Raw genomic sequence first — 57,671 nt, forward strand, 5'->3', positions numbered from 1 at the left:
CGGGGTTCCTCCTGGGGTCGGGGGCGGGGCCGGGGGCTCACAGCGGGGTCGACCTCGCCGGTGCCGGCACACCGACGAGGTCGAGCATCAGGTCGCGGACCTCGGTGGCCGCGAAACGGTCCCGGGCCAGGTCCGGGTCCGTGCACAGGAGGACGGGACCGTCCTCGGGGTCGGTGTGCGGGCGTCCGTGGGTGCCCCGCACACAGCTCGGGTCGAGGGGGACGACGTTCATCGCGTAACGGAGCCCGACCTTCTTGCGGACGAGTCCGGACGCCGCGCGCAGCCGCACGAGTCGGTCCGCGGGGTCCAGGAACAGTTCGGCCGGGTCGTATCCGGGCTTGCGGTGGATGTCGACGCCGCGCGCGAAGTCGGGGGCGCGGTCGTCGTCCAGCCAGTGGTAGTAGGTGAACCAGGCTCCGGGGTCGGCGAACAGCACCAGTTCTCCGGAGCGTTCGTGGTCGAGGCCGTGGTCGGCCTGGGCCCGCCGGTCCAGGACCAGGTCCACACCCTCCACCTCGGACAGGAGTCGTGCGACCTCGGGCAGGTCCGCCGGGTCGTCGACGTAGACGTGGGCGCACTGGTGGTCGGCGACGGCGAAGGCGCGGGAGGTCCAGGGGTCGAGGTACTCCATGCCCTCCTGCGTGTACACCTCCAGCAGCCCGGCCTCGCGCAGCACCCGGTTGACGTGGACGGGGCGGTCGGCCGGGGTGATGCCGTACTCGCTCAGCACCAGGACGGTGACGCCCGCCGCCTCGGCGTCGTCCAGCAGTGGGGCGAGCGCGGCGTCGAGGTCGCGGACGGCCCGGCGCGCCTGTACGGAGTCGGGGCCGAAACGCTGGAGGTCGTAGTCGAGGTGGGGGACGTAGCACAGGGTCAGGTCGGCCCTGGGGAGGAGACGACGGGTGGCGGCCACGATCCATTCGGTGGAGCGGATCGACGCGGTCGGCCCCCAGTAGTGGAAGAGCGGAAAGGGGCCCAGTTCCGCGGTCAGTTCGTCGTGCAGTGCGACCGGCCGGGTGTAGCAGTCGGGGGACTTGCGGCCGTCCGCGTGGTAGACGGGGCGCGGGGTGATGGTCCAGTCGGTGGTGGCGCCCATGGCGTACCACCAGCACACGTTGGCGGTGCGAAAGTCCGGGCGATGGCGGCGGGCGGTCTCCCACACCTTCTCGCCGCCGACCAGCCGGTTGTGCTGGCGCCACAGGTGGACCTCGCCCAGGTCCCGGAAGTACCAGCCGTTGGCGACGGCCCCGTGCCGGGCCGGCGGGGCTCCGGTCAGGAAGGTGGACTGGACGGTGCAGGTGACGGCGGGCAGCACGGTCTCCAGGGTGGCCCGGGTCCCTCGGTCGGCCAGGGCGCTCAGCCGGGGCGCGTGTTCGAGCAGGCGCGGGGTGAGGCCGACCGCGTCGATGACGAGGAGGCGTCGGTCCTGGGGCATGGATGGTGGTCCCTTCCGTCGTCGGTGGTCACAGGGCGGTCAGGCCGAGCTCGATCAGCCGGTCGCGGGCCCAGGAGAGTTCGGCGGCGATGCCGTCGATCAGCCCGCGTTCGTCGGTCGGCCGTCGTTCCTCGGGGAGCACCGTCCAGGTGTAGGTCTCGACCTCGACGTGGTCGGTGAGCGCTCCGCCCGGCCCGAGGAGGAGCCCGAGGGTCTCGACGAGGTGGTCGGTGGTGCCGGTCAACGGAGGGTGCGCGGGGGAGTGCAGGGGAGCGTGGAAGTGGGTGCGCCACGGGCCGTCGCCGGGGAGCGCCCGGGGGCCGGACAGGGCCTCGGGCAGGTCGTCGCGGGCGTGGAGCCGGCCGTGCGCGCGTTCACGGGTCTGGTGCAGGAAACGGTCCTCGGCGAAGGCGGTCAGGGCCGTACGCGCCTCGGATCCGGTGGGGTCGGGGATCTCCAGGGCGGCGGAGGCCTGGGTCTTGACCACCGGGAGGCCCGCCTCGGCCAGACGTGTCAGGGCCGGGGCGGGTTCCTCGAACCCCACCGCCAGATGACAGGTGTCCAGGCATACGCCCAGGTGCGGGGGGAGGTCCGCGAGCAGTCGGGCGGCGTCCCGGGTGCTCTCCACGACGCATCCGGGTTCGGGTTCCAGGGCGACCCGGATCGGACGTCCGGCGTCGGCGAGCTCCTCCAACGCCTTCGAGAGTTCGGTCAGGTGCCCGCGCGCGACGGTCAGGCGCTCGGGGGTCCAGGGTTCGCGCCAGGCCAGGGGGAGGGTGGAGACGCTGCCGCGTTCGGCGTCGTCGGGCATCAGTCGGGCCAGGACCCGCGCGCAGTCGACGGTGTAGTCCAATCGGGCGCGATCGGTCCAGTCCGGTCCGTACACGGCGTGCTTGACGACGGGGGCGTGGAAGCCGGTGTAGGGGAAGGCGTTGAGGGTGACGGTCTCGGCGCCGGCCTCGTCCAGGCCCTCGCGCAGGAGGTCGACCAGCGAGGGGTCGGTGGCGAGCCGACGGGCCAGGGGCGCGGGCAGCCATAGTCCCAGCCCCAGACGTTCCACCCCCAGGGCCGAGCGGACGCCGCCGCCGAACACCCGGATCTGTCGCAGGACGCCGTCGAGGTCCTCGGCCGGGTGGACGTTGGTGCAGTAGGCCAGGTGGACGACGGTGCCGTCGGGGTGGCGGAACCTCATCGGTCGTCCCCCTCGGGTCTTTCACCGCGCAGGAGCGAGTTGCCCTCGAAGGTGGAGCCTGCTGTGGCGCCCCCTTCCGGGAACAGCCGCCCGCTCCGCGCGTAGAAGTCGACCGGGTTGCGCCACAGGACCCGGTCCACGTCCTCTTCGGAGAACCCCGCCGCGAGCATGGCCCGACCGGTGTACAGGGTGGTCAGCGGGTCGCTGTGGCCCCAGTCGGCGGCGGAGTCGACCAGGATCCGTTCGGTGCCCCACTCCGACAGGATCCGCACCATCCGTTCCGGGGCCATCTTGGTGTCGGGGTAGATGGAGAAGCCCATGGCGCAGCCGGAGGCGTGCACCATGGCGACGGTGGTCTCGTTGAGGTGGTCGACCAGGACCCGCTCGGGCGGGATCCCCGACTCCTCGACCAGGCGCAGGGTGTGCCGGGTGCCCTCGATCTTGTCCCGGTGCGGGGTGTGCACCAGCACCGGCAGTTCGAACTCGCGGGCCAGCTCCAACTGGTGTCGGAAGGCCTTCTCCTCCTCGGAGGTACGGGAGTCGAAACCGACCTCTCCGACCGCGACCACGCCGTCCTTGGCCAGGTAGCGGGGGAGGAGGTCGAGGACCCCGGTCAGGCGGGGGTCGTTGGCCTCCTTGGGGTTGAGCGCGATCGCGCAGTGGTGGGCGATGCCGAACCGGGAGGCGCGGAAGCGCTCCCATCCGACGAGGCCGTCGAAGTAGTCGCGGAAGGAGCTCACGCCGGTGCGCGGCTGGCCCATCCAGAAGGCCGGTTCCACCAGGGCCCGCACTCCGGCGTCGTACATGGCCCGATAGTCGGCTGTGGTGCGGGAGGTCATGTGGACGTGCGGGTCGAAGATGCGCATTCAGGTCTCCGTCCGGTGCTCGGGGAAGCGGTCCAGGAGGGTCAGGGCGTCGTCGGGGACGGGGCGGCCCGCCGCGGAGCGTTCGTGGGCGAAGTCGGCGCACATGCGGGCCAGTTCGGGGTCGGCCCGCGAGTCCAACCCCGCCACCACCGACAGCGGGACCTCGACGAACAGGCATTTGAGCACCGCCTGGCGCCACGAGTGGTCGTCCGACAGCGCCTGGGTCGGGCTCGCGGCGGCGGCCGCGATCAATCGGGGGTCGTTGGTGCGCAGGGCGTCGGCCAGGAGCCCGCGAACGATCGAGGCGACCTCGGGAAGGGCGGTGTCCAGGTGGTGGAGGCCGTACAGGACCGCGCGCCTCTCGTCGGCGTCCCCGTACTCGTACAGGTCGTGGATCTCCTCGGCCGCATCCGGCGCCGGAAGGGCGCGCGTCAGGGTCCGCAGCAGCGCGACCCGGACCAGGTCCTCCACGGTGGGTCCGTGCAGACCGGTGGGGTCTCCGGAGGGGCCGGCGCCCCGGGCCACCCGCCGGGCGGCGGCGGGGAACAGCACCGCGATCCGTGTCGGGTGTTCGGCCACCTCGGCGCACAGGTCGGTCAGGGCCTCGCGGGCCTTCGCGTCCGGAAGGTGCTCCACGCTCATACCCGGTCCTTTCGAACGGCCCGCTCCCATGCGGCGTCGAGGGCGTGTTTGGAGCGTTCGGCGACCAGAGGGGCGGCGTGACCGTGGCGGGGCAGTTCCACGGAGGCGAGTCCTCGATAGCCGGCCCGGTCCAGGGCGCCCAGGACCCCGGGCAGGTCGATCTCGCCCTCTCCGAACTCCAGGTGTTCGTGCACGTGGGGCCGCATGTCGTCCAACTGCACGTTGGCGATCAGGTCGCCGGCCCGGGCGATCGCCCCTTCGGGGCCGTCGGGCTCGTTGCACACCCCGTGCCCCACGTCGAGCGTCACCCGGAGCCGTTCGGGGTCCCCGAGCCGACGCCGGAGCTCCAGGACGTCGTCCAGCCGTTCGACGAACATGCCCGGTTCGGGTTCGAAGGCGCAGTCCACGCCCAGCTCCTCCGCCACCACCAGGACCTTCTCCACACCGGCGACGAGTCGTTCCCAACCCCGGTCGGGGTCGGCGCCGGGAGGGAGGATCCCCGACCAGAAGGACACCGCCCGGGCGCCCCAGGCGTCGGCGATGCGTACCGCCCGTTTGAGCAGGTCGACCCGGACGTCCCGGTCGGTGTCGGAGACCAGGGTGGGTTCGTGCTTGCGCCGGGGGTCCAGCAGGTAGCGGGCGCCGGTCTCCACCACCACCGACAGTCCCAGTGACTCCAGGCGTCGACCGATCGCGGCCGTCCGGGCCTTGACGTCCAGGCCGAACGGGTCCAGGTGCGGATGGTCCAGGGTCAGTCCGACCCCCTCGTAGCCGAGGTCGGCGATGATCGCCAGGGCGTCGTTCAGGCGGTGGTCCCAGAAACCGTTGGTGCCGTATCCGAACCTCACGTCACCACCGCCGTCCTGGCCGCACGGGCCGCCAAGGGTGCGGCCACCGCCAGCGCGCAGGCCGTCCTCGGGGCCCCGTACCGCGCCAACAGCGCGGCCTGGAGCGGGATCATCCCGCGAATGCCCGTTCCGGTGGCCTCTCGGGCCCGTCCGGCGGTCGGATCCACGAGGGCCCGGCCCTGGGCCGAACCGACGGACACGGCGTACACGCCCGCGAACAGCGCGGCGCCGAGGCCTTCCACCGTTCCGCGCGAGGCGTCGTGGCCCTTCGCGGGGGGAAGCGCCGCCACCGCCGTGGACAGCAGCGTGCAGGCCAGGGATCCGGCCGCCACCTCCGGCCGGGTGCCGTGCACCTCGCCTCGGCTCAGCGCCGTCACCCCCAGGGTGTGCACGGCCATGGCCAGGGCGGGCCGCGCCGCGTCGGCGGTGCGATCGCCCGCGCCCAACAGCACGTCCAGGCCTCGGGCGGCGGCCATCCCCAACGGGGCCCACGGTGTCGGCTTGAGCACCAGGTCGTAGGTCCACACGGTGGCGGCCAGCGCCGAGGCGACCAGGGCGGCACGCCGGCCGCCGGACAGGGCCGCGACGCCCACACCGGCCGCCGTGAGCCCACAGGCCACGGCGAGGGCCTCGCCCGGCGCCACCTCTCCCGAGGGGATCGGACGTTCGGGCCGCTCGACCGCGTCCAGGTCCCGGTCGGCGTAGTCGTTGAGCGCCATACCCGCCCAGTACAGGCAGACCGAGGACAGCGGTAGCGCCATGACGCGGGGGTCGCGCGACCGGCCCGTCGCCGCGGCGCCGGTCAGGCCGTCACCGAGGACGGTCAGGGCCGCGGGAAGGCGCACCAGGCGGGCCAGGGAACGGAGCCGGCGGTTCATCGGAGCCCTCCCCGGTCGTCGGAACACCAGGCGGTCAGAGCGCGCCACTGTTCGGCGAGCCCGTGCGGGCCGCCGCCGGCCGGATCCTTGAAGAAGAAGCCCAGCTCCGGCACCGGACCGACCCGGCCCGTCCGGTGGGCGTGGGCGGTCAGCCGGGCCAGGTCCAGGATCAGCGGAGCGGCCAGGGCCGAGTCGTGACCGGACCAGGTGAACTGGAGGGACATCCGGGCTCCCAGGAAACCCTCGAAGGAGACGTGGTCCCAGGCCACCTTGGTCCCGCCCAGGTCCGGCACGTAGTCGATGTGCAGCGGGCCGTCCACCGCATGCCCCAACAGGTGCTCCAGCCCCCGGGCCTTCGAGGAGGTCTTGCTGTCGTTGCTGCCCGGGTCGGCCAGCGTCCGTCCGTCGCCGCCGCCGAGCAGGTTGGTCGAGGACCAGGAACGCACCCGGAGCGCGCGGGTGGCGAACATCGGCGCCAGCGCGCTCTTGACCAGGGTCTCCCCGGTCTTGCCGTCCGAACCGGCCCAGGGCAGCCCCAGCCGTTCGGCCAGGGCGGAGAGGGCGGGTGGTCGGGGGCCGGCGTTGGGCGTGAACTCCACGAAGGAGCAGCCGGCGCGCAGCGCCGCGTAGGCGTAGGCCGAAGAGGCCGGGATCCGGGCGTTCCCCGCGTCCAGGGCCTCCTCCAGGCGGCCGGGGTCGGTGAGTTCGGGGGCCGGGGCCGGAGGGGGCTCGGTGCCGGACAGGTCCACGACCACCACCCTCTCCAGCGATTCCGCCTCGGCGAACTCGCGGAGATCGCGTTCCAGGGAGTCCACGTGGCGGCGGGAGAACCCTGCGGCCGGGGTCTCCACCCCCTCGCGGATCCGACGGTCCACGGCGCCCAGTTCCTCGGCGAACATCTCCGTCAGACGTGGTGGCACCGCCCCCGCCCCGGCCAGGGGCTCCGCGCCCTTGGCCAGGTGGGTGCCGTGGAGGTCGTGGCCGCCGAAGACCAGGTCGCCGATCCCGGGCAGGCCCGCCGCGGCGAACTCGGGGCGTTCGGTGACGCACCCGATCGGCTCCACGGCTCCGGCCCGGACGGCCAGGGCGCCGAGGACGGCCGTGGTGGCGACCGATCCTCGCGCTCCGATCGACCACACTCCGATACGTGTCATGGGGTCCCCTGTCAGTGGTCGTCGTGTCCGGGGGCCTCTTCGAGGGCCCCGTCGCCGTCCTCGGCCTCGTCGGGTGTCAGGGCCCCGCTGCCCGGTGCCGCGGGGAGGTACAGGTGGATATGGCCGTGACCGGCCTCGACACTGACCATGTCCAGTTGTGTGGCCGCCACCGACCACGCGCGGACCGCCTGGTCCCGCAGGTCGGCGGCGAGTTCGAGCAGATCGGTGCGCCGGTCCTCGTCGGCGCGCACGGCGGAGTCGTAGGCGTTCAGGGAGGAGGCGAGCAGGTCGACGGAGCCGCGCAGCCCCGCGTGGGTGACGTTGAACGCGGTCTCGCCCGATTCGGCGTGCTCCAGGTGGTCGCGGGCCTCCAGGGTGGTCCCGAGCCAGGCGTCGATCTCCTCGGTGTCCGGGAGGTCCTCCGACGGGGCCGAACCGTCCGCGGGCAACACCGTGTCCAGGGACTCCAGCACCGGGAGCAGTCCCTCGTGAGCGGCACGGGTGTGGTGGACGAGCTCCTCCACCTGGTCGACGTGGCGTTCGGCCGCGGAGGCCTCCAATTCGGCCACCCGGGCCGGGTCGGGGGAGACCGCGTCGTCGCCTCCGGAGAAGACGACGATCACCGCGGCGGCGATCGCTCCGACCAACAGGACGGATCCGCCGGTCAGCCACCAGGTGGTGGCGGTGGCGTCCTTGGTCATCACGCGTTCGGTCGTGTCCGGGCCCTTTCCGTTCTCGGGCTCGCGGGGGTCTCGACTCTGGTCCTTCTCGGTGCGCACGGGCACCTCCCGTCGGTTCGGCACTCTGTCGGGGGAGAGGCGGCGCGTACCGTGCGAGCGACGCCGCCGGGGGCGGCGGGGCCGGGGAGGCCCCGCCGCGTTCGGTCGTGCTTCACCGCCGTGGACACGGCGGCTCCGGGTGTCGGTGGGGTCAGTCGGGGAGCAGGGCCCTGAGCCGGGTGGCCAGGTCGGTCAACTCCTCTCGGGCGTCGTCGTCGACCACGGACTCGACGACCGCGACGAAGCGCTCCAGGGAACGCTCGGCCTGGGCGGGCCGTCCGGTGTCCAGGTGGTGTTCGATCAGCCGCAGCTGTGGGGCGAGTCGGCGGGCCTCGGAGTGGGTCAGGGCCCCTTCGTCGGCGAGCGCGTCGATCCGCTCGGAGACCTCGGTGAACGTGATCGGCTCGACCTCGTCCTCCAGGTCCATGACCTGCACGTCGCGGAACAGGACCGTGTCGGCGTCGCCGTGGTTCTGGAGTCCGATGAACCCGGAGGACAGGTCCCGGTCCGGGTCGGTGCTCTCGAACTCGTTGACGAGCTCACCGTTGACGCTGACCCGGATCATCGGGTCGTCGACCTCGATCTCCATCGTGTTCCACTCGCCCACGACCTCGGGGTGCGAGCTCGCCTCCTGGAAGCCGTAGACGGCGCCCGTCCTGGTGAGGGGGTCGCCCGCCGGGGCGCCGAACGGGTCGATCTGGATCTCGTAGCCCTGGTCGACGGCGACCCAGGGGTCGTCCCCGGGGTCGGGGAAGCCGACGAAGACACCGGAGTTGTCGCTCTCCTCGGGGGTGAGGTAGTCCAGCTTCAGCCGGTAGGAGCCCAGTTCGGTCTCGTGATGGAGCAGGCCCATGCCGCCCTCGGTCCGGAGCACGCATCCGTCCTCGTCCGGAACGATCTCGAAGCCGCCCGGTCCGGCCATGCTCCAGCCGTCCAGGGATTCGCCGTCCCACAAGGCGCGGTACCCGTCGTCCACGTTCGGCGGGGCGCACTCCTCGGGTTCGGCGGCCTCGCCGACGGTGATCGTGTGGGAGGCCGAGGTCCCGGTCGCCCCGTCGCCGTCGGTGGCGACCGCGCTCACGGAGTACTCGCCCTCGGCGACCTCCGTCCAGGTGGCCTCGTAGGGGCTCTCGGTCGCCGTGGCCACCGGTTCGCCGTCGACGAGGAACTCCACCCCTTCGATACCGACGTCGCCGTGGTCGGTGACCTCCGCCGCGAGCGCGATGTCCTCGCCCGGGGCGTGGACGGAACCGTCCTCGGGGCTGGTCAGAGCGACCTCGGGGCCCTCGTCGGGGGCTTCGTGGTCCCCGTGGCCGACCTCGAAGTAGTTGAGGTTGAACAGACCGTCGGCCACGTCCGGGTCGTCTCCGGTGAAGACCAGGAACAGCTCGATGGTCCCGCCCGGATCGGTCACCTCCATGGTCACGTCGGTCCATTCCTGCCAGCCGCCGGTGACCGGGACGTCGACCGTGCCCAGCGTCTCCCCCTCGGGGGAGCCGGCCCGGGCCTCGATGGCACCGCCGTATCCGTCCGAGGCGACCCGGAAGGTGATCTCCTCGATCTCGTACAGGTCGACCGGGGTGTAGGAGACCCAGTCACCGTGCCCGATCCAGGAGAGGTTGCGCAGCCCTCCCTCGTCGTCCTCCGTCGCCTCGGTCTGCACGCCTCGGCTGTCGGAGAAGTACTGGGCCTGCATCCGCGACGGGTTGAGCTTGACCCCGTCGGAGCCGCTCAGCGGTGGTGAGGCCGCTCCGCCGCCGTCGGTGTACTCGGCCTGGAGCACCCAGAAGATGTTCATGTCGTGGCCGTGACCGCCGTCGGTCCCGGTGACGCTGACACCCTCGCACGCGTCGTACTGCGTCCAGGGGTGGGCGTGGGAGTCGTGCCCCAGGGACGAGGTGACCTGAACGTCGCCGCAGTCGATCCCGTCGCCGATCGATCCGTCCTCGGCGTCCTCCACGGAGACGGAGAACGGGATCTCGTCGCCCCAGGAGAAGAACCGTCCGTCCCTCGGGGTGTCGAAGGAGACCTCGGGCGCGGTGTTGCCGGCGGTGACCGTCGTCGTCGCCGTACCCGTACGTCCCTCCTCGTCCGTGACCGTCAACGTGACGGTGTAACGGCCCTCATCGGTGAAGGTGTGCGTGGGCGAGACCTCGGTCGAGGTCGCGCCGTCGCCGAAGGCCCACGCGTACTCGAAGGGCAGGCCGCCGGGGTGGAAGGAGTCCTCGGCGGAGAACTCCACGGTCAGCGGGGCCGGACCGGAGGTGGTGTCGACCCCGATCCTGGCCACCGGGCTGTTGCCGGAGACGTAGTCGATGCGGGAGATCGCCGAGTCCTCGGCCCCGCCGAAGTAGCCGGATCCGTACTCCAACACGTACAGGGCGCCGTCCGGGCCGAACTCCATGTCCATGGGGTTGGCCAGGTCGATGTCCGGCACGGTGTCGGTGATGTCGAGGACGCCGCCCTCGTCGTCCAGGTGGATCTGCTTGATCCACTGGCGTCCCCACTCGTACATCAGGGGGACGCCGTCGTAGTACTCGGGCCACTTGTTGTCCGACTCCAGGTCGGGGTCGTAGTGGTAGGCGGGTCCGCCCATCGGGGAGCCGCTGCCCTCGCCCAGGTGCGGGAACTCCTCGGACTCCTCGTAGGAGTACCAGATCGACGCCGGGGTGACCGGGGGCAGCTCCTCCAGACCGGTGTTGCGCGGGGAGTCGTTCACCGGCGCGGCGCAGTCGAACGCCTCACCGGAGGTCCCCGACCCGAAGTCGTGGTCGACGTAGGCGGAGTTGTTCCCGATGCAGTACGGCCAGCCGATGTTGGCGGCCTCGGTGATGTGGTGCCAGGTCACCGTGTTCTGCGGCCCTCGCTCGGGGTCGGCCTCATGGGCGTCGGGTCCGTAGTCGCCCAGGTAGACGCCGCCGTCCTGAGGGTCGACCGAGAAGCGGAACGGGTTGCGCAGACCCATGGCGAAGATCTCCGGGCGGGTCAGGTCCGGGTCGGAGGTCTCCGGCGGGAACAGGTTGCCCTCGGGGATGGAGTATCCGCCGTCCTCGTCGACGGAGATCCGGAGGAGTTTGCCCCGCAGATCGTTGGTGTTGGCGGAGCTGCGCTGGGCGTCGAACGCCGGGTTGCGGCTCTCGCGCTCGTCGATCGGCGTGTACCCGTCCGACCCGAACGCGCTGGTGTCGTCCCCGGTGGCCAGGAGGAGACGTCCCTCGTGGTCGAAGTCGATGTCGCCGCCGACGTGGCAGCACATGCCGCGCGTGGCCTCGACCTCCAGGATCACCTGTTCGCTCTCCAGGTCCAGGGTCGGCTCGTCACCGTCCACGAACTGGAAACGCGACAGGTTGTTGTGCGCCTCATAGGGGGCGAAGTCCTCCGGCGCGCCGTCCGAGGGCGCCTCACCCGAGGGGACCCCGTCCAGCACGGGCGCGTAGTACAGGTACACCCACCCGTTCTCCTCGAAGTCCGGGTCGAGGGCCACGCCCTGAAGACCGTCCTCGTCGTGGTCGTACACGGGCAGATCGGTGAGCAGGGCGGTGGAGTGGGTCTCGGGGGACCACAGGGACACCCGGCCGTCGCGCGAGGTGTGCACGACACGGCCGTCCGGCAGGACCGCCATGCCCATCGGCTCGCCGACGTTCTCCTCGCCCTGGGCGAGGGTGACCTTCTGGAAGTTCTCCCAGGCGGTGGCGCCGCAGTCGCCCTCGGCCCGGCCGGCCGCCCATTGGAGACCGCCCAGGAGGTGGTCGGTGAACTCCGGTTCGGAGTAGGACTCGTTCGTGTGGCCGCCGCCGGTGTACCAGGATCGGCCGCCGTCGTAGACCTGGCACCAGGCGATCGGGTGGTCGTACCCCATCTGGCCGGCCGGGTCGACCTGCTCCTCGTAGGAGCTCTCGTCGAGCCCGGCCAGGACGTGCACGTCGCCGCGCGGGTTGACGTCGTAGTCGTACCACTCGTCGTGCCGCTCCCACGAAGCGGGAAGACCGGCCGTGGAGGGGTGCACACGGTCGTTCACCATGACCGTGGCGTCCTGGGTGCCGGGCGGGTGACTGGCGAAGTAGGCGCCGACCAGTTCGCCGTACCACTCCCAGTCGTAGTGGGTGTCGGAGGCCGAGTGGACGCCGACGTAGCCGCCGCCCGAACGGATGTAGTCCTCGAAGGCGCCCTGCTGGTCCTCGTCCAGCACGTCGCCGGTGGTGGAGAGCCAGACGACCACGTCGAAGCGGGCCAGGTCCTCCTCGTTGAAGACGTCGGCGTCCTCGGTGTGCTCTGTCTCGAAGCCGTGTTCCTCGGCGAGAGCCTCGTAGAGGGCGACGCCGTGGGGGATGGAGTCGTGTCGGAAGCCGGTGGTCTTGGAGAAGATCAGCGCGGTGAACGGGTCCTGTTCGACCTCGTCCGCCTGGGCGGGGACCGATGTCAGGCCGATGGCCATGGCGATGGCCGCGACGGTCGCGCCCAACGCTCTCAGGGGGCTGGTGATCACGGGGAACCTCATCCGGAGAATGGGGGTCGATGAGTCCGTGCGGCGTGCCGGCGCCGACGGCAGGGACGGTCTGCGGGCCACGGTGTTCCGGCGCCGGTCGGGGACCGGTCGTCGGTGGACGCGTGGACGGGGTCCGTCGGGGAGTTCCTGCTATCGCGTTCGGAAGCGGGGGAGGCCGCCTCATCGGGGTGCTCAGTCCATGGCGGCTCCTTTCACCGGGGGCGTGGGGGAGGGAGACGGAGGAGGTTCCGAGGTGGTGATCGAACGGAGGAAGGCCAGACCGTCGACAGCGAGGGCGTCCTGGGAGGCGGCCAGGGGCCGCCATATGGACGCCGCCGTGGCGACGCTCACATTGTGCGCTGTGAACGACTCGATCACCAGGGGTCCCGGGTAACCGGATTCATCTAGTTTTGTCACGATCTGTAACCAGTCCAGGTGATCGGCGCCGGGCGTTCCTCGGTCATTCGCACAAACCTGGACGTGGTGGATGCGCCCGGCGGCCCGGGAGATCGCCTCCGCCACATCCTTCTCCTCGATGTTCATGTGGTAGACGTCCAAGGCGAGACCGCAGTGTTCGGCGGGCAGGTCCGCGAGCGCCTCCAACGCCTGGTCCACCGTGTTGAGCACGCTGGTCTCGTACCTGTTCAGCGGCTCCACGGCGATCCGCACCCCTGCGGCCGACGCGTGGTCGACCACGGGGGCCAGAGCCTCGGTGAGCTCCGAGCGCAGCCCCGCCCGCTCTTTCGGGGACATGCGCCAGGTACGCCCCACCGAGGCATAGGCCGGACCCGCGACGACGGTGGAACCGACCTCCGCCGCGGCGTCGACGACCCGCCTGAGGTAGTCCCTGGTCCGTCGAACGGTGCCGGGATCGGTCGCCACGAGCTCCCTGCCCGGGGACATGACCAGGACGACGGTGGCGCCGAGCCCCAGATCGTCCAGGAGCGTCCGGGCGTGGGCGGGGTTCCAGTCGCCGATCTCCTCGACCGGCAGTTCCAGCACGTCGAACCCCCACCCCGCCACGCGGGGCGCGATCCGACGCAGTTCGGCGTCGGTGAGCGGTGACGTCCAGACCCAGGTGTCGACCCCCAGCGCGCGCATCCCTACCGGTCCACCCACGCCTCGGGGAAACCGGGCAGGTCCTCGCCGCCGAACTTCGCGTAGTGCAGGGAGGGCATCTCGGAGTTGCGCTCCAGGTAGTCGTCGAGCTCGTCCTGACGGATCGGCTCCTGCGGCAGGACCCACTCGGCCGGGACCTCCTCGCCCGCGAGGATCATGCCCGCCGCGAGCATCGGGGTGCGCCACTGGAAGTTGGAGTACACCGGGGCGATCGCCGTCAGCCCCTCCTCGTCCCACTTGCGCATGAAGCTGAGTTCGTCCTCGCCGGCGATCACCGGATAGGGGCGGCCGGCGTCCTCGAAGGCCTCCAGGCCCGCGACGGCCCCGTCTCCGGCGTCCATCCAGATGCCGTCGACCTCGCCTCGTTGCAGGTGCTGGGAGACCAGGTCCTTGATCTGGGCCCCGTCGCCCTCGGTGAACTCGAAACCGAGCAGCTCCAGGTCGCTGTCGCCGAAGACCTGCTGGGCCGCGGCCCAGCGGTGTTCGAGCACGTCCACGCCGGGCAGGATCCGCAGGGCCAGGACGGTCGACCCCGGCTCCAGGTTCTCGACCAGGAACTCGGCGGCGTCGGCCCCGTAGGCGTAGCCGCCGATCGGGTGGATGAACGTGACCATGCAGTCGCTGTTCACGCCCCGGTCGAAGACGATCACCGGGACCCCGCTCTCGCAGGCGGTCTCCACCGCCGGGGTCAACGTGGCCGTCGTGGACGGGGAGATGATGATGGCGTCGCAGTCCCCGGAGTCCACGAACGCCTGGATGTCGGAGATCTGCTGGTTGTCGTCGTCGGCCGCGTCGGAGGAGGAGAAACCACCGATCCGCCCCTCCTCGATCAGCGCCTCCGCCTGTTGGCGCATGGTGATGGAGCCGGTGACCCGCCAGGGGTTGGACACCGAGGCGTTGGAGAAGCAGACCCGGGCGTTCTCGGGGTCGTCGATGGCGAACTCGGCGGTGTCGATCCATTCGGGCTCGATCGCCTGGGCCCAGGGCTCGGCGTCCGGGCCCTCGGGGGTGATCTCGCGCTGGGCGAGCTGCGCGTCGAACTCGGCCTGGTCGAACCACTCGGCGTCCGGGGTCGTGGCGGCGCCGTTCTCTCCGCCGGCGCCGTCCGCCCCCTCGGGGGCGTCGGTCGTACAGGCGGTGAGCAGCAGGGTCAGGCCGGCGGCGCCGGCGAGGAACGCGGGGGGTAGGCGCATGGGGGTTACCTCCGGGAAGGGTCGAGCGGTCGATCGTTCGGGTGGACCGGCCGCCGTCGCGCGTGTCTCGGCGGTCTCCGGTCGCCACGGCGCGAGGCGTAGGCCACGGCCGCGATGATGATGAGCCCCTGCGCCGCCGGCTGGATGGTCGAGGGCAGGTAGAGCTGGTTGAACAGGGTGAAGAGCGCTTCGACGGTGAGCGCGCCGAGTACGGCCGCGATGACGCTCCCGCGACCGCCGCCCAACACCACCCCGCCGAGGACGACGGCCGTGATGGCGGTGAACTCCAGCCCCTGGCCGACCTGGGCGGTGACCCCGGCGAAGCCGCCGATGAGGATGGCCGCCACGGTGGCCGCCAGGGACGAGCCGACGAAGGCCAGGGTGCGCACCCGTCGTACGCGGACCCCGGAGAAGGCGGCGGCGGTGTCGTTGTCGCCGGTGGCCATCAGGGAACGTCCATAGGGCGAGCGCATGAGGAGGACCGCGCCGACCGTCAGGACCGCAGCGATCACCAACGCCCAGGGCAGTTGGCCGATGACGGGCACGCCGTCGAGGCCGTGCCGGCCGAACACCCGGAACCCCTCCGACAGGGCCCCGGTGGGCGCGCCGCCCGTCCAGTAGCGCACGGCGCCGAACAGGATCAGCATCGTGCCGAGGGTGGTGATGATCGACGGGACCCTCAACACCGTGGTGATCAGGCCGTTGACCAGCCCCACGACGAGACCGAAGAGCAGCATCAGGCCGATGACCGGCAGGGTCGAGGCCTCGTCGCCGTCGATCAACCGGGCCGCGATCACCACCTGCGCGCCCACCAGGGAGCCGACCGAGAGGTCGAACTCGCCGGAGACGATCACCAGGTACTGGCCGAGCGCGAGCACGACCAGGGGCGCCGCCTTCTTCGCGAACGCCATCAGCGGCGGGCCTTCGAAGAACGACGGGTTCTGTACGGCGATGACCAGGAAGATCAAGGTCAGTAGGACGGCCACGGTCCCGGTGCCGCCGCGGAGGGCGGACGACAGGGCGCCGGGGGAGAGGCGGGTCGGGCGGGTCATCGGTCTCCTCCCCGGGCCGAGGGCGTCGCCGTCGGGGGTGGTGGGGGCGGGGGAGCCGGTGGTGCGCCACCGGAGGTGAAACGGGGCCGGACGGAGGTGCGCCCGTGTCGCCCTCGGGCGTAGACGGCCACCGCGGCGATGACGATGGCGCCGCGCAGCACGTCCTTGACGAAGGGGTCGACCGAGAGCGTGTTGAACACCGTGTCCAGGGTGGCGAGGATGAACACCCCCGCCATGGTCCCGGCCACCCCGCCGCGTCCGCCCAGCAGATAGGTGCCGCCGAGCACGACCGCGGCGATGGCCTCCAGTTCGTAGCCGTTGTTGTAGACCAGCGTGTTGCCGGTGCCGAAACGGGAGGCCAGGAGCAGTCCGGCGATCCCGGCCGTCATCGAGCACAGCACGTGCGCGGTGATCACGGGGATCTCGGGACGGATCCCGGAGAGCCGGGCCACCTCGGAGTCACCGCCCACCGCGTACATGTGGAAGCCCATCCGGGTACGCCGTAGGAAGAGGATCGCGAGCACCGCCAGAGCCAGCATGACCAGTGTGGACACCGGGAGCACGCCGATCCGGGAGAGCCCGAACGTCTGGAACTCGGCGGGGATCGACCCGGCCGGCCCCTGGAACCGTGTGTCGAGGTAGCCCTTGATGAGCAGCCCCGTCCCCAGGGTGGTGATGAAGGGGTTGACCCGCAGTCGGGTGACGACCAGCCCGTTGACCAGGCCGATGAGGGCCGCCAGCCCCAGGGTGGCGCCGATGCCGAGGACGATCCGGGAGGGGTCCCCGGCCATGACGATCGCCGAGACCATCGTGGACAGGGCGGCGACGTAGCCGACCGACAGGTCGAGGGAGCGGCACAGGATCACCAGGGTCTGGCCGATGGCCAGGAAGCCCAGCAGGCTGCCCCTGGTGAACAGGTCCACCGTGTTGGCGGCGGTGAACAGGTGGGATCCCTGGAAGGCCACGAAGAGCGAACCGATCACCAGGACGCCCGCCAGGGCCGCGTAGACCGCTCCGGTGGTGCCGGCCCGATCCAGGAGGTCTCGCAGAGGAGAAGGGGAGGGGGTCATGAGACGGCCTCCCTCGTGGCGCCGGTCGCCAGGGCCATCACGGTCTCCTCGTCGGAGCCGCCCGGCAGTTCTCCCGCCACCCGGCCGTCGTCGAGCACGACCAGGCGATCGGACATACCGATCAGCTCGGGGAGTTCGGAGGAGATGAGGAGGACGGCCACACCCGCGGCGGCCAACTCGCGCATCAGCGTGTAGACGGCCTGTTTGGCGCCCACGTCGATCCCCCGGGTGGGCTCGTCCAGCACCATGACACCGGGGTCGGTGACCAGCCACTTGGCCAGCACCACCTTCTGCTGGTTGCCGCCGGACAGGTACCGGACCTCCTGGCGAGGGCCGCCCCGCGCCACCAGTTCCAGGGAGGAGAGGAGGCCGGGGACGCGCGCGGCGCGTCGGGCGGAACCGAACGGGTTCACGGCGTCCAGGACGAGACGGGCGTTGGCCGTGACGGACTGTTCGAGCGCCAGTCCCCGGGCCTTGCGGTCCTCGGTGACCAGGGCCAGTCCGGCGCGGATCGCCCGGCGCGGCGAGCGCGGATCGACCCGCCGCCCGTCGACGTGGACCTCGCCCCGGGTGAACCGGTCGACGCCGAACAGGGCGTGCGCGATCTCGGTGCGGCCGCTGCCCTGGAGCCCGGCCAGGCCGACGATCTCGCCGCCGCGCACCTCCAGGTCGATCCCGTCCAACCGGGTGTTGCCGCCGCCGGAGACCGCCAGGCGCACCCGGCCCACGTGCTCGCCGTGCGGTTCGAGCCGTTCGGGGAAGACCGAGGAGACGGGGCGTCCCACCATCCTGCGCACCAGGTCGGCGGGGGCGATGTCGTCGGCCGGGACGGTGTCGACCCGATGGCCGTCCTTGAGGACGGTGATGGTGTCGGCCAGGTCGAAGATCTCCTTGAGCCGGTGGGAGACGTAGAGGACGCCCACGCCGCGTTCGCGCAGACGGGCGATGATCCGGTAGAGGACCTCGACCTCGTGGTCGGCCAGGGCCGCCGTCGGCTCGTCCATGGAGATGACGCGCGCGTCGTGGGAGAGCGCCTTGACGATCTCCACCACCTGCTGTTCGGCCACGGACAGATGCCGGACCCTCGCCCTGGGGGAGATGCCCTCCAGGCCCAGGTCGTCGAGCAGCTCGGCGGTGGTCCGCTCCATGGCCCGGTCGTCCACCAGCCCCCGGGAGAGGATCTCCCGCCCCAGGAACACGTTCTGGGCGACGGTCCGCTCCGGGAGCAGGTTGAACTCCTGGAACACGGTGGACACACCGGCGCGGCGGGCCCGCGAGGGGTGGTCGAAGGAGACCTCCGCGCCGTCGATCTCGATCCGCCCGCCGTCGGGTCGGTGCACCCCGGCCAGCACCTTCATCAGCGTGGACTTGCCCGCGCCGTTCTCACCGACCAGGGCGTGCAGCTCCCCGGAACGCAGCTCCAGGTCGACACCGTGCAGGACTCGTACGCCCAGGAAGGATTTGTCGATGCCGGTCATTCTGAGCAGGGGCGCGGCGTTCACGTGGGATCCGCCTCGTCCGTGGGCGGGACGTCGACCCATCGCCGTTCCCGTGCCGAGAGCAGGACGGCCTCGGCGAGGACGGCGGCCCGCAGGCCGTCGGCGAAGACCGGGAGTCCCTCCGGCCGATGTCCGGCGATGGCGGCCGCGGTGTCGGCGATCAGCGCGTTGAAGCAGTCCTGATAGCCCTGCGGATGGCCGACGGGGAGCCGCACCATGCGGGCCGCCTCGGCGCTGAGGCCGGGGTCGTCCCGGGAGACGGTGCCGGTCCGGGCGCGTTCGCCCGACCACAGGGTCTCGGGTCGTTCCTGGTCGAAGCGCAGGGACCCCTCGGTTCCGGAGACCTCGAGGAACAGCTGGTTCTTGCGTCCCGGCGACACCTGGCTGATCACCGCCGTGCCGATCGCCCCGCCCGCGGTGGTGAACTGGAACGACGCCAGATCCTCGGTGGTGACGGACCGACCGCCGTCCGTCCCCCGGGAGTCGGTGATCCGCGAGGTCTGGGCGCTGACCGCGGTGACGCGGTCCCCGGTGACGAACTCGAGCATGTCGCACCAGTGCGAACCGATGTCCCCGAAGGCCCGGGTGGGGCCGCCGATGTCCGGATCGACCCTCCAGTTGTCCTCCTCGGGGGAGAGGAACCAGTCCTGGAGGTAGCCGCCGTGCGCCAGCCCGACCCTGCCGAGGGAGCCGGCGGCCACCCGGGCCCGGGCCTCGCGGGCCATGGGATGGAAGCGGTAGACGAAGGGGACCACGGCGACCCGCCCGCCCTCTCGGGCGCTCTGTGTGAGTTCGCGCGCGGTGGCGGCGTCGGTGGCCAGGGGTTTCTCGCAGACCACGTGCTTGCCGGCGGCCAGCGCCGCCCGCGTCAGCGGGGCGTGCAGATGGTTGGGGGTGCACACGTGCACCACGTCCACGTCGGGGTCGTGGACGAGTTCGAGGGCGTCCGAGTGGGCTCGGGCGATGCCGTGGGAGGCGCGGAACCGTTCGGCCTTCGCATGGGAGGAACCGGCGACGCCGACGATCTCGCCGCCGAGGGCCCGGATCGCGTGGGAGTGGACCCGTCCCATGAAGCCGGTGCCGATGATCGCGGCTCGGTATGTCCGGGGGGTGGTCGGTCCGGACGTGGGGGCGTCCGGACTTGTGACCTTCTTCACTGACATGACGGAGACGTTACGTCGCACTTATGTCGATGGTCAAGCAAAAGTTGCCGCATCTGGACAAATTAGTTGGAGGGAGGAAGAGCAATAGATCCTGTGATTCACTGGTCACATGACGGAAGACGCGCTCACCGAACCGGGAAGGGCGGGGGCGGCCGGCCCACGCGCCTCCGGTAACCCCACCGCCGCCCCCGGCGCGGGAACCCTGCTCCGACTGCTCCGGGACGGTCGCCCCCGTACCCGCTCCGAACTGGCCTCCGTCACCGGTCTGGCCCGCTCCACGGTCACCCAGCGCGTCGACGCGTTGCTGGCCGGCGGGCTCATCGGACCGGCCGGAGAGGCGGTCTCGACCGGAGGCCGTCCGCCCACGACCTTCTCGTTCCGGCCGGAGGCGCGCGTCGTCCTCGCGGCCGACCTCGGCGCCACCCACGCGCGGCTGGCCCTCACCGACATGTCCGGGGCGGTCCTCGCCGAGGACCGCGCCGACCTCGACATCGCCCTGGGCCCCGAGCCCGTCCTGGACTGGGTCGTCGAGCACGGCCTGGCCCTGCTGGACGCGACGGGACGCGGAACCGACGAACTCCTCGGCCTCGGGATGGGCCTGCCCGGTCCGGTCGAGCACTCCGCCGGTCGGGCGGTCAACCCGCCGATCATGCCCGGGTGGGACCACTTCGACGTCTCCGGCCACGTCGAACGTCGTATCGAACGCCCCGTGCTCGTGGACAACGACGTCAACATCATGGCGGTCGGCGAACACCACGTCGCATGGCCCGACGCCGACCACCTGCTGTTCGTGAAGGTCGCCACCGGTATCGGCTGCGGCATCGTCAGCGAGGGCGGTGTCTATCGGGGCGCCCAAGGGGCGGCCGGGGACATCGGGCACATCCACGTCCCCAACGCCCGGGAACTCCCCTGCCGCTGTGGCAACACCGGCTGCCTGGAGGCGGTCGCCGGCGGGCACGCCCTGGCCGAGGCGCTCACCGCAGAGGGGGTTCCCGCCGCGGGGGCCCGCGACGTGGTGGAGCTGTCCCGGAACGGATCGATCCCGGCCCTGCGAGCGCTGCGTCAGGCCGGACGTGACATCGGCGAGGTCCTGGCCGCCGCCGTCAACATGTTCAACCCCTCGGTGATCGTCATCGGCGGGGTCCTGGCCCAGGCCGGCGACCACCTCCTCGCGGGAGCGCGGGAGATCATCTACCAGCGCTCACTGCCGCTGGCCACCGAGAACCTGCGCATCGTCTCCTCCAAGGCGGGGGAGGGCGCGGGGGTCGTCGGGGCGGCGGTCATGGTGATCGACCACTGTCTGAGCGCCCGCCACGTCGAGACCCTCGTCGCGGGTTCCTGACCTCATAGGACACCGAACACGGGGGAGGGGGCGGGACCCTTCTCGGGTCCCGCCCCCTCCCGCGTTCGTGCGCTAGATGTCGCGGTGGCCGTGGCGGGCGCGTTCCTCCTCGGCGCGCCTGTGCTCGTACTCGGCGTCATCGTCCATCGCGCGATAGCGCGTGGGGTCGTACTCCTCCTGCTCGATGTCGGGCAGGACACCCTCGTGTCGCAGCGCGGGGCGCTGCGGTGGGACGGGTCGGTCGCCGCGGCGACGGACGAGCGCGCTCCGGCCCACGCCGCTCAGCAGCGAGGCGATCGCGATACCGCAGACCAGGTTGATCAGTCCGGTCGCGATCTGGCTGGAGAGCTCGGCGCCCTGGGTGAAGGGCGTGACGGCCGCGATGGCCGTGGCCAGACCGACGATCCAGCCGAAGAACGAGAGCGCCCGCGGTGCCGACAGCAACAGCAGGTGCAGCAGCGCGGTCGCCAACAGGGCGACCATGCCCGCCATGAGCGCGTAGCCGACCGTTCCGGCGTCTCCCAGGTGGCCGGCCTCCTCGGGGGCCAACACCGGGATTCCGAACACCCCGCGGACGATCAGGGTCCCCGCGAAGATGACCAACGCGGCGACCACCGCGGTGGCCAGTCCGCCGGACCAGAGCCGGGTGACGTCGACGGCTCGTTCACTTCCGTTTTCGTTCATGCCGATATCCCCAAAAGAGGGCGCTAACTCGGTCGTAAGCCACATACCCGCAGCTCCGAGGCGGTAACCCACGCGTGGAACACTGGAGGCATGGCTCCTTTCGCGCACGCTCGCGTCAACCTGGACACGATCGCCTCCAACGCCCGGCTGCTCCGTGAGATCGCCGGCGGTACGCCCCTCATGGGCGTGGTCAAGGCCGACGGATACGGCCACGGCATGCTGCCCGTGGCGCGCGCCCTCATCACGGGTGGCGCCACCTGGTTGGGGACGGCCCTGATCAAGGAGGGGCTGGAGTTGCGTCGTGGCGGGATCACCGTCCCGGTGCTGTCCTGGATCGTTCCGCCGGGTGAAGCGGTGGGCGACGCGATCGAGGCCGACATCGACCTGGGCGTCAGCGACCGCGCCGTCCTGGACACGGTGATCTCCGAGGCACGCCGTCTGGGACGGGTCGCGCGGGTCCAGCTCAAGGCCGACACCGGGTTGAACCGCGGCGGGGTCGCCGTCTCCGACTGGGAGTCGGTCGTGGAGATCGCGGCGCGCGCCGAGGAGGAGGGGGTCCTCAAGGTCAGCGGCGTCTGGTCGCACTTCGCCTGCGCCGACGAGCCCGGCCACCCTTCGATCCGGGCACAGCTGGACGTGTTCGACCAGGCTCTGGCGTTGGTCGAGAAGGCGGGGCTGACCCCCGAGGTGCGGCACATCGCGAACTCGGCGGCGCTGCTCACCGTGCCCGAGGCCAGGTACGACCTGGTCCGCGGGGGGATCGCGAGTTACGGTCTCTGCCCGATCCCGGATTTGGACGTGCCCGGATTGCGTCCCGCCATGACCCTGGAATCCAGGATCGCACTGACCAAGCGCGTCCCGGAGGGCAGCGGCGTCTCCTACGGACACCGGTACGTCACCGATCGTGAGACCACGCTGGCCGTGGTGCCGCTGGGCTACGCCGACGGCGTCCCCCGCGCCGCGACCAACAAGGGTCCCGTGTTCGTGGGAGGGCGCCGCCGGACCATCGCGGGAACAGTCTGCATGGACCAGTTCGTTGTGGATGTCGAGGACGACGCCGTGGAGGCGGGCGAGTACGCGGTACTGTTCGGCGACCCGGCCGAGTCCCCGGGCGTCCCGACCGCCGAGGAGTGGGCCGAGGTCCTGGACACCATCCCGTACGAGATCGTCACGAGGATCGGCACCCGCGTGCCCCGGGAGTATGTCGGCGGTCACTGACGCACTCCCCGATATCGGTCACGAACCTCCTTCACCCGACCTAACCTGGGTGAAGAGGGAACTTCGGCGCGTCCGATCGTCGATCGATCCACCACCCGAACAAGCTGCGAGCCCGATGACAGACACCACAGCCACCACAGCGGGCGTGTCCCACGTCCACACGGTCACCGCCGCGACGGACGACGCCATGCGCACGCTCGGCCGTGACCTCGCCGCCCTCGCCCGCCCCGGAGACCTGCTGATCCTCTCCGGGCCGCTGGGCGCGGGCAAGACCACCTTCACCCAGGGCCTGGGTGAAGGCCTGGGCGTGCGGGGGGCGGTCACCTCTCCGACCTTCATCATCTCCCGGATCCACCCCTCCCTGGCGGAGGGCCCGGCCCTCGTCCACGTGGACGCCTACCGTCTGGGCGGCCCCGAGGAGATCGACGACATCGACCTGGACATGACCCTCCCCGACTCCGTCACCGTCGTCGAGTGGGGCGAGGGCGTGGCCGAGGGGCTGGCCGACGATCGGCTGGAGATCCGCATCGAACGCCACCCCGACGACACCCGCACCGTCCACCTGCGCCCGGTCGGCGCCCGGTGGGCCGACATCGAACTGCCCGGCACCGCCGCCGGGCGCGGATAGGCGGAACACCCGTGTTGCTCCTGGCCTTCGACACCGCCACCCCGGCGGTCACCGCGGCGATCGGCGAGACCGACGCCGACGGCGCCTTCACCCTTCGAGCGAGCGCGAGCTCGGTCGACGCGCGTCGCCACGGCGAGCTCCTGACCCCCACGGTGCGCGACCTGCTCACCGAGTCCGGACTCGCCCTGACCGACCTCGACCACATCGCGGTGGGCGTCGGCCCCGGCCCCTACACGGGCCTGAGGGTCGGCCTGGCCACCGGGCACGCGCTCGCGGACGCCCTGGGCATCCCCTGCCACGGCGTGGTCACCCTGGACGCCCTGGCCTTCGCCACCGGACGTGACGAGCCCTTCCTCGGCATGACCGACGCCCGCCGCAAGGAGGTGTTCTGGGCGCGTTACGACGACCACCTCACCCGGGTGGGCGAGGTCCGGGTCGCCCGGCCCGCCGAGATCGACACCGAGGGGCTGCCCCTGATCGGCGACGGCGCCCGCATGTACTCCGAGGTCCTGGGCGCCCCCGCCGAGGAACCGCTGCTGCCGGACGCCGCCGCCATGGCCGAACTCGCCTTGAGGCGTCTGCGCCTCGGCGAGAAGCTCCCCGCCCCCGACCCCCTCTACCTGCGCCGTCCCGACGCCGTCGAGCCCGGCGCCCCGAAGAAGGTCCGCCAGTGGGTGAAGTGACCGTGACGCCGTCCCTGCGACGGATGACCACCGACGACGTGCCCGCCGTCATGGAGTTGGAGCGGGCCCTGTTCCCCCTCGACGCCTGGAGCGAGGGCATGCTCCGCGACGAGCTCGCCGAGACGAGCACCCGCCACTACGTGGTGGCCGAGGCCGAGGACACGATCGTCGGCTACGCCGGGCTGCGCTTCGTGCCGCCCGAGGGCGACGTACAGACCATGGCCGTGGCCGAGGGCTCCTGGGGCAGGGGCATCGGGCGCGCCCTGCTCACCGGGCTCCTCGACCGGGCCGCCGAGTACGGCGTCACCCACATGTTCCTGGAGGTGCGTTCGGACAACCCGCGCGCGCAGGAGCTGTACCGACGGTTCGGCTTCGTCGAGATCGGCGTCCGCCGGGGCTACTACAAGGGCGCGGACGCCATCGTCATGCGGCGCGTCGCCGAGAGGGGAAGCCATGAGTGAGCCGTTGATCCTCGGGATCGAGTCGTCCTGCGACGAGACCGGGGTGGCGCTGGTCCGAGGCTGCGAGCTGCTCGGTGACTCGGTGGCCTCCAGCGTCGACCAGCACGTCCGCTTCGGCGGAGTGGTCCCCGAGGTGGCCAGCCGCGCCCACCTGGAGGCCATGACGCCCACCGTGCGACGGGCCCTGGACAACGCCGGGGTCACCCTCGCCGACGTCGACGCGATCGCCGTCACCGCGGGACCCGGCCTGGCCGGAGCCCTCCTGGTGGGGGTCTCGGCGGCCAAGGCCTACGCCATGGCGCTGGACAAGCCGCTGTACGGGGTCAACCACCTGGTCGGTCACGTGGCGGTGGACCAGCTGGAGCACGGGCCGCTGCCCAAGCCGTCGATCGCCCTCCTGGTCTCCGGCGGCCACACCTCGCTGCTGCTCGTCAACGACCTGGCCACCGACGTGGTCTCGCTCGGCGACACGGTCGACGACGCCGCCGGCGAGGCCTACGACAAGGTCGCCCGCCTGCTGGAGCTGCCCTACCCGGGCGGCCCGCCGATCGACCGGGCCGCCCAGAAGGGCGACCCCAAGTCCATCCGCTTCCCGCGCGGCAAGTGGGGCGACGGCACCTACGACTTCTCCTTCTCGGGGCTCAAGACCGCCGTGGCCCGGCACGTGGAGGACGCCGACCGCAGGGGCGAGCCGTTGGTGGTCGCCGACATCGCCGCCGGCTTCCAGGAGTCGGTGGTGGACGTGCTCACCCGCAAGGCGGTCGACGCCTGCGTGGAGCACGGCGTGAGCACGCTGGTGATCAGCGGCGGAGTGGCGGCCAACTCGGCGCTGCGAGCCCTGGCCGAACAGCGCTGCGCCGAGGCCGGGATCGAACTGCGGGTCCCGCGTCCGCGTCTGTGCACCGACAACGGCGCGATGATCGCCGCCCTGGGCGCCGAGGTGGTGAAGGCGGGGCTGCCGCCGTCGTCCCTGAGCCTGGCCACGGACACGTCGCTTCCGGTGGGATCGCCGCTGGCGGTGTGAACCGTCTCCCGCCCACGAGGGCCCCGTCGCGTCCACCGCGACGGGGCCCTCGACGTTCCCCCGAACCCGGGCGGGGGCTGGAATCGACGCCCGGGCCCGTGGTTGGCTACGGGCATGTTCGCCATCACCGCAGCCCGTATCGCGCCCGACGACCCCCTCTCCGGCCTGGAGGCCGGCGAGCGCCCCGACCCCGAACCCCGTGAGGGATGGACGACGGTCCGGGTCAAGGCCGCCTCGCTCAACCATCACGACCTCTGGAGCCTGCGCGGCGTCGCCCTGGGGGAGGACCGGCTCCCGATGATCCTGGGCGGGGACGCCGCCGGGATCGACGAGAACGGCGACGAGGTCATCGTGCACAGCGTGATCACCGAACCCGCCGCACCGGGGACCACCCCGCGTTTCTCCCTCCTGTCGGAGCACTACGACGGCACCTTCGCCGAGAAGGTGCTCGTCCCCAAGGCCAACCTCCTCCCCAAGCCCGCCGAACTGTCCTTCGAGGAGGCCGCCTGTCTGCCCACGGCCTGGCTGACCGCCTACAGCATGCTCTTCGACAAGGCCGACCTGCGGCCCGGATCGACGGTGCTGGTGCAGGGGGCCGGCGGCGGGGTGTCGGTGGCGCTCATCAAGCTCGCCGCCCAGGTCGGCCATCGCGTGTACGTGACCAGTAGGGACGAGGACAAACGGGCGAAGGCCCTGGAACTGGGCGCCTACGCGGCCCTGCCCTCGGGGGAGCGGCTGCCCGAGCGGGTGGACGTGGTGTTCGACTCGGTCGGCCAGGCCACCTGGAGGCACTCGGTCCGTTCGCTGAAGCCGGGCGGTGCCATCGTCACCTGCGGCGCCACCAGCGGAGACGCCCCGCCCGCCGAGCTGACCAGGGTGTTCTTCCTCCAGCTGCGGGTGCTGGGTTCGACCATGGGCACCTGGGAGGAGCTGCGGGCCCTGACCGAGATGTGCGTGCGCACCGGTCTGCGACCCGAGATCGACCGGGTCCTGCCGCTGAAGGACGCCGCCGAGGGCTTCCGCGCCATGGCCCAGGGCGATGTCTTCGGCAAGATCGTCTTCACGAACTGACCCGGTCCGACCATCGGAACGGGGCGGGGCCCGGAGCGTTCGTCGCTCCGGGCCCCGCGTGCTCCTCCGTGAGGGGAGGATCGATCACTCGTCGTCGTCCTCGTCGCGGCGGCGCTTCTTCTTGCCGTCACGACCGGGGCGCAGCAGGGCCTCGGCCAGGGCGAGCACCGTCTCCTCCAGCGAGGAGAACCGCTTGGTGATGTCGTCGTGCGAGTTCTCGACCGCCTCGGTGACGGTCTCCTCGAACTCGTGACGGTCGGGACGCTGCTTGAGCTCGCGCAGGACCGGCTCGACCGCCGAGACGACGTGCGCGTCGATCTCGTCGAGCCTGCCCGAGTGGTCGAGGAGGGGGCGGTCGACCAGCTCGGTGAGGCGACGGTGCACCTCGCTGACCTCCAGGGTCTGCGGGAGCTGGTTGAGACGCTGGTTGAGGGCCTCCAGGCGGTCGTCGATGGCCTCCATGCGGCCGTCGACGCCCTCGAAGTGTCCGCTGACGCCCTCGAACTTGCCCTCGACCCCGTTGACACGGCCGTCCAGGCCGTCCAGCCGGCCGTTGACCCCGTCGAGTCGACCGTCGACCCGGTCGATCTTGCCCTCGACGCTCTCGAAGCTGCCCTCGAAGTGGCCTTCGAAGGTGTCGAAGCGGTCGGTCAGGCGGCCCAGCTCGTGGTCGACCTTGCCGGTGATCTGCGACAGGTGGTTGTCCACCTTGCCGTTGAGGGCCTCGCGGTGACGCTCCAGCCGCTCGTCGAGCGCCGTCCGGTGGGTCTCGCCCTGCTCGGTGAGGGACTCGGCGAGGGTCCGGTGGCGCTCCTCGGTCTCGGTGGAGAGCCTGTCGTGGGCCTCCTGGACGAAGGTACGCAGCCGGGTGAGGTCGGAGGCGACCTTCTCGCCGTCCTCGGCGACCCGCGCGGCCAAGGCGTCGGTCCGCTCGGTCACGGACTCGCGCAGGCTCGTGGCGGTGGCCTCGGCGTGCTCCCGGGTCTCGGTGCGACCCAGCTCGATCTGTTCGTCGAGCTCGGCCAGCCGCTGACGCAGGTGGGTGCGCAGCTCGGTGAGGGAGGACTCGTGGGTCTCCCGCATCTTGGTGAGGGTGCCGGTGAGGTCCGCGACGGCGGCGGTGGCCTCGGCGTGGTTCTCGTCGGCCTGGGTGCTGAGGTGGCCGACGTTCTCGGTGAGCTTGGTGGTGAGGGCCTCGTCGCGCGCGGCGGCGGCGGTCTCGGTGGCCTCGATCCTGCCGGTGAGGGCCTCGTGGCGTTCGGTGGAGGTGGTCTCCAGCGCCTTGATCCGCTCGGTCAGGCCCGTGTGCCGTTCCTCGGCGGCGGTGCCGGCCTCGGTGAGCCTGGTGGTGAGGGCTTCGTGGCGTTCGGTGGAGGCGGTCTCCAGTGCCTCGACCCGCTCGGTCAGGCCCGTGTGCCGCTCTTCGGCGGCGGTGCCGAGCGCCGTGAGCCCCTCGGAGAGGGTCTCGTACCGCTCGCCCAGTTCGCCGGTGTTCTCCTGGAGACGCTCCAGCAGGATCCGGCTCTGCTCGGAGGTGCTCTCCTCCACCAGGGAGCGCAGTTCGGCCGTGCGCTCCGTCAGGGCGGTGGTGAGCTCCTCGCCGAGCCTGACACCGGTGGCGTTCAGCTCCTCGCGGCTCTCGCGGACGGCGGTGTCCAGGGTCTCCCGGCTCCGCTCGATGGCCTCGGCGAGCTCGTCCTTGCTCTCGGCCAGGGTGGTGCGGACCGTGGTGGTCAGCTCCTCGTGGCGTTCCCCGAGGGCGGTGTCCACGGCGCCGAGCGAGGTCTCGATGGCCTCGGTCCGCTCGTTCAGCCTCTTCAGGGCGGCGTCGAGGGCGTCCAGACGGGTCCCGAAGGTCTCGCCCAGTTCGGTGACGCGCTCGCCGACCTCGGAGAGCTGCTCGGCGGTCTTGGTCCCCGTCTCGGCCATGCGCTGGAGCCGGGTCAGCGCGGTGTCGAGGTGACCGGCGATGCGGTTGGTGTCGGCCCGGAGGGAGGACATGTCCGACAGGGGCTTGACCTGTCGTCCGACGACCTCGATGTGCTCGGCGAGAGCCTCGGCCCACTCCGGGGGGCGGGCCATGAAGTCGTCGATGCGTCCGTCGACCGCGGTGATCGACTCGGCCAGAGAGACGAGTTCGCGCTCGCGCAGCTCGCGCAGCAGCCACTCCATGCCCTCGAGGCGCTGACGCATCTCCTCGTTGACGGCACCCTGGGACTTCTGTTCCGAGACGTGTTCCTGAGCGGCCTGGGACAGGAGGTCGCGCATCCGGTCGGAGACACCGGCCTGACCTCCCCCGTTGAGGAAGTTGTGATTGGTCTGTTCCACCGAGGTGCTCCTTATGGTTCTGGCGCTCCCGTCCGTACCCGGATTCATCGGACGGTGGAGAGGTACCGGGGGGACGGGTTCTCGATGGTCCCCGGGCGGGCGTGGTCACGCGCCGGTCGCGTCTCACCGTGATGAAAACGTGACCGTGCGTGCACACAGCGGGTGCGGGTCGTCGCCGGACGAACCGCAGGGGAGCGGATCCGACGAGCGTGGCCTTCCGGGGGAGCCCATGAGAAGGGAAAGAATTCAGCGTTCGCCAGTTTAACGACATCCCTTGGGCGAGCCAGGGGAGACCGCCAAAGATGTCGGTGGGATAGGTAACGATATGGTTCCCGGCCGCCGTTTCGAATGCCGGAGGGCCGATCCGCACCCCGGGTCGAGGGTCCGCTCAGATCGCCTGTGGCGCGGGGATCTCACGACACAGCAGGTAGAAGGGCTTTTCTCCGATCCGGGTGAGGACGACGGTCATGGATTCCGGTCCGGAGGCCCGCAGATCACGGCGGAGTTTCTCGGTGTCCACCGCCGAACCACGTTTCTTGATCGTTATCGTTCCGGCCTTGTGCGATCGAATCGAAGAACGCAATCGCTTCAGGGAGAACGGCGCGAACTCGACGATCTCCAGCACGCGCCACAGAGCCGAGGCCTCCGCCCGCTCCGAGGTGAAGTAGGCGATGCGCTCGTCCAACAGCGCGCCGTCCACGCGTGCGGCCGCCTCCGCCACCAGGTGCGAACGCACCACGGCGGGGTCGGGGTCGTAGAGGTAGCGACGCGGGGCGTCCACCGGAGCCGGGCCGACGTCGGGGTCGGCGTCCAGGTGGGCGATCGCCCCCTCGCGTTCCAGCAGCCCCGGGCGTTCGTGCAGGACCGTCGCCCGCCGGCTCGGCCCCCCGGCCAGGGCCCCGAACCACAGGGCCGTCTCCTTCAGTTCCCCGTCCACCGAGATCCACTCGGCGGAGGCGGCGGGCGAGAGCACCTCGTGGGGGATCCCGGGGGCGGCCTTCAAGCAGGCCGCCTCGGCCCTCTCGGCCAGATCGGTGGCCACGTCCCACGAAGGGGAGTAGGCGGCCGGGTCGAACACCCGGCCACGACCGCCCCGACGGGCCGGGTCGCAGAACAGCAGGGGGTAGGCGCCCGGGGTCACGTCGTTCACGTCGCCCTCACGGACGCGGGCGTACGACTCCAGTCCGAGGGCCTCGATGTTGGCGCGGGCCACCGCCACCGTGAGGGGGTCGGCGTCCACCCCCTCGACCCTCACCCCCCGTTCGGCCAGGGCCAGCAGGTCCGCGCCGATCCCACAGCACAGGTCGCCCGCGTCCAGGGAGACGGCGGACGTCGCGGCGATCCTCGCCGCGCGATAGGCGGCCACCGAGCCCCGGGTGGATTGTTCGAGACCGTCGGGGGTGAAGAACATCCCCCGTGCGCGCTCTCCGAACTTGGCGCGCCCCCGCTCGCGCAGCCCCACCTGGGTCATCACGGCGTTGACCAGCTCGGAGACGGGGAGCTCCGGGGCCAGTGCGGCCACGGCCGGATCTTCGCGCAGGTGGGAGGCGGTCGCCAGCGGATTCCGGGCCGCCTCGGACGGATCCACGCCGGCGATGATCTCCCGCCCGGCGTCGGTGAGCAGGGCCGAGAAGGCGGGAAGGCGCATGGATCCTCCTGCGATGGGCACGACGGGGTAGGTGGCCGCCCCCTACGGGAGGGGTCCTCGCCACATTTCCATTCTGGCACTCTCGGGGGTAGAGTGCTAAACGCGACGAGGCCGGTCTGGCACCCGCGACGACAGGCCGCCGCGGTCGCCCCTTTTACATAGCCGGTCCGTGCCACCGCACGGGCCGATGTTCAGGACACCGAAACCTTGAAGGGGGAGGTCACACAGTGTCGACCGCCACCAAGACCGTGCTGAAGCCGCTCGAGGACCGCGTCGTGGTCAAGACCCTGGAGGCCGAGCAGACCACCGCCTCCGGTCTGGTCATCCCGGACACCGCCAAGGAGAAGCCCCAGGAGGGCGAGATCCTGGCCGTGGGTCCCGGTCGCCTCGACGACAACGGCAAGCGCGTCGCCCTCGATGTGAAGGTCGGCGACGTCGTCCTCTACAGCAAGTACGGCGGCACCGAGGTCAAGTACGACGGCCAGGAGTACCTGGTTCTCTCCGCTCGCGACCTGCTCGCGGTCGTCGAGAAGTAGTCCTCGGCTACTGAGCCCTCAACATCCCGCACCGGTCGGCCTTCGAAGCCGGGCGGGGCGGGATGTTCTCGTTTCGACCTCACACCGCTAAGAGGAAACACCACAGATGCCGAAGATCCTGGAGTTCGAGGACGACGCCCGCCGCGCTCTCGAGCAGGGCGTGAACCGTCTCGCCGACGCCGTCAAGGTGACCCTGGGCCCGCGCGGCCGCAACGTCGTCATCGACAAGAAGTTCGGCGCCCCCACCATCACGAACGACGGTGTGACCGTCGCCCGTGAGATCGAGCTGGACGAGCCCTACGAGAACCTGGGCGCCCAGCTGGTCAAGGAGGTCGCCACCAAGACCAACGACGCCGCGGGCGACGGCACCACCACCGCCACCGTGCTGGCCCAGGCGCTGGTCCGCGAGGGCCTGCGCAGCGTGGCCGCCGGCGCCTCCCCGATGTCCCTGAAGAAGGGCATCGACGCCGCCGCCGCCGAGGTGTCGCGCACCCTCCTGGAACGCGCCGTTCCGATCAAGGAGCGCTCCGACATCGCCTACGTGGCGACCAACTCCGCCCAGGACGCCCAGATCGGCGACCTGATCGCCGAGGCCTTCGACAAGGTCGGCAAGGACGGCGTCATCACGGTGGAGGAGGCCCCGACCTTCGGTCTGGAGCTCGACTTCACCGAGGGCATGCAGTTCGACAAGGGCTACATCTCCCCGTACTTCGTCACGGACGGGGACCGCCAGGAGGCGGTCCTGGAGGACGCCCTCGTCCTCATCTCGCAGGGCAAGATCGGCAACCTCAACGAGCTGCTGCCGCTCCTGGAGAAGGTCGTCCAGAGCAAGAAGCCGCTGCTGATCATCGCCGAGGACGTCGAGGGCGACGCCCTGGGCGCCCTGGTGCTGAACAAGATGCGCGGCATGCTCAACGTCGCCGCCGTCAAGGCGCCCGGCTTCGGTGAGCGCCGCAAGGCCATGCTCCAGGACATCGCCGTTCTGACCGGCGGCCAGGTCATCTCCGAGGAGGTCGGCCTGACCCTGGAGAACGCCGAGCTGGACGCGCTGGGCAGCGTCCGTCGCATCACGATCACCAAGGACGCCACGACGCTCGTCGACGGTGCCGGCGCGCAGGCCGAGGTCGAGGACCGCGTTCGCCAGATCCGCAACGAGATCGAGGCGAGCGACTCCGACTGGGACCGCGAGAAGCTCCAGGAGCGTCTGGCCAAGCTCGCCGGCGGCGTCTCGGTGCTGCGCGTGGGTGCGGCCACCGAGGTCGAGCTCAAGGAGAAGAAGCACCGCCTCGAGGACGCCATCTCGGCGACCCGCGCGGCCATCGAGGAGGGCATCGTCGCCGGTGGCGGCGCCTCCCTGGTGCACGCCTCCACCGCCCTGGGCGACCTGGGCCTGACCGGTGACGAGGCCACCGGTGTGGCGATCGTCCGTCGCGCCCTGGTCGAGCCCGCCCGGTGGATCGCGGAGAACGCGGGCGCCGAGGGCTACGTCGTCACGCACCGTGTCTCCGAGCTGGAGGTCGGCCACGGCTTCAACGCCGCGACCGGCACTTACGGCGACCTGACCGCCGAGGGCATCCTCGACCCGGTCAAGGTCTCCCGCTCCGCCGTTCAGAACGCCGCCTCCATCGCGGGCATGCTGCTGACCACCGAGGTGCTGGTCGCGGACAAGCCCGAGGAGAGCGACGACGACGGTCACGGCCACGCTCACTAGGAGCGTCGGGTCGGGTACGTTTCCGTACCGATGACCTCGAGCGGGGGTGGGGCGCCACGGCGTCCCACCCCCGCTCATTACCACGCTGAGGGCGAAAAACAGGGTCGATGTGGTGGCGATTTCGGCCTATTTTCCCAAAATGTGACCATTCTGTAGTTGCCGTTTGGAGTGGTTGGGTCCCGTGGTGCGGGCATCATTCGTAACGTGACGGATGCAGGCGCCCGGGAAGGCGTTACCGCGCAGCGGACAGGGACGCCCAAGGAACACGAGGGGGCGGCCCCCGAATCGCGTGAGACGGGTTTGAACCGATTGGGTTCGCTCGCCGTCCAAGGAGATGACAGTGCCATGGACTCGCTACTGCGCGAGGTCCGGCCCATGGTGGTCAGGTACTGTCGCAGTCGCCTGGCACGGGTCTCGGGGTTGGCGCACTACTCCGACGACGTCGCGCAGGAGGTCTGTATAGCCCTGCTTTCGGCGATCCCCCGCTACCAGGACCGAGGCAGGCCCTTCGCCTCCTTCGTGTTCGGCATCGCCGCGCACAAGGTCGCGGACACCCTCCGTGTGGCGGGTCGGGTGGAGACGGTCCCCACCGACACCGTGCCCGAACAGCCGGACGAGGGGCCGGGGCCCGAGGAGTCCGCAGTGCGCGTGATCGAGGCACAGCGGGCCAGGGACCTCCTCGACGAATTGCCCGAACAGCAGCGAAGACTGCTGGTGATGCGGGTGATCACAGGATTGACAGCGGACGAGACGGGAAATCTCCTTGGAATGTCGGCAGGGGCGGTACGGGTTGCCCAGCACCGAGCTATCGCTCGGCTTCGGAAGGTGGCCCTGGCGAACCGCGTCCTCCCATAGAAGCTCCCTCGAACACGGGCGCAGGCCCGGGCCGGGACCGCGTTCCTGTCCGAACCGTTTCGTCCACCCTCTGGTCGTGGGTTCCAAGGGCTACTGCCGTTACCTTCACGCCGCGCCCCGGTGATCCTCTCTTGACCTGAGGGCCGCTCAAACCGTGACGTTGGCCACTTTGGGCGCGGGGTGACGGGGCAAACAGTCCGATCCACCTGGGGCGACCGGGTCGACGACCTAGGATGAGACGACACGCGGGGGCGATCCGCGCAGGTGTTGCCGGTCAACAGCGGAGGTTGTGTCATGAGCCAGGACTACAGCGACTACGGGGACAAACTGCTCCCGCCGGGCCTGACCTACGACGATGTTCTGCTGGTCCCGGCCTACTCCGACCTCCAGCCCGGAGAGGTGGACACCGCCACGCGGCTGTCCCGCAACATCTCCCTGAGCATCCCGCTGATCTCCGCCGCGATGGACACCGTCACCGAGGCCCGCATGGCCGTGGCGATGGCCCGCCAGGGCGGCGTCGGCGTCCTGCACCGCAACCTCTCCGCCGAAGACCAGGCGGGCCAGGTCGACCTGGTCAAGCGCTCCGAGGCCGGCATGGTCACCGACCCCGTCACCTGTCGTCCCGAGGACGACCTGGCCGAGGTCGAGCGCCTCTGCGCCCACTACCGGATCTCCGGCGTCCCGGTCACCGACGAGAACGGCACCCTCGTCGGCATCGTCACCAACCGTGACATGCGCTTCGAGGACGACCGCTCCCGCCCGGTCCGCGAGGTCATGACCACCCGGAACCTGGTCACCGCCCCCGTCGGCGTCGGCCGCGAGCGCGCCTTCGAACTGCTGCGCGAGCACAAGGTCGAGAAGCTCCCGCTCGTGGACGCCGACAACCGCCTGCGCGGTCTGATCACCGTCAAGGACTTCATCAAGAGCGAGCAGTTCCCCAACGCCACCAAGGACGCCGACGGCCGCCTCGTCGTCGGCGGCGCCGTGGGAGTGGGAACCGCCGCCGAGGAGCGCGCCAAGCTGCTCATCGACGCCGGGGTCGACTTCATCGTCGTCGACACCGCGCACGGCCACTCCGCCGGCCTCGCCGACATGGTCTCCAAGCTCAAGGCCAACTCCCGCGCCGACATCGTCGCCGGCAACGTCGCCACCCGCGCCGGCGCCCAGCTGCTGATCGACGCCGGCGCCGACGCCGTCAAGGTCGGTGTGGGGCCGGGCTCCATCTGCACCACCCGCGTGGTCGCCGGCGTGGGCGCGCCCCAGCTCACCGCCATCCTCGAGGCCGCCAAGGCCTGTGGGCCGGCCGAGGTCCCGCTCATCGCCGACGGCGGTCTCCAGTACTCGGGCGAGATCGCCAAGGCCATCACCGCCGGGGCGAGCAGCGTCATGCTCGGCAGCCTCCTCGCCGGTGTCGAGGAGAGCCCGGGCGAGCTCATCTTCATCAACGGCAAGCAGTTCAAGGCCTACCGGGGCATGGGGTCGCTGGGCGCCATGCGCGGCCGTTCCTTCTCCAAGGACCGCTACGCGCAGGCCGACGTCTCCTCCGAGGACAAGCTCGTCCCCGAGGGCATCGAAGGACAGGTCCCCTTCCGCGGCCCGCTCTCGGCCGTCGCCCACCAGCTCGTCGGCGGTCTCCACCAGTCCATGTGGTACGCGGGCACCCGCACCGTCCCCGAGCTCCGCGAGCGTGGCCAGCTCATGCGCATCACCAGCGCCGGCCTGCGCGAGAGCCACCCGCACGACATCAAGATGACCGTGGAGGCCCCCAACTACAACGCCCGCTGACTTCGGGCGATGGGGCCGAACAGAGGATGACCGCGGGCGGATAGACTCGCGTCCGCGGTCATCGCTCCGGTCGACCGGCCGGAGCCGCACGTCAGAGGGGAAGCGAAGCGTTGGCTCAGGTGGAGATCGGGCTGGGCAAGAACGGGCGTCGTGCCTACGAACTCGACGAGATCGGGATCGTGCCCGCCCGACGGACCCGCGACCCGGAGGAGGTGTCGATCGCCTGGCAGATCGACGCCTACCGGTTCGAGACGCCCCTGGTGGTCAGCCCCATGGACAGCGTCGCCTCGCCCAAGACCGTGGTCGCGGTCGGTGAACAGGGCGGACTCGGCGTTCTCGACCTGGAGGGTCTGTGGACCCGCTACGAGGACCCCGAACCGCTGCTCCAGGAGATCCGGGACCTCGACGACGTCGCGGCCACCAAGCGGCTCCAGGAGATCTACTCCGCCCCCATCCAGGAGGAGCTGATCGGCCGCCGGATCGAGGAGATCCGTGACGCCGGTCTGGTCACCGCCGCGCGCCTGTCGCCGCAGCGCACCGCCCAGTACCACAAGGCGGTCGTCGACGCGGGCGTGGACATCTTCGTCATCCGCGGCACCACCGTCTCCGCCGAGCACGTCTCCGGCCGGGCCGAGCCGCTCAACCTCAAGCAGTTCATCTACGACCTCGACGTCCCCGTCGTGGTCGGCGGCTGCGCCACCTACACCGCCGCCCTGCACCTGATGCGCACCGGTGCCGCCGGTGTCCTCGTCGGCTTCGGCGGCGGCTCCGGCCACACCACCCGCTCCGTCCTGGGCGTGGCCGTCCCCATGGCCAGCGCCATCGGCGACGTCGCCGCGGCCCGCCGCGACTACCTCGACGAATCCGGCGGCCGTTACGTGCACGTCATCGCCGACGGCGGTATGACCGGCAGCGGCGACATCGCCAAGGCCCTGGCCTGCGGCGCCGACGCCGTCATGGTCGGATCCCCGCTGGCCCGCGCCACCGAGGCGCCCGGCGGCGGCTACCACTGGGGCAGCGAGGCCCACCACGAGGAGCTCCCGCGCGGCGAACGCGTCGAGGTCGGCACCATCGGCGACCTCAAGTCGATCCTCCACGGCCCCGCCTCCACCAGCGACGGCTCCATGAACCTCATGGGCGCCCTCCGCCGCACCATGGCCACCTCGGGTTACACCGACCTGAAGGAGTTCCAGCGGGTGGAGGTCGTGGTCAACCCGCACCGTTAGGATTTGGCCCTCCGCCGGCGCTTCAGGGTCTCCGGGGGTTGAGGTGGGAGGTCGTGTCACCCTTACACCCTGCTGTGGCTAGGGCCCGAAAGTGTTTGCTTTGGCCCTCCGCTGGCGCTTCGGGCCGTGTTCGGGCGCCAGGGGAGGGAGCGTTCTTCATCCTCGTCTACGCCTGGCTCGTTCCTCGCTGGCGGCTTGACTCGTCTTGCAGAACACTCCCGGCGCCCGAACGGGCAACCCCCCGTGGCGAGGTAGGGGACCGCGTACACCGACCCCCTGGGGTGCCGGAGGGTGCGGACTTCCACCTTCACCCCCAGGGGTGGGACCCGCCGCTCGATCTCCTACACCGACCCCAGGGGGTTGGTGTGGGAGACCGCGTACAGCGACCCCCTGCGGCCGGTGCAGGAGACCGCGTGCCGGTCACTACAGGGGGTCGAGGTAGGGGCGGGGCCGTTACTCCCCCGGGGTTGCTGTAGGAACTCGTGTACCGGTCGCACACCCTGAGGGTGGGCGTTCGGGCAGGTGGGGGCGGTCGCTCGAGGGTGATCGAGTGTCGGGGGACGTCTCGCGTCACGCGGGGCGTCCCCTTTTTCGTGCGCGCACGGGTGCGATTCGTAGGCGATCGTGTGCCACTATGAGGCGAGTTTTGTTGTCTCGTGATGACTCGGTGACCTTTCTTTGGGGAGGACGGGATGGGCGACAGCGCGACCGGTGCTCGACGGCGCCGCGGTCCGACGATCGCGGTCTGTATCACCCTGGCCGTGTGTCTTCTGGTGACGGCCGGGGTCGTGGTCCTGGTGGGCAAGGTCTCCAGCGCGCTCAACACCTGGGAGGCGCCGGGAGCGGCGGCGGAGGAGCCCTCGGCGGGCGCGATCGCCACGCCTCCGCACGACGAGCTCACCGGTCCCCCCGAGCACCACGACGTGGTCGCCCGTGAGGAGGGGCCCGAGGCCGACACGGCCGAGGAGGAGCCCCTCGACGCGGGCGCGGACGAGCGCACCCGACCGGAGAGCGGTCCGCCCAGACCGGATGAGGCCTGGCTCGACGAGGTCGCCGAGGGCACCGGGATCCCGGTGCGCGCCCTGGAAGGGTACGCGGGCGCCCAGTTGATCCTCGACGAGGAGCTGCCCACGTGCGGACTGTCCTGGCCGACCCTGGCCGGCATCGGCTACGTGGAATCCCGCCACGGCACCTACGCGGGCGGCGAGATCGGCCCCGACGGCACCACCACGGTGGACGTCATCGGCATCCCGCTGAACGGGCAGAACAACACCCAGGCGATCCCGGACACCGACGGCGGTGAACTGGACGGGGACACCGAATGGGACCGGGCGATCGGCCCGATGCAGTTCATCCCGAGCACCTGGGCCCGATGGGGGGACTCTCCGAGCGGCGATACCCCCGACCCCCACAACATCGACGACGCGGCCCTCAGCGCCGGCCGCTACCTGTGCGCGGACGGACGGGATCTGACCACGGCGAACGACTGGGAGCGGGCGATCCTCACCTACAACCGTTCCGGAACCTACGTGGCCGACGTCCTGGCCTACGCCCACGCCTACGCCGACGCCTCCTGAGGGGTGCTCTTGTCGCGCACCCACGCCCAGGCCGCGTCCTCTTGGTCGAGCTCGAAGAAGCGCAGATCCATGTCGACGAAGGCGTCGGCGAGGGTCGTGAGGAAGCGGATGATCCGGTCGTCGCCCACCACCGCGTAGCGCTCGATGTCGTGCAGGTGCTCCTTGGCGAACCGTAGGCGTTCCTCCAAGGTGGGCGTCTCGGTGGAGGGACGGCCGTGGATGCGGACGAGGAGGCGGGCCGCGCCGTAGCGGCGGATGACCTCGCGCACCTCGTCCAGGATCTCCTCGAAATCGTCGTGGGGGATCGTGTCCTCCACCTCGTAGCCGAGCACGTCGTCCTCGCCCGAGTCCAGTCTCCTGTACACGGCTCCTCCCTTCCTCGAAAGAGGGTGTGCGGGCGGACTACCCGTTCGAGGTGTCCCCCATGCCCTTCGAGGAAGGTCGTTCGACGTCAGGGCAGGGTGTACTCGAAGGTGTAGGGGACCGAGGGCTTCCCGTGGACGGCGACGTAGGAGCCTCGACCGCTCAGCCCCTCCAGCGCCCCGGTCCCGCTGCCGGAGACGACCTCGAAGGAGCACCGTACGTTCCCCTGACCGGTGAAGGTGCCGCGCTCCTCGATGATGAAGGCGCCTTCGCGGCCGTCCAGGGTCCCGTTCAACAGCTGGAGCCCCGCGAACGAGCCGGTGCCGTCCTCCAGGTGGACGAAGGTGTAGGCGCAGGTGCTGTCGGGCGCCTCGATCCCACCGCTGAAATGGTTGGTCACGTGGGCCCGCGCGAGAGTGGGGCCGGGGCCTTCGGTCAGTTGCTCCTCCTTCCAATCGGAGAAGGTGAAGGCTCCCTCGATCCGGGTTCCGTTCGACGATGACATGGCATGGCCCCTCGTTTCGGTGCGGGTCTCTCCCGCGTTCGAGGACCAGCCTGCTCGGGGTACCTGACATCTTCTGTCAGGTAGGCGGAGAATGTTCTCATGCGCGCCGATCGACTGGTCTCCCTGATCCTGTTGTTGCAGAACCGAGGCCGTATGACCGCGGACCGCCTCGCCGCCGAACTGGAGGTCTCGGTCCGCACCGTCTATCGGGACGTCGAGGCGCTCGGCACCGCGGGCGTCCCGGTGATCGCCGATCGGGGCCCCGAGGGCGGCTACCGGTTGATGGAGGGGTACCGCACCCGGCTGACCGGGCTCACCGGCGCCGAGGCCGACTCGCTCTTCCTGCTCGGAGCCCCCTCCGCCGCTCGCGACCTGGGATTGGACGCCGTGCTGGCGACGGCCCGGCACAAGCTGCGGGCCGCTCTCCCCGCCCTGTTGGCCGAACGCGCCGAGCGGGTCCGGGACCGTTTCCACCTGGACGCGCCCGGGTGGTTCCGCGACGCCGAGGAGGTGCCTCTTCTGGCGGAGGTCACCGAGGGGGTATGGGAGCGGCGGGTGCTGCGCGTCCTCTACCGGCGGCGTAACACCGAGGTCGAGCGGGAGCTGTGGCCGCTCGGCGTCGTGCTCAAGGGCGGGACCTGGTATCTGGTGGCGTCGGTCGAGGCCGGGGACGAGCGGGCGGTGCGGACCTACCGGGTCTCCCGTCTTTCGTCCGTGGAGACGACCGGGGAGGTCTTCGCGCGGCCGACCGGTTTCGACCTGGTCTCCTACTGGGAGGAGTCGGCCCGTCGACTGGAGGGTTCGGTGCTCCGAGGGAGGGCCCGCCTGCGGATCTCGCCGAGGGAACGGGAGCTGTTGCCGATGCGGTTCGGCGCGGTCGGGGTCCGTGCCCTGAAGGGGGCCGGGCCACCGGACGAACGGGGCTGGGTGGAGGTCGAGATGGAGGTGGAGACGCTCGCCGTGGCCGTGGGCGATCTGCTCCGCATGGGCACGGGGGCGGAGGTGCTCGGTCCGGAGGAGTTGCGTCGAGCGGTCGCCGACGAGGTGGCGGCCTTGGGCCGTCTCTACGAGGGGAGGGACCGAGGGGGTGGTGGGGATCGGGGAGGCCCCGTGTGGCTCCGCGAGATGTCGGGGTCGTCCGGGTTAGCCTGAGAGGCCCACCGGTCGGTCGCCACACCGATCGGCCCGATGGACGGGCCTCGAGCGGGTATGCGCTCGGGAGAAAGACCCATCGAGACGGAGGACGACCTATGGCGACCACCTGGTTGGGACCGAAGGGCCGCGCCACGGCGCTGGCCTCCATGGCCGACGAGGAACTCGACGTGCTCGTGGTCGGAGGTGGGATCGTGGGGGCGGGGATCGCCCTGGACGCGGTCTCGCGCGGCCTGTCCACGGGGTTGATCGAGGCGCGCGACTTCGCCTCGGGCACCTCCAGCCGGTCCAGCAAACTGATCCACGGCGGGCTCCGTTACCTGGAACAGCTCGACTTCGAACTCGTCCAGGAGGCGCTCCAGGAACGCGGGCTCCTGCTCACCCGACTCGCCCCGCACCTGGTCCGGCCGGTGCCGTTCCTCTTCCCCTTCCAGCACCACTGGGAGCGTTTCTACATCGGGGCCGGCGTCGCCCTCTACGACACCCTCGCCATGACCTCGCGCAACAACCGGGGGCTGCCCTCGCATCGGCATCTGACCAGATCCGGTGCGATGAGGGTCTTCCCCGCGCTCAAGAGAAGCGCCCTCGCCGGAGCGATCCAGTACTGGGACTGTCAGGTCGACGACGCCCGCTACGTCACCACGGTGCTGAGGACGGCGGCCGGCCTGGGCGCGCGGATCGCCTCGCGGGTACAGGCGGTCGAGTTCCTGCGCGAGGGCGAGCACGTGGTCGGGGCGACCGCGGCCGACCTCGAGAGCGGGGAGCGGCTGCGGATCCGGGCCCGGCAGGTGGTCAACGCCGCCGGCGTGTGGACCGACGACATCCAGGAGATGGTCGGCGGTCGCGGTCAGATCCACGTGAGCGCCTCCAAGGGCGTGCACCTGGTGGTGCCGCGCGACCGTATCCAGGCCTCCTCCGGGATGATCCTCCAGACCGAGAAGAGCGTGCTCTTCGTGATCCCCTGGGGACGGCACTGGATCATCGGCACCACCGACACCCCTTGGGACCTGGACAAGGAGAACCCGGCGGCGAGTCGGGCCGACATCGACTACGTCCTGGACCACGTCAACCAGGTCCTGCGCACGCCGCTGGGCCGCGACGACGTCGAGGGCGTCTACGCGGGTCTGCGCCCGCTGCTGTCGGGGGAGTCGGAGGAGACCTCCAAGCTGTCCCGCGAGCACACGGTCGCGCATCCCGTGCCGGGCCTGGTGCTCATCGCGGGCGGCAAGTACACCACCTACCGGGTCATGGCCAAGGACGCCGTGGACGCGGTGGCGCACGGCCTGGGCGGAGGTGTTCCCGAGTCGGTCACCGATCGGCTGCCACTGGTGGGCGCGGACGGCTACTCGGCGCTGTACAACCAGCGTCACCGGCTGGCCCGCGACTCGGGCCTGCACGTCTCCCGGATCTCGCATCTGCTGCGCCGTTTCGGTTCGGCCGTCCACGACGTGCTCGACCTGATCAAGGAGCGTGAGGACCTGGGCCGCCCGCTGGCCGGGTCCGACGACTACCTGAGGGCCGAGGTCGTCTACGCGGTGGAGGCTGAGGGCGCCCGACACCTGGAGGACGTCCTGTCCCGGCGGACCCGCATCACGTTCGAGACCTGGGACCGGGGGATCGCCGCCGCAGAGGAGGCGGCCGAGCTGATGGCCGAACCCCTCGGGTGGGACCGGGCGCAGGTGGAGCGCGAGGTGGAGTACTACCGCAAGGGCATCGAGGCCGAACGCGCCGCCCAGGAACAGGACACCGACCAGGAGGCCGACGCGATCCAGCACGGGGCGCCGGAGATCGTCCCGGACGTGCACGCCGACCGTTCCTGAGCCGGACTTCCGATATTCGGAACACAGGGGGGATCGCACTGGTCACACAGTGCGGTCACCCTGTTGTGTCCCATGGCACACGGTCCCGTTAGGGTGCTTATGACCCCCTGGTGTACTTACCCTCCAAAGGACCCGCAGTCATGATCAAGGTGCTGCTCGTCGAAGACGACGTCCGGCTCGCCGACGCCCTCGCCGGTGCGCTCGAAGCACACGGTTACGAGGTGGACCAAGTCCGAACCGGAGCGAGCGCGTTGGCCGCGCCGCCCGCCGATGTCGTCCTTCTCGACCTCGGGTTACCGGACATGGACGGCATAGAGCTGTGCCGTCTCCTTCGTGAACGTCAGGACTTCGGGGACACCGCGGTCATCATGGTCACCGCGCGGGGCCGGCAGCGAGACCGTGTACTGGGGTTGCGTTCGGGCGCCGACGACTACGTGGTCAAGCCCCTGGGCATCGAGGAACTCTGCGCCCGGATGGAGGCCGTCCTGCGGCGCACCCGTAAGAGGGTCGACACCACGTTGGAGGCCGGCCCGGTCCGTGTCGACCTGATCACCCGCACCGTCGAGTGCGAGGGGAGACCGGTCGAGCTCACCCGGAAGGAGTTCGACCTGCTCGTGGTACTGCTGCGCGACGCCGGGGCCGTCGTCTCCCGTGAACACCTCCTGCTCCGCGTGTGGCAGACCGCCTGGCCCGGCACCCTGCGCACGCTCGAAGTGCACATCGGCACCCTGCGCTCCAAGCTGGGAGTACCCCGGCTCATCCAGACCGTGCGCGGGGTCGGATACCGCCTGGGAAGCGCCGGCGGACCGCACGGCGGCCGTCCGGTCGCCGCGTCCGCCCGCGCCTCTCGGAGCTGAGAGGCCGACTGGGGCCCGGTATGCGCAGACGTCTGGTGACCGTGTACGTCACCCTGCTGGTGGCGGCCTGCCTTGCTCTGGCGGTGCCCTTGTGCGGCAATATCGCCGCCCGCGGCACCTCGGACATGCTGCTCGACAGGATGAACGACACCGCGCGTTTCGCGGGGTTGGCCGAGCCGAGCGTGCTCACCGGGAACGGGGGCACCCTCGCCGGTGAGCTGGCCGCCTATGAGCAGGTGTACGGGATCGCGGCACTGGTGGTGGACCGTGACGGCGAGGTGGTGGCCTCCTCACGGTCCGGCCTGACCCTCGCCGATCTGGAGCCGGACGGGTGGTCCGGCGGGGACGGCGACATGCCCGAGCCGGTGCGCACCGCCCTGGCCGGGAACCGGGTGGGCGGTGACCACGTGGTCTGGCCCTGGCAGGATCGCCCGCTCGTGGTGGCCGAGCCGATCGGTCGCTCCGGGGAGGTGGTCGGCGCCGCCGTCACCGTCTCTCCCACCGAGTCGCTGCGTCGCGCCACCCTCGTGCAGTGGGGGGTGACCTGGCTGGTGGCGTTCGCGCTCATGCTGGCCGGGATCGCCGCGGCCGGTCCGCTCACCCGGTGGATCCTGCGTCCCATCGACGACCTGGACGAGGCCACCCGCGCGGTGAGCGGCGGGAGTCTGGACATCAGGGTGCCCACGGCGGCCGGCCCGGAGGAACTGCGGCGGTTGGGGGAGTCCTTCAACCAGATGGCCGACACCATCACCTCCATGTTGGAGAGTCAGCGCACCTTCGTGGCCTACGCCGGACACCAGGTCCGCAACCCCTTGGCCGCGCTACGCCTGCGGGTGGACGGTCTCGCCCGACACCTGGGACCGGACGCCCGGCAGGAACACGAACTGGCCTTGGACGAGGTGGACCGGCTCACCCGTATCTGCGACAGCCTGCTCACCCTCGCCCGTACCGAGGACGCCGAACACTCGATGGTGTGGGAGGACGTCCGGGAGGTCGTCGAGAACCGGGTGGCGGCGTGGAGCCCCATCGCCGAACGCGCCCGCGCCGAGCTGCTCTGCGAGGGGAGGTCCGGGGTGTCGGTGCGCTGCGTGGAGGGCACCCTCGACCAGGCCTTGGACGCGCTCATCGACAACGCCCTCAAGTTCGGCGGACACGGGGTGCGGATCGTGGTCCGTGTGGGCGAACCGGTGTGGGAGGTCGACGGTCGGGAGGGGCATCTGGACGTTCACGTGGTGGACGACGGCCCCGGCCTCCCCGAGGAACAGCTCGACCGGGCCACCGAACCCTTCTGGCGGGACGGTGGTGGGGGCGGTTCCGGGCTCGGGCTGTCCATCGTGGTCACCCTGCTGGAGCTCCAGGGGGCGAGCCTGTCGTTGCGACCGGCACGGCCGAACGGGATCGACGCCCGGATCCGGCTCCGGGCGATCTCCCCTCACGAGCCGGGGGAGGGGTGCGAAGGGGACCCGGAGGGGACGCCGGAGAGTCATGGGCGTACTTGACCGACCGGTAGTAGGAGACGGCGCCCGGATGCAGGGGCACCGGCAGGGTCGATATGGCCGACCTCGGATGCAGTTGCAGGGCGACCGGATGGATCTCCGCCAGTTCGTTCCGGGACTCGAACAGCAGCCGGGTGAGCGCCTCCGCCGTCCGATCGGGCATCTGCTCGTTGGCCACCAAGAGGCTCGGTACGCCGATGGTGCGCACCGCGGGCACGTTCTCGTACGTTCCGGCGGGCACCGGTAGCTCGGAGAAGAACTCGCCGTACTCCTCGACCATGTCCGGAACGTGTTCGGACAGGTCCAACAACCGGATCGGGGTCCGTTCGGCGAGATCGGCGACGACCTTCGTGGGCAGACCGCCGGACCAGAAGAAGGCGTCGACCCGCCCCTCCTCCAAGGCCGAGGCCGAGGCGCCGATGGAGAGCCGCAGCCGGGTCACGCCCGAGGGGCCGGAGGGCGGTGTCGCCCGTTCCTCGTCCCGGGGCCCCTCCTCGTCCATCGGTATCCCGCTCTCGATGCCCTCGCCGTCCTCCCCGAGACCGGAGGCGCGGAGGAGGCGTTCGGCCATCATCTCGGTCCCCGACCCCAGCGCGCCCACGGAGACGGTGCCCCCCGCCAGGTCGGAGACGCTCTGGTAGGGGGAATCCGCGCGGACCACCACGTGCGTGTGGTTGTCGTACAGGCGGGCGATCGCGGTGATCGGCAGTGGACGGTCGAAGGGCTCCTCGCCCTGGACGGCCAGGGCCGCCACGTCGGCGAGGGTGAAACCCGCGTCCAGCGATCCCGAGGCGACCAACCGGTTGTTCTCCACACTGGCGGCCGTCGTCAGGACACGGATGCGCGTGTCCGGATCGGAACCGGCCACGTGCGCCAGACCGGTTCCATACGTGTGGTACACGCCGCCGGCTCCACCCGTGCCGATGGACAGGTGGAGGGGGTCCGTGTAAAGGGGGTGTGACCAGGAGAGCAGTGTGACGGTCAACAGACCGACGGAGAGGGCTCGGGTGGTCGCCCACAGACGGTGGGTGGGAGGCCGCTCCATACCCGAACAATAGCAATCGGGGACGAACCTCAGGAGAGGCTCAAATTCACCTCCCCGGTTTACCCGTTTCACAGGAATGACGGTTAGGTTGCTCGCGACGGAGAGTGGTACATGCCATATCCGTACCCGGAGGGCGGGTGTGTACCGGAGTACCCATACCCCCGAAGTTCTCCGACATCCCCTGAGCCGAAAATCCGAGAGGACCCAACCGACCATGCGACGCAATCCGCTGTCCCTGGCCGCCATCCCCGCCGGCGTTCTCCTGCTGGCGGCGTGCGGGGCACAGCCCGCAGAGCAGGCCGCCGAAGACGTCGAACTCGGTGGCGGGCCCGTCCAGAACAACCTCAGCATCGTCACCGGCGGCACTAGCGGTGTGTACTACCCGATCGGCGGCGCCCTGCGCACGATCATCGGCGACAACCTCGAAGGCCAGAGCGCCTCGGTCGAGGCCACCGGCGCCTCCGTCGAGAACATCCGTCTGGTGGGCGGCGGCGACGGCCAGCTCGCCATCGTTCAGGGCGACGCCGCGGACCAGGCCTTCACGGGTACCGGTGACTTCGAGGGCGAGCCGATCGAGACCTACTCGCTCGCGGTCATGTACCCGAACGTCTTCCACGCCGTGACCCTGGCCGACATCGCCGAGTCCAAGGGCTTCGAGTGCTTCTCCGACGTGGTGGGCAACCGCTACTCCGTCGGCGACATCGGCAGTGGTAACGAGGCAACCACCAACCAGGTCTTCGAGTCGCTGGAGATCTCCTCCAAGGAGATCGAGCTCCAGCAGCTCGGTTACGCCGAGACCGCCAACGCCCTGACCAACAACCAGCTCGACGCCGGTTCCTGGGTCGTCGGCGAGGGCCACTCGGGTATCACCGAGCTCGGCACCACCGAGGACATCGCCATCATCGAGATGTGCGACGACGAGCGCGAGGCGGTCGTCAGCGGCTACGGCGGCTACACCGAGCACGTCATCGAGGGCGGCACCTACCCGGGTGTCGACGAGGACGTCGACACCATCGCCGTGTGGAACGCCCTGGTCGTGAGCGGGGAGTTCAACGAGGACCAGGCCTACGAGATCACCAAGGCGATGTTCGACAACATCGACCAGGTCATCGGCGTCTACGGTCCCGGTGAGAAGTACCTGGTCCCGGAGACCATCGAGAACAGCCCGGTCCCCGTCCACCCGGGCGCCGTCCGCTTCTACGAGGAGCAGGGCATCGAGATCCCGGCGGACCTGCTGCCCGAGGCGGACTCCTCCGGCGACGAGGACGCCGCCGCCGAGGACTCCGACGACGAGTAGGACCCGTGACCCGATGAGTACCCCGAAGAGGGTGCGCGGATCCGCGGACACCGGAACGCCCCGGCGTCCGCGGATCGCCGCGATCGGGGGCATCACCATCCTCCTGGCCCTGGGGGCGGCGGCCGCCCTTCTGCCCCTGTGGCCCGCGCTCCGGTTGAGCGTCGACGGAGAACACCTCGGCCACCTGCCCCTGGCCGAGGGGGAACGGTTCACGATCGCCTACGTGCACTCGATCGACCATCTGCCGATCGAGGAGAACATCGAGGTCCGCGAGGACACCCTGGTGGTCGACTCCACCCGCCTACGCCAGTTCGGCGCCGGTATGGGCCACATCCCCGGAGAGGGGAACGGCCGAGCCGACGGTGAATGGTGGGTCATCGAGGACATGGAACGCGACATCGGACCCGAGGTCGCGATCCGCGTGGGCGCGCCCTCGGTCGACCACCGCGTGCGCACCCCCGACGCCGAGGTACGGCTGTCACCGTGCCTGGCGACCCGCAGGGTGCTCATCGAGCCCGTCAGGGCCACCGCCCTCCAGCTGCTCTTCGATCACGATCCGCAGCCGGAGTGCGACTAGCACGACCGAGGGAGTGTTCCCGAGGACACGCCCCGCCCCCGCCTGAGACACTCCGCCGCGCGACCCTTCCGTGTCATACGCCCCGCGCGGCCCAGCGAACCGAGGAAGAACATGGCCGAGACCCCAGGACAGGCGAGGGGCGATTCGCCCCCGAGCCCGGAGAAACCCGAGGCGGACGCGACCGAAGCGACCGTCGAGGGCACCGACACCGCGACCGTCGTCACCGAGGAGGGAACGGAGAGCGACCCCGGAAAGAAGAACCGTAGGACCGGAACGTCCGCCGACGCCCTGCCCGACGTCGACGGACTCGGCGAGGACGCCCCGCCGTTCTGGCGCCGGGTCTCCGCCGAGCGTTGGGGCGAGGGACGGGCCGGCATGATCATGGGCGGGATCATCCTCGCCCTGGGCATCGCCCTGACCGCCTTCCAGCTCTACATCGCCCTGCGCGCGGGGCTGGACGCGCGTCAGCAGCGCCTCATCCACCTCATGCTCGTGATGATGATGGTCTTCGTCATCATGCCGCCCTTCAAGAAGGCCAAGGTCGGGGAGAACCCGGCCCTGGTCCTCGTGGGCGCGATCCTCGACCTGCTGATGGTCGTCGGAACCGTGGTGGTCAGCCTCTACCCGATCGTCTTCCAGGCCGAGCTGGCCCGGCGGGCCGGCGCCTACACCGAACTGGACTGGATCGTGGGCGCCATCGCCATCGTGATCCTGCTGGAGGCCACCCGCCGCTCGGTCGGCCTGGTCATGGTCCTCCTGGTCGCGGCGTTCCTCCTCTACGCCTACTACGGGCCCTACATCCCGGGCCAGTTCGGCCACTCGGGTGTGACCCGTGAACGCATCGCCACGCACGCCTTCCTGGGCAACGACGGCATCTACGGGCTCACGTTGGGCGTGGTCGTCACCTTCGTCTTCGTGTTCATCCTGTTCGGCGCGCTGCTGTCCAAGACCGGCGGCGGCAACTTCTTCGTGGGTCTGTCCTACGTGCTCACCGGCCGTATGGTCGGCGGCCCGGCCAAGGGAGCGGTGCTGGGCAGCGCCCTGATGGGCTCGGTCTCCGGTAGCGCCATCGCCAACGTGGTCACCACCGGACCGTTCACGATCCCGCTGATGAAGAAGGTCGGCTACAAGAAGCACGACGCGGCGGGTGTCGAGGCGGCCGCCTCGACCGGTGGCCAGATCCTGCCCCCCATCATGGGCGCCGGCGCCTTCCTCATGGCCGAGCGGCTGGGCATCCCCTACGCGGACATCGTCAAGGTCGCGATCATCCCGGCGCTGATGTACTTCGCGCTGATGTTCCTGTTCGTGGACATCCTCGCCCGCAAGCACAACGTCGGTCTGATGAAGAAGGAGGACCTGCCCTCCTTCGGCGAGGTGATGCGCGCCGGTTGGCACTTCATGGCCCCGCTGATCCTGCTCATCGTGCTGCTGCTCAACTACGTGCCGCCCACACAGGCCGGTCTGGCCGCCTGCGGCTCCCTGCTGGTCGTCGCCATGCTGCGGGCGAGCAGCCGGCTGAGCCTCAAGGACTTCCTCGAGGTGTTCGTGATGGCGGCCCGCAGCACCCTGCCGGTGTCGGTGGCCTGCGCCGTCGCGGGCATCATCGTCGGTATGGTCGGCCTCACCGGCCTGGGCCTGGTCTTCTCCGACGTGCTCGTGAACGCCTTCGCCGGAAGCCTGTTCATGACCCTGGTGATGGTGGCCCTGGCCTCCTTGATCCTCGGTATCGGCCTGCCGGTGACCGCCTCCTACGTGGTGCTGGTCATCCTGGCCGGCCCGGCCCTGGAGCAGCTCGGTCTGGCGCTCATCGTGGCCCACATGATCGTGTACTGGCTCAGCCAGGACTCCAACGTGACCCCGCCGGTGGCCTTCGCGGCCTTCGCGGCGGCCGGTATCGCCGACTCCAAGCCGATGCGCTCGGGTGTGTCCGCGTGGAAGTTCGCCAAGGGTCTGTACCTGATCCCGCTGCTGATGGCCTATTCGGCGCTGATGGAGGTCGATGGTCCCATCCTGGACCTGGTCATCGCGATCGCCACGGGTTCGGTCGCGCTCGCCGCCGGAGCCATGGCCATCGAGGGCTTCTTCCTGCGACGCACCCTGCTGGGCGAGCGCATCGCCCTGGGGCTGTCGTCGGCCCTGGTGCTGATCGCCCCCGAGTGGACCGGCTGGACGCAGTCGCTGCTGTCGGTCCACGTCGCCTCGGACTGGTTCGTGCTGGCCGGCACCGTGGCCTGTACCGTGCTGATCGCCCTCCAGGTGATCAACCACCGTCGCGACAAGGCCAAGGGCCTGGTCGCCGACTTCGGTGTGGTGCAGAACAAGACCGAGGTCCCCGAGACCGCGGTCAACTAATCCCCTTTCAGGGCCCGCCGTCCTCTTCGGGACGGCGGGCCCTTCGCGTGCCCGGCCCGGGCGGACCGATCACCGATGCCCTAACCTCGCTGACATGGCTGGCATGTGGCGATTCGGATGGAAACCGACGAGGGCACCGCGCGGTGCCGACCTGGAAGGGGTGTTGGTCTCCTCCTCTCTCGGGACCGATCCGCTGTTGCGCGCCGGCTGCCGCGCCGTCCGCGAGGGCGACGTCGAGGTCGGCTCCTCCCTGCTCCTGGAGACCCGGGACGACCCCGAGGCCCGCGCCTACCAGGTCGAGGCCCTGGGCCGGGCCGCGGTGGAGCGGATCGACGAGGTGGCCGCGCTGGTCGACGCGGGCGCCGACCGGGCCGACACGATGCTGTGGCTCGGCCACACCCTGATCGCCCGCGCCATGTCCCTGCCGGGCGGGGGACCTGCCGAACGCAAGGCCGTGGAGGCCGCCCTGCACGAGGCCCGCGTGCCCTTGGAGGAGGCGGCCCGGATCCACCCCGACGACGCCGCGCCCTGGTCCGCGCTCCAGACCGTCGCCATGGGGTTGGGCGATCGGGAGGAACGCGAACGCGCCTGGAACGAGGTCGCGAACCGTACGCCCCATCTCTTCTCCGCGCACATGACCCGGGTCCGGGCCCTGGCCCCCAGCCGGGGCGGTTCGGCCGAGGAGATGTTCGCCGCCGCGGGCGCCGCGGCCGACACCGCGCCCGAGGGAGGCCCTCTCCCGTCGGTGCTGGCGCTCGCCCACGCCGAGTTCCTGAGAGGGGAGCGGCGCCGTCTCGTGGACGAGGGCAACAGCGCCTACATCGTGTCCATGAGTCTGGGACGCCTGCACGGCGACGCGATCGGCGAACTCTTCCGTCTCGCTCGGACCTGGGCTCAGGCGCCGGTGCCGCACGTGCGCGACGTCCAGGCCCACCACCTGTTCGGGTGGGCCTTCCACCGGGCGGGGGAGAAGGACGCGGCACGATGGCATCTGGAGCGGGTGGGACGCTTCTCCACCGAGATCCCCTGGTCCTTCTTCGGCACGGCTCGGACCGAGGTGGCACAGGCCATGGCCGACCTGGGTGTGGACCCTCGCCGGGGGCCCGGAGAGGAACCCGAACCCGACCAGCGGTGACCCGGGGCGGGGGAGCGTAACGGGGCGAGGGCGGAGGGACGCCGACGAAAAGCACTGGTCCGCCCGGAACGGGATCGGTGACAATGCACGGGTGCTACTGACGATCTCGACCACGAACCGCCCGGCCACGGACCTCGGACACCTGCTCCACAAGCATCCGGACAAGGCGCAGAGCTTCGAGCAGTCCTTCGGGACCGCGCACGTCTTCTACCCCGAGGCCACCGACGAGCGCTGCACCGCGGCCCTGCTCCTGGAAGTGGATCCGCGGGCCCTGTTGCGCGCGCGTACGTCGGTGAGCACGCCCGACTTCTCCCTCGCCCAGTACGTCAACGACCGCCCCTACGCCTCCTCGTCGCTGTTCACGGTGGCGCTGGGCCGGGTGCTGCGGAGCGCGATGCGAGGTACGTGCGAGCGTCGCCCCGAACTGGCCGACACCCCCATCCCCCTGGTCCTGAGCCTGCCCGCAGTGCCCTGTCACCCCGGTCCGGAGCGCGCCCGAGCGCTCTTCGAACCGCTCGGCTGGACGGTGGAGGCCGTACCGGTCCCGCTCGACCCCGACCTGCCCGATCAGGGCGACTCCCACTACCTGTCGCTGACCCTGACCGGCACCGTGCGGTTGTCCGAGGCGCTCAACCACCTGTACGTCCTCCTGCCCGCCATGGAGGGCGGCAATAAGCACTACTGGGTGGACTCCACCGAGATCGACAAGCTGCTGCGCGCGGGCGGGGCCCCGGTCGACGGGGTCGAGGGCGAGGAGGGCGCCGGCTGGCTGGCCGCGCACCCCGAACGCGACTGGATCACCCGCCGCTACCTGGCCCGCCGGGAACGGTACGTGCGCACGGCCCTGTCCCGTCTGGCCGAGTCCGAGGACCGGTCCGGCGAACCCGGGAACGACGCGGTCCCGAGCGACCCGGCGGTGGAGGAACGCGAGCCCTCCCTGGCCGAGCGGCGCGTGGGCGCGGTCATGGCCGTGCTCGACGCCGAGCGGGCCACCAGCGTGATCGACCTGGGATGCGGCGGCGGCCGACTGCTGGAACGTCTGGTCGGCGACCGGAGACTGGAACGGATCACCGGCGTGGACGTCCACGTGGGCGGTCTGGAGATCGCCCACCGCAGGCTCTGCCGGGGCTGCGAGCCGGGCGGCGGCCGCGGGCATCGGCCGCTGTTCGCCGCCTCCCACGGTTCCGACGGGGGCGAGGGGACGCCGGGCTCCCGCCTCGCGCTCCTGGCGGGCTCGGTGGTCTACCGTGACCGTCGCTTCCACGGTCACGACGCCGCCGTGCTCATGGAGGTCGTCGAACACCTCGACCCGTCCCGACTGCCCGCCATGGAGGACGTCGTCTTCGGCGACGCCGCGCCCCGCGTCGTCGTGGTCACCACCCCCAACGTCGAGTACAACCGCCACTACGAGGGCCTCGCCGACGGCGCCCTCCGCCACGCCGACCACCGCTTCGAGTGGACCCGCGCCGAGTTCGCCGCCTGGGCCGACCGGGTCGCCGAACGGTACGGCTACATCGTCCGGTACCTGCCGGTCGGCGACGAGCACCCCGAGACCGGGGCCCCGACCCAGATGGGAGTCTTCACCAAATGACCGAGCCGAACGTCGAGGCCGCCCGCGAGCCCCGCGTGCTCGGCGTGCCCCGGATGGGGCTCGTCCTGCTGGTCGGGGTCTCCGGATCGGGCAAGTCCACCTTCGCCGCCGAGCACTTCGCGTCCACCCAGGTGATCGGCTCCGACTTCTGTCGGGGCATGGTCGCCGACGACGAGAACGACCAGACCGCCACCGGCGACGCCTTCAAGCTGCTCGATACCATCGTCGACATCAGGCTCCGCCGTGGACTGCTCACCGTCGTGGACGCCACCAACGTCCAGCGCAAGGCACGCGAGAGCCTCATCCGCATCGCCAAGGACAACGACGTCCTCACCACCGCCATCGTCCTCGACGTGCCCGAGGCCCTGGCCCTGGAACGCAACCGCTCCCGCCCCGACCGCGACTTCGGCGACCACGTCGTACGCCGGCAGCGGCGCGACCTGCGCGACGGCCTCAAGCGTCTGGCCCGCGAGGGGGTGCGCAAGGTGTACCACCTCAAGGGACAGGAGGAGATCGACTCCGTCCGGATCGAACTGGAACGCCCCTGGCCGGACCGGACCGAGCTGACCGGGCCCTTCGACATCATCGGCGACGTCCACGGCTGCCGTTCGGAACTGGAGACCCTGCTCGGCGAGCTCGGCTACGAGACGCGCAGGGACGAGGAGGGGCGCCCGGTCGGCGCCCACCACCCCGAGGGCCGCACCGCCGTGTTCGTCGGCGACCTCGTGGACCGGGGGCCCGACAGCCCCGGTGTGCTGCGCCTGGTCATGGGCATGGTCGCCGACGGCGACGCCCTCTGCGTGCCCGGAAACCACGAGAACAAGCTGATCCGCTACCTGAAGAAGGGCAAGGCGACCCTCACGCACGGCCTCGCCGAGACCGCCGAACAGCTCGGACGCGAGAGCGAGGAGTTCCGTCGACGGGTCCTGGAGTTCTGCGACGGCCTGGTGAGCCACCTGATCTTGGACGGCGGCTCCCTCGTGGTCGCCCACGCCGGGCTCAAGGAGGAGTACCACGGCCGTGCCTCCGGCCGGGTGCGCTCCTTCGCCCTGTACGGCCAGACCACGGGGGAGACCGACGAGTACGGTCTGCCCGTGCGGCTGCCCTGGGCGCGCGAGTACCGGGGCCGGGCCGCGGTGGTCTACGGGCACGTGCCCTCCGACAAGGCCGAGTGGCTCAACAACACCATCTGCCTGGACACCGGCTGTGTGTTCGGCGGACGGCTCACCGCGCTGCGCTATCCCGAGCGGGAGATCGTCGACGTCGAGGCCGAACGCGTCTGGTACGAGCCGGTGCGCCCGCTCGCGGACCAGGCGCCGAAGCGGGACGGAGAGGGGACGGACCGGGCCATCGGCATCGACGACGTCGGTGCGGGGACCGGATCCGGGCTCTACGTCGACACCGGGTACGGGACCGTCCGGACCACGCCCGAGAGCACCCTGGCCGCCCTGGAGGTCATGAGCCGTTTCGCGGTCGACCCGCGCTGGCTGGTGTACCTGCCGCCCACGATGGCGCCCGCGCCCACCGCCGCCGACCCCGCCCTGCTGGAGCACCCCGACGAGGCCTTCGCCTCCTACCGGTCCTCCGGCATCGGGCAGGTGATCTGCGAGGAGAAGCACATGGGCTCGCGGGCCGTGGCCGTGCTGTGCCGGGACGAGGCCGCCGCCGAACGTCGCTTCGTCCCCGGTGAGCTCGGCAGCCTCTACACCCGCACCGGTCGCCCCTTCTTCAAGGACGCCGAACTCGGCCGTCAGGTGGTCGACGAGCTGCGTCGGGCCGTCACCGACGCCGGACTGTGGGACCGCCTCGGCACCGACTGGGTCGTCCTGGACGGTGAGCTTCTGCCCTGGTCCGCCAAGGCCGGAGCGTTGATCCGCGAACAGTACGCCTCGGTGGGGGCCGCCGCGCGGGCCTCGCTCCCCGCGGCCGGGGCGGCGCTGGCGGCCGCCGCCGCGCGTGGAATCGACGTGTCCGGGCTCGCCGACACCATCGAGCGCAGAAGCGGACAGATGGAGGCCTTCTCCCGGGTCTACCGTCGCTACGTCTGGGAGACCGATGGGATCAAGGGGCTGCGCTTCGCGCCCTTCATGCTCCTGGCCTCCGAGGGGAAGGAGTACACCGAGGCCGACCACCTGTGGCACATGGGCGTGGTCGAGCTGCTCGCCAAGGCCCACCCGATGATCCACCCCACCCGCTACCGGGTCGTGGACACCACCGACGGCGACGCCTGCGCCGCGGCCGCCGACTGGTGGCGGGAGATGGTCGACGCCGGAGGCGAGGGCATGGTGGTCAAACCGCTGTTGGGGGCCAGGGCCGAGGCGCGCAAGGGCCTGGTCCAGCCGGGGCTCAAGGTGCGCGGCCCCGAATACCTGCGGATCATCTACGGGGCCGACTACACCGACCCGGAGCGGCTCGCGGTGCTCAAGGAGCGCGGACTGGGCCGTAAGAACGGGCTGGCCATGCGCGAGCACAAGCTGGGGCTGACCGCCCTGGCCCGGCTGACCGCCGGCGAACCGCTGTGGCGGGTCCACGAGCCGGTCTTCGCCCTTCTCGCCCTGGAGACCGACCCGGTCGCCCCCCGCCTGTGAGGCCGCCCCGCACGGGGCATCGGGGCCGGGGAGGGACACGCGCGGAAAACCGCTTGCGTGTTCCACCCCGGCCCCACCAGCATGAACGTGATCCCCACCGGCGACGGACGCCGGACACGACGGTGATCGAACCGGCACCCGGCAGAGAGGTCGACGGCATGCGGCGTTCCCACGGAATCTTCGAGCCCGCCCTTCGGACACGAGACCTCCTGGGAACAGCCCTTGACCAGCACCGTCAACCTCGGGATCGTCGCCCACGTCGACGCCGGTAAGACCAGCCTCACCGAGAGGCTCCTCTACGACACCGGGGCGATCGACCGCCTCGGCCGGGTCGACGACGGCGACACCCGGACCGACACCGGCCGCGTCGAACGCGAACGCGGCATCACCGTGCGCACCGCCGTGGCGCCCTTCCACGTCGGCGGCACACAGGTGAACCTCATCGACACCCCCGGCCACGCCGACTTCGTGGCCGAGGTCGAACGCGCCCTGACCGTCCTGGACGGCGCCGTGCTCGTCCTGTCGGCGGTCGAAGGGGTCCAGCCGCACACCCGCCTGCTCATGCGGGTCCTGGAACGCGCGCGCATTCCGACCCTGCTCTTCGTCAACAAGGTCGACCGCTCCGGCGCCGACCCCGAACGGGTCCTGGAACGGATCGCCCGCCTGACCGACCGTGCCCTGCCGATGGACCGGGTCGTGGACCCGGGTGGTCGCAAGGCCCGTGTCGTCGCCCACGACCTCGACGCACCCGACCACGCGGCCCGCGTCGCCGAGTTCCTCGCCGAACACGACGAGGAACTGTTGGCGGATCTGGTCGAGGACCGTTCGATGCCCGACGCCGGGCGGCTCCACGCGGGCCTGCGCGACCAGGTCCTGCGCGGCCTGGCCCACCCGGTGTTGTCGGGCTCGGCCGTCACCGGCGCGGGGATCCCCGCGCTGCTCGGGGCGATCACCGGGCTGCTCTCGCACCACCGGGGATCGCCACCGGGGAACGATGAGGAGACCCGGGGCACCGTCTTCGCGATCGAGCGCGCACCCTCGGGTGAGAAGACCGGCTACGTCCGCCTCTTCTCCGGGCGTCTCGAACGACGCGAACGCCGCACGTGGGAGCGGGCCGACCCCGCCGACGGCGAACCGCACGAAGGTCGCGTCACCCACCTCGAGGTGGTCGGGGCCGAACACGACCGTTCCAGGCCGCTGACCGCCGGCGGGATCGGCCGGATCCGTGGTCTGCCGGCCCTTCGGGTCGGCGACCGGCTCGGACCGCCCGTCGCGGCGCACGGGCTCTCCCGCCCCGCGCTGGAGGCCCTGGTCCGTCCCGAACGTCCCGATGAGGCCTCCCGCCTGCACGCCGCCCTCACCGCCCTGGCCGAACAGGACCCGCTCATCGGGTTGCGCGTCGTGCCGGGCGAGGGGGTCTCGGTCCTGCTCCACGGGGAGGTGCAGAAGGAGGTCGTCGCCGACACCCTGGCCACGGACTTCGGGGTGCGGGCGCTCTTCGGTCGCAGCGCCACGGTCCACGTCGAACGTCCGATCGGCGTCGGCACCGACATCGAGGAGATCGACCCCTCTCGACAGGTGGGGGCGCCGGTCGCGGTCGGCCTGCGGGTGGAGCCCGCGTTCGAGGGCTCCGGTGTGACGTTCCGGCGGAAGACCGAGCTGGGAGCCCTGCCGCCCGCCTACGATCGCGCCGTGGAACGGACGGTGCGCACGGCCCTCGGACAGGGGCTGTACGGGTGGCCGGTGACCGACTGCGTCGTGACCCTGGTGCGCAGTGGGTACGATCCGCCGCTCACCGAGGCCGCGCACTTCCGCCGACTCGTGCCGATGGTCGTCCTGAGGGCGCTGGAACGGGCCGGGACCCGGGTGTTCGCACCCGTCCAGGACTTCGAACTGGAGACCCCGGAGGAGACGCTGAGCCCGGTGCTCTCCCTGCTCGGAGGGCACGGCGCGCGGGTGCGCGAGACCGGGATCGACGGGGACGCCTGGCGGGTGACCGGCGAGATCGCGGCCGCCGAGGCGCATCGGGTCGGCGCCGAGATCGTGGGCGTCACCCGGGGCGAGGGCGTGTGGACCACCCGCCCGGCGGGGGAGCGGCCCCTCACCGGTGCCCCGCCCCGCCGACGCAGGACCGACGGCAACCCGCTGGTGCTCGACGAGTACCTGGTCCACCTGGCCAATGCCGGCCGCTCCGGAGCGGACTGACCCCACCCGGTCTGGACCGGACCGTACCGCCGTCGCCACCGACCCCCGGACTTGGACGATCGCACCAGGGCCGGGGGTCCGATCCGTGGTGGGATCACAACAATCGGATGCCGCTTCGTCTTCTTTTCACGTGGTCTCTTTCGACCGGACATTCACGACGTACATGATGTGGCCGCACGGACCCCCGTGCTCCCCCGAGCCAACGGAAGATAACGGAGAAGGCGTGTTCCCGACCCCTTCCAGACCCGGTCCCCCCGACACCCCCGGAACCCGGCCCGCGCGCCGTGGCCGCGCCCTGGCCACCGGATCCGCCCTGACCGCCCTGGTCCTGGGCGCCGGCCTGATCACCTCGGTCCCCGCGGCGGCCGCGGCCGACACCCCGCTCATCAGCGAGGTCTACGGCGGAGGCGGTAACAGCGGCGCCCCCCTGCGCCACGACTTCGTCGAACTGGGCAACCCCACCGACGCCGCCGTGGACGTCTCCGGCTGGAGCGTCCAGTACCTTCCGGCCCGTCCCGGCCCCTCCACCCGGGTC

45 protein-coding genes and 1 pseudogene (1 of these 46 running past the window's edge) are annotated in these 57,671 nt (G+C 70.9%); 25 read left to right on the top strand and 21 right to left on the bottom strand.

Annotated features, from left to right (window positions below; translation table 11 throughout):
* Positions 1-37: 37 nt before the first annotated feature.
* From D451_RS0102655 to D451_RS0102725, 15 genes are all read right to left on the bottom strand, one after another.
* On the bottom strand, positions 38-1,435 hold the full coding sequence (locus tag D451_RS0102655; RefSeq protein WP_014911392.1) for an alkaline phosphatase family protein: 1,398 nt from the start codon (positions 1,433-1,435) through the stop codon (positions 38-40).
* A 28-nt stretch (positions 1,436-1,463) separates the two neighbouring features.
* Positions 1,464-2,627: a metabolite traffic protein EboE gene (gene eboE / locus D451_RS0102660; protein WP_014908345.1), complete on the bottom strand. Its 1,164-nt coding sequence runs from the start codon at positions 2,625-2,627 to the stop codon at positions 1,464-1,466.
* Positions 2,624-3,493: a TatD family hydrolase gene (locus D451_RS0102665; protein WP_017533325.1), complete on the bottom strand. Its 870-nt coding sequence runs from the start codon at positions 3,491-3,493 to the stop codon at positions 2,624-2,626. Before D451_RS0102665 ends, eboE begins: the two co-directional genes overlap by 4 nt.
* Positions 3,494-4,135 carry an EboA domain-containing protein gene (locus tag D451_RS26215; protein ID WP_026124769.1) on the bottom strand — a complete coding sequence of 214 codons (642 nt, stop codon included), beginning with the start codon at positions 4,133-4,135 and terminating at the stop codon, positions 3,494-3,496. It abuts the gene before it with no gap.
* A complete protein-coding gene (locus D451_RS0102675) occupies positions 4,132-4,983 on the bottom strand; it encodes a sugar phosphate isomerase/epimerase family protein (protein ID WP_014912116.1) in 852 nt (283 codons plus the stop codon). Before D451_RS0102675 ends, D451_RS26215 begins: the two co-directional genes overlap by 4 nt.
* Complete coding sequence (locus D451_RS0102680; RefSeq protein WP_017533326.1) at positions 4,980-5,861, bottom strand: SCO3242 family prenyltransferase; 882 nt, start codon at positions 5,859-5,861, stop codon at positions 4,980-4,982. The genes D451_RS0102675 and D451_RS0102680 overlap by 4 nt, the downstream gene beginning before the upstream one ends.
* Positions 5,858-7,015, bottom strand: a complete 1,158-nt coding sequence (locus tag D451_RS0102685; RefSeq protein ID WP_017533327.1) for an inositol-3-phosphate synthase — start codon at positions 7,013-7,015, stop codon at positions 5,858-5,860. The genes D451_RS0102680 and D451_RS0102685 overlap by 4 nt, the downstream gene beginning before the upstream one ends.
* Before the next feature lie 11 nt (positions 7,016-7,026).
* The gene (locus D451_RS0102690) at positions 7,027-7,794 is read right to left on the bottom strand and encodes a hypothetical protein (protein ID WP_017533328.1); all 768 of its coding nucleotides are present in this window, start codon (positions 7,792-7,794) and stop codon (positions 7,027-7,029) included.
* A gap of 151 nt (positions 7,795-7,945) precedes the next feature.
* Entirely contained in the window at positions 7,946-12,280 is a 4,335-nt protein-coding gene (locus D451_RS0102695; protein WP_017533329.1) for a ThuA domain-containing protein, read from the bottom strand.
* A 192-nt stretch (positions 12,281-12,472) separates the two neighbouring features.
* Entirely contained in the window at positions 12,473-13,381 is a 909-nt protein-coding gene (locus D451_RS0102700; RefSeq protein WP_017533330.1) for a sugar phosphate isomerase/epimerase family protein, read from the bottom strand.
* Positions 13,382-13,383: 2 nt separating this feature from the next.
* On the bottom strand, positions 13,384-14,592 hold the full coding sequence (locus D451_RS0102705; RefSeq protein ID WP_017533331.1) for a substrate-binding domain-containing protein: 1,209 nt from the start codon (positions 14,590-14,592) through the stop codon (positions 13,384-13,386).
* Between the two features lie 5 nt (positions 14,593-14,597).
* Positions 14,598-15,644 carry an ABC transporter permease gene (locus D451_RS0102710; protein WP_017533332.1) on the bottom strand — a complete coding sequence of 349 codons (1,047 nt, stop codon included), beginning with the start codon at positions 15,642-15,644 and terminating at the stop codon, positions 14,598-14,600.
* Positions 15,641-16,714, bottom strand: a complete 1,074-nt coding sequence (locus D451_RS0102715) for an ABC transporter permease (RefSeq protein ID WP_017533333.1) — start codon at positions 16,712-16,714, stop codon at positions 15,641-15,643. The genes D451_RS0102710 and D451_RS0102715 overlap by 4 nt, the downstream gene beginning before the upstream one ends.
* Positions 16,711-18,216, bottom strand: coding sequence for a sugar ABC transporter ATP-binding protein (locus D451_RS0102720; RefSeq protein WP_026124771.1), 1,506 nt, complete (start codon positions 18,214-18,216; stop codon positions 16,711-16,713). Before D451_RS0102720 ends, D451_RS0102715 begins: the two co-directional genes overlap by 4 nt.
* Entirely contained in the window at positions 18,213-19,370 is a 1,158-nt protein-coding gene (locus D451_RS0102725; protein ID WP_017533335.1) for a Gfo/Idh/MocA family protein, read from the bottom strand. Before D451_RS0102725 ends, D451_RS0102720 begins: the two co-directional genes overlap by 4 nt.
* A gap of 115 nt (positions 19,371-19,485) precedes the next feature.
* Here D451_RS0102725 and D451_RS0102730 point away from each other — a divergent pair, with 115 nt between their 5' ends.
* Positions 19,486-20,718, top strand: a complete 1,233-nt coding sequence (locus D451_RS0102730) for an ROK family transcriptional regulator (protein ID WP_017533336.1) — start codon at positions 19,486-19,488, stop codon at positions 20,716-20,718.
* A gap of 72 nt (positions 20,719-20,790) precedes the next feature.
* On the opposite strand, the gene D451_RS0102735 is transcribed toward D451_RS0102730, so the two are convergent.
* Positions 20,791-21,402, bottom strand: coding sequence for a DUF6069 family protein (locus D451_RS0102735; RefSeq protein WP_014910172.1), 612 nt, complete (start codon positions 21,400-21,402; stop codon positions 20,791-20,793).
* Between the two features lie 90 nt (positions 21,403-21,492).
* Here D451_RS0102735 and alr point away from each other — a divergent pair, with 90 nt between their 5' ends.
* The 6 genes from alr to D451_RS0102765 all read left to right on the top strand — a co-directional run bounded on the left by alr (position 21,493) and on the right by D451_RS0102765 (position 26,487).
* Complete coding sequence (alr, locus tag D451_RS0102740) at positions 21,493-22,620, top strand: alanine racemase (RefSeq protein ID WP_017533337.1); 1,128 nt, start codon at positions 21,493-21,495, stop codon at positions 22,618-22,620.
* 115 nt (positions 22,621-22,735) lie between these two features.
* Entirely contained in the window at positions 22,736-23,248 is a 513-nt protein-coding gene (gene tsaE, locus D451_RS0102745) for a tRNA (adenosine(37)-N6)-threonylcarbamoyltransferase complex ATPase subunit type 1 TsaE (protein ID WP_026124772.1), read from the top strand.
* An 11-nt stretch (positions 23,249-23,259) separates the two neighbouring features.
* Entirely contained in the window at positions 23,260-23,931 is a 672-nt protein-coding gene (gene tsaB, locus D451_RS0102750; RefSeq protein WP_017533339.1) for a tRNA (adenosine(37)-N6)-threonylcarbamoyltransferase complex dimerization subunit type 1 TsaB, read from the top strand.
* Positions 23,932-23,954: 23 nt separating this feature from the next.
* Positions 23,955-24,392, top strand: coding sequence for a ribosomal protein S18-alanine N-acetyltransferase (gene rimI, locus D451_RS0102755; RefSeq protein WP_086003583.1), 438 nt, complete (start codon positions 23,955-23,957; stop codon positions 24,390-24,392).
* Entirely contained in the window at positions 24,385-25,416 is a 1,032-nt protein-coding gene (tsaD, locus tag D451_RS0102760) for a tRNA (adenosine(37)-N6)-threonylcarbamoyltransferase complex transferase subunit TsaD (RefSeq protein WP_017533341.1), read from the top strand. The genes rimI and tsaD overlap by 8 nt, the downstream gene beginning before the upstream one ends.
* Before the next feature lie 114 nt (positions 25,417-25,530).
* The gene (locus D451_RS0102765; protein WP_017533342.1) at positions 25,531-26,487 is read left to right on the top strand and encodes a zinc-binding dehydrogenase; all 957 of its coding nucleotides are present in this window, start codon (positions 25,531-25,533) and stop codon (positions 26,485-26,487) included.
* Positions 26,488-26,571: 84 nt separating this feature from the next.
* Here the strand turns inward: D451_RS0102765 and D451_RS0102770 are convergent, their stop codons facing one another.
* Both D451_RS0102770 and D451_RS0102775 read right to left on the bottom strand, forming a co-directional pair.
* Complete coding sequence (locus D451_RS0102770; protein WP_017533343.1) at positions 26,572-28,815, bottom strand: hypothetical protein; 2,244 nt, start codon at positions 28,813-28,815, stop codon at positions 26,572-26,574.
* A gap of 388 nt (positions 28,816-29,203) precedes the next feature.
* Positions 29,204-30,463: a class I SAM-dependent methyltransferase gene (locus D451_RS0102775; RefSeq protein WP_017533344.1), complete on the bottom strand. Its 1,260-nt coding sequence runs from the start codon at positions 30,461-30,463 to the stop codon at positions 29,204-29,206.
* A gap of 227 nt (positions 30,464-30,690) precedes the next feature.
* On the opposite strand from D451_RS0102775, the gene groES reads away from it, so the two are divergent.
* The 6 genes from groES to D451_RS0102805 all read left to right on the top strand — a co-directional run bounded on the left by groES (position 30,691) and on the right by D451_RS0102805 (position 38,153).
* Positions 30,691-30,999 carry a co-chaperone GroES gene (groES, locus tag D451_RS0102780; RefSeq protein WP_014910929.1) on the top strand — a complete coding sequence of 103 codons (309 nt, stop codon included), beginning with the start codon at positions 30,691-30,693 and terminating at the stop codon, positions 30,997-30,999.
* A gap of 106 nt (positions 31,000-31,105) precedes the next feature.
* Positions 31,106-32,710, top strand: a complete 1,605-nt coding sequence (groL, locus tag D451_RS0102785; RefSeq protein WP_014913507.1) for a chaperonin GroEL — start codon at positions 31,106-31,108, stop codon at positions 32,708-32,710.
* A 204-nt stretch (positions 32,711-32,914) separates the two neighbouring features.
* The gene (locus D451_RS0102790; protein WP_376737577.1) at positions 32,915-33,565 is read left to right on the top strand and encodes a sigma-70 family RNA polymerase sigma factor; all 651 of its coding nucleotides are present in this window, start codon (positions 32,915-32,917) and stop codon (positions 33,563-33,565) included.
* 294 nt (positions 33,566-33,859) lie between these two features.
* Positions 33,860-35,350: an IMP dehydrogenase gene (gene guaB / locus D451_RS0102795; protein WP_014912486.1), complete on the top strand. Its 1,491-nt coding sequence runs from the start codon at positions 33,860-33,862 to the stop codon at positions 35,348-35,350.
* 119 nt (positions 35,351-35,469) lie between these two features.
* Entirely contained in the window at positions 35,470-36,576 is a 1,107-nt protein-coding gene (locus D451_RS0102800; RefSeq protein WP_017533345.1) for a GuaB3 family IMP dehydrogenase-related protein, read from the top strand.
* Positions 36,577-37,268: 692 nt separating this feature from the next.
* The gene (locus tag D451_RS0102805; protein ID WP_014909244.1) at positions 37,269-38,153 is read left to right on the top strand and encodes a lytic transglycosylase domain-containing protein; all 885 of its coding nucleotides are present in this window, start codon (positions 37,269-37,271) and stop codon (positions 38,151-38,153) included.
* On the opposite strand, the gene D451_RS0102810 is transcribed toward D451_RS0102805, so the two are convergent.
* Positions 38,135-38,518: a SpoIIAA family protein gene (locus D451_RS0102810; RefSeq protein ID WP_014910073.1), complete on the bottom strand. Its 384-nt coding sequence runs from the start codon at positions 38,516-38,518 to the stop codon at positions 38,135-38,137. The two genes, D451_RS0102805 and D451_RS0102810, sit on opposite strands and share 19 nt — an antisense overlap.
* An 86-nt stretch (positions 38,519-38,604) precedes the next feature.
* Positions 38,605-39,021 carry a DUF3224 domain-containing protein gene (locus D451_RS0102815; protein ID WP_017533346.1) on the bottom strand — a complete coding sequence of 139 codons (417 nt, stop codon included), beginning with the start codon at positions 39,019-39,021 and terminating at the stop codon, positions 38,605-38,607.
* 99 nt (positions 39,022-39,120) lie between these two features.
* Here D451_RS0102815 and D451_RS26220 point away from each other — a divergent pair, with 99 nt between their 5' ends.
* The 4 genes from D451_RS26220 to D451_RS0102835 all read left to right on the top strand — a co-directional run bounded on the left by D451_RS26220 (position 39,121) and on the right by D451_RS0102835 (position 44,349).
* The gene (locus D451_RS26220) at positions 39,121-40,173 is read left to right on the top strand and encodes a helix-turn-helix transcriptional regulator (protein ID WP_017533347.1); all 1,053 of its coding nucleotides are present in this window, start codon (positions 39,121-39,123) and stop codon (positions 40,171-40,173) included.
* Positions 40,174-40,271: 98 nt separating this feature from the next.
* Entirely contained in the window at positions 40,272-41,993 is a 1,722-nt protein-coding gene (gene glpD, locus D451_RS0102825; protein WP_014908649.1) for a glycerol-3-phosphate dehydrogenase, read from the top strand.
* A 140-nt stretch (positions 41,994-42,133) separates the two neighbouring features.
* Positions 42,134-42,850, top strand: coding sequence for a response regulator transcription factor (locus tag D451_RS0102830; RefSeq protein ID WP_014909335.1), 717 nt, complete (start codon positions 42,134-42,136; stop codon positions 42,848-42,850).
* A gap of 20 nt (positions 42,851-42,870) precedes the next feature.
* Complete coding sequence (locus tag D451_RS0102835) at positions 42,871-44,349, top strand: sensor histidine kinase (RefSeq protein WP_014909145.1); 1,479 nt, start codon at positions 42,871-42,873, stop codon at positions 44,347-44,349.
* 10 nt (positions 44,350-44,359) lie between these two features.
* Here the strand turns inward: D451_RS0102835 and D451_RS27185 are convergent.
* Positions 44,360-45,637 (bottom strand): annotated as a pseudogene (locus D451_RS27185) (TAXI family TRAP transporter solute-binding subunit); the annotation flags it as partial.
* Here D451_RS27185 and D451_RS0102845 point away from each other — a divergent pair.
* From D451_RS0102845 to D451_RS0102880, 8 genes are all read left to right on the top strand, one after another.
* Positions 45,606-46,688 carry a TAXI family TRAP transporter solute-binding subunit gene (locus tag D451_RS0102845; RefSeq protein WP_017533349.1) on the top strand — a complete coding sequence of 361 codons (1,083 nt, stop codon included), beginning with the start codon at positions 45,606-45,608 and terminating at the stop codon, positions 46,686-46,688. The pseudogene D451_RS27185 and the gene D451_RS0102845 overlap by 32 nt on opposite strands.
* Positions 46,689-46,701: 13 nt before the next feature.
* Positions 46,702-47,265, top strand: a complete 564-nt coding sequence (locus tag D451_RS0102850; RefSeq protein ID WP_014909545.1) for a DUF1850 domain-containing protein — start codon at positions 46,702-46,704, stop codon at positions 47,263-47,265.
* A gap of 111 nt (positions 47,266-47,376) precedes the next feature.
* Complete coding sequence (locus D451_RS0102855; RefSeq protein WP_017533350.1) at positions 47,377-49,617, top strand: TRAP transporter permease; 2,241 nt, start codon at positions 47,377-47,379, stop codon at positions 49,615-49,617.
* Between the two features lie 103 nt (positions 49,618-49,720).
* Complete coding sequence (locus D451_RS0102860) at positions 49,721-50,752, top strand: hypothetical protein (RefSeq protein WP_026124774.1); 1,032 nt, start codon at positions 49,721-49,723, stop codon at positions 50,750-50,752.
* 91 nt (positions 50,753-50,843) lie between these two features.
* On the top strand, positions 50,844-52,343 hold the full coding sequence (locus D451_RS0102865; RefSeq protein WP_017533352.1) for a 3' terminal RNA ribose 2'-O-methyltransferase Hen1: 1,500 nt from the start codon (positions 50,844-50,846) through the stop codon (positions 52,341-52,343).
* Complete coding sequence (locus D451_RS0102870; protein ID WP_026124775.1) at positions 52,340-54,931, top strand: polynucleotide kinase-phosphatase; 2,592 nt, start codon at positions 52,340-52,342, stop codon at positions 54,929-54,931. Before D451_RS0102865 ends, D451_RS0102870 begins: the two co-directional genes overlap by 4 nt.
* Before the next feature lie 222 nt (positions 54,932-55,153).
* Positions 55,154-57,136 carry an elongation factor G gene (locus D451_RS0102875; protein WP_017533353.1) on the top strand — a complete coding sequence of 661 codons (1,983 nt, stop codon included), beginning with the start codon at positions 55,154-55,156 and terminating at the stop codon, positions 57,134-57,136.
* Between the two features lie 223 nt (positions 57,137-57,359).
* A protein-coding gene (locus D451_RS0102880) for an endonuclease/exonuclease/phosphatase family protein (RefSeq protein WP_017533354.1) crosses the window boundary here: on the top strand, positions 57,360-57,671 show its 5' end (the start). Its footprint extends 2,172 nt past the window's final position; only the first 312 of its 2,484 coding nucleotides appear in the window; its start codon is at positions 57,360-57,362; its stop codon lies off the right edge, out of view.

The organism is Nocardiopsis alba DSM 43377, from assembly GCF_000341225.1.
In the GTDB taxonomy this organism is placed as follows: domain Bacteria; phylum Actinomycetota; class Actinomycetes; order Streptosporangiales; family Streptosporangiaceae; genus Nocardiopsis; species Nocardiopsis alba.

Coding starts and splice junctions, on each gene's coding strand:
- D451_RS0102655 (WP_014911392.1), bottom strand. CDS start 1,435: ATGCCCCAGGACCGACGCCTCCTCGTCATCGACGCGGTCGGCCTCACC.
- eboE (WP_014908345.1), bottom strand. CDS start 2,627: ATGAGGTTCCGCCACCCCGACGGCACCGTCGTCCACCTGGCCTACTGC.
- D451_RS0102665 (WP_017533325.1), bottom strand. CDS start 3,493: ATGCGCATCTTCGACCCGCACGTCCACATGACCTCCCGCACCACAGCC.
- D451_RS26215 (WP_026124769.1), bottom strand. CDS start 4,135: ATGAGCGTGGAGCACCTTCCGGACGCGAAGGCCCGCGAGGCCCTGACC.
- D451_RS0102680 (WP_017533326.1), bottom strand. CDS start 5,861: ATGAACCGCCGGCTCCGTTCCCTGGCCCGCCTGGTGCGCCTTCCCGCG.
- D451_RS0102685 (WP_017533327.1), bottom strand. CDS start 7,015: ATGACACGTATCGGAGTGTGGTCGATCGGAGCGCGAGGATCGGTCGCC.
- D451_RS0102700 (WP_017533330.1), bottom strand. CDS start 13,381: ATGCGCGCGCTGGGGGTCGACACCTGGGTCTGGACGTCACCGCTCACC.
- D451_RS0102705 (WP_017533331.1), bottom strand. CDS start 14,592: ATGCGCCTACCCCCCGCGTTCCTCGCCGGCGCCGCCGGCCTGACCCTG.
- D451_RS0102710 (WP_017533332.1), bottom strand. CDS start 15,644: ATGACCCGCCCGACCCGCCTCTCCCCCGGCGCCCTGTCGTCCGCCCTC.
- D451_RS0102715 (WP_017533333.1), bottom strand. CDS start 16,714: ATGACCCCCTCCCCTTCTCCTCTGCGAGACCTCCTGGATCGGGCCGGC.
- D451_RS0102730 (WP_017533336.1), top strand. CDS start 19,486: ATGACGGAAGACGCGCTCACCGAACCGGGAAGGGCGGGGGCGGCCGGC.
- D451_RS0102735 (WP_014910172.1), bottom strand. CDS start 21,402: ATGAACGAAAACGGAAGTGAACGAGCCGTCGACGTCACCCGGCTCTGG.
- alr (WP_017533337.1), top strand. CDS start 21,493: ATGGCTCCTTTCGCGCACGCTCGCGTCAACCTGGACACGATCGCCTCC.
- tsaE (WP_026124772.1), top strand. CDS start 22,736: ATGACAGACACCACAGCCACCACAGCGGGCGTGTCCCACGTCCACACG.
- rimI (WP_086003583.1), top strand. CDS start 23,955: ATGACCACCGACGACGTGCCCGCCGTCATGGAGTTGGAGCGGGCCCTG.
- tsaD (WP_017533341.1), top strand. CDS start 24,385: ATGAGTGAGCCGTTGATCCTCGGGATCGAGTCGTCCTGCGACGAGACC.
- D451_RS0102765 (WP_017533342.1), top strand. CDS start 25,531: ATGTTCGCCATCACCGCAGCCCGTATCGCGCCCGACGACCCCCTCTCC.
- D451_RS0102775 (WP_017533344.1), bottom strand. CDS start 30,463: ATGCGCCTTCCCGCCTTCTCGGCCCTGCTCACCGACGCCGGGCGGGAG.
- groL (WP_014913507.1), top strand. CDS start 31,106: ATGCCGAAGATCCTGGAGTTCGAGGACGACGCCCGCCGCGCTCTCGAG.
- guaB (WP_014912486.1), top strand. CDS start 33,860: ATGAGCCAGGACTACAGCGACTACGGGGACAAACTGCTCCCGCCGGGC.
- D451_RS0102805 (WP_014909244.1), top strand. CDS start 37,269: ATGGGCGACAGCGCGACCGGTGCTCGACGGCGCCGCGGTCCGACGATC.
- D451_RS0102815 (WP_017533346.1), bottom strand. CDS start 39,021: ATGTCATCGTCGAACGGAACCCGGATCGAGGGAGCCTTCACCTTCTCC.
- D451_RS26220 (WP_017533347.1), top strand. CDS start 39,121: ATGCGCGCCGATCGACTGGTCTCCCTGATCCTGTTGTTGCAGAACCGA.
- glpD (WP_014908649.1), top strand. CDS start 40,272: ATGGCGACCACCTGGTTGGGACCGAAGGGCCGCGCCACGGCGCTGGCC.
- D451_RS0102830 (WP_014909335.1), top strand. CDS start 42,134: ATGATCAAGGTGCTGCTCGTCGAAGACGACGTCCGGCTCGCCGACGCC.
- D451_RS0102835 (WP_014909145.1), top strand. CDS start 42,871: ATGCGCAGACGTCTGGTGACCGTGTACGTCACCCTGCTGGTGGCGGCC.
- D451_RS0102845 (WP_017533349.1), top strand. CDS start 45,606: ATGCGACGCAATCCGCTGTCCCTGGCCGCCATCCCCGCCGGCGTTCTC.
- D451_RS0102850 (WP_014909545.1), top strand. CDS start 46,702: ATGAGTACCCCGAAGAGGGTGCGCGGATCCGCGGACACCGGAACGCCC.
- D451_RS0102855 (WP_017533350.1), top strand. CDS start 47,377: ATGGCCGAGACCCCAGGACAGGCGAGGGGCGATTCGCCCCCGAGCCCG.
- D451_RS0102860 (WP_026124774.1), top strand. CDS start 49,721: ATGTGGCGATTCGGATGGAAACCGACGAGGGCACCGCGCGGTGCCGAC.
- D451_RS0102870 (WP_026124775.1), top strand. CDS start 52,340: ATGACCGAGCCGAACGTCGAGGCCGCCCGCGAGCCCCGCGTGCTCGGC.